Raw genomic sequence first — 56,559 nt, forward strand, 5'->3', positions numbered from 1 at the left:
CCGCAGGCGACGCAGCAGGGCATCGCGCTCGCGCGCCGTCAACGCCGCCTCCACATGCCCGCCCGGACCACCCTGATGGCGCAGCCGGATGACCGCATCGCCGATCGCCAGCGCCCCCAGGATGCCGTCCAGGTCACGCGCCATTTGCGCCGGCGGTACCTGCACGCCCTGCGTCATCTGCTGGCGGATGCGGTCGGCCGTGCGGCTGTGCAACTGCGCGGCCGAGGGCGCGCGCCGCGCCTCGCCCAGCCCGGCCAGGTCGGCGCGGACGGTCGCATGCAGGCGCGCCAGCGCGGCGCGGCGGTCGACCGGGAACAGCAGGGTGAAGGCCAGCACGCCGCAGACGATGCCCACGATCAAGGTGATCGCGCCGTTCAGTTGCCCCGGCATCGTGGCATAGCTGCCATTGCCCGGCGACAGCAGGTCCCACAGGAAAATCGAGAACGAGGCGCCGATGGCGGCCGTCGCCGGCCGGCGCATCGCCAAGCCGGCGCCGACCAATACGATGGACAGGGGCAGGGCGAAGCTGGCGTAGTCGTGCGCCACCGGCATCGCCAGCAAGGCCCACAGCATCGCCACCACGGCGGCCAGGGCCGTGCCTTGCAGGAAGCCCAGGCCGGCCGCCACCGGATTGGGCCGCGTCGAGAACAGGGCGCAGATCACGCCGGTGATGGTGACGAAACCCGGCCCCGACGGCCACGCCGATCCTATCCAGAAGGCGGCGGCGAGCAGCAGCGCGGCCGCCGCGCGGATGCCGTTGCGCACGGCGGCGGTGCGGTCCAGGTGCGTGGCGTAGCGTTCGCGGGCGTTGGCGGGATGGGCCTGCCAGACGGCTTCGCGCCGCTCGGTGGCGGTCTCCAGCGCGCGCAGCAGCGCCAGCCGTTTCGCGGCGGCCAGTCTCTCGCGCCAGCCCGCGCCGCCGTCCCAGGACGCCATCTCGCGCGCCAGCGTGGCCGCGGCCGCCCGGGTCTGCGCTTGCACCGCCGCCGCGCGTCCGGCCGGTTGCGCGGCGATGTCGCCCACCAGGTCCAGCAAGGCCGGCGGCATGGCGTCCCGGTCGCCGGCCCGCCGGTCGTCGGCCAGCGCGTGGGCGGCGACCAGTTGCGCCATGGTGGCCACCGCGGCGGCCCGGATATGCCCCATGCGCCGGCGCACTTCCAGGGAGCCCGCGGCGGCGAACTGCGCCGCGACGTCCATGTCCAGCCCCGCCACGAACAGGCGCTGCGGCGCGTTGCCCGGCGCTTCGCCGCTCATCATGCGGCGGGTCAGCTCGGCGGCCTTGCGCAGATAGTCGTCCAGGCGGCGCCGGATGCCGATCAGGCCGCGATCCGGCTCCCAGGCCGCCGCCAGCACGGCCTCCACCGCCACGCCTAGCAGGATGTAGCAGACGCGCGCGACGGCGATGTGGAAGACTTCCTCGGGATGGCTCACGCTGTCCATGGCGATGATGACCGCGGTATAGCCGGCCAGCACCGCGCCGTAGGAGCTGAAGTTGCGCAAGCCGGTGGCCAGGGCGGTGCAGATGCCCAGCCAGGCGGCCAGGCAGGCCAGGAACAGCCACGGCGCCTGCGACAGGGCGCCCACCAGCGCCATGGCCACCGCCGCGCCCGCCAGGGTGCCGATGGCCCGGGAGCGTCCCTTCGAGAGGCTCATCCCGCGCGTGCCCTGGGCCACGATCCAGACGGTCATGGCGGCCCATTTCGGGTTGTCCATCTGCATTTCGAGGGCCAGGTAGAAGGCCAGCAGCGAGGCGACGGTGGTGCGCAGGGCGAAGCCCAGGGCCGGGGCATCGATGAAGGACGGCAGGGCGAAAAGCGGGCGGGGCGCCGGGCCGGCGGCAGGGGACGAGCGGGTCATGATGGCGCGAGTCTAGATCGGCTCGTGAATGGGATAAACTGCCTGGATTGGCAATTTCTGTTGCTGGAAACGGTATAAAACAGCTTGGACAACGGCACAAACAGCGTGGCGACCCCATGAAATTCGAACATGTGCAGGTCTTCCTGCGCGTCGTGGAGGCGGGCAGTTTTTCCGGCGCGGCGGCCTTGCTGGACATGCCCCTGACCAGCGTCAGCCGCCAGGTCAAGGCGCTGGAGGACGACCTCGGCGTGCAACTGCTTTACCGCACCACCCGCAAGGTGCGCAGCACCGACGCCGGACGCGAGTTCTACGCGCGCTGCCTGCAGGCCGAACAGGTCCTGGCCGACGCGCGCGCCTCGGTGGCCAGCCTGCGCACCGAGGCCGAAGGCACCCTGCGCGTGCTGGTGCCCTACGCCCTGGGGCTGCTGGTCCTGGAGCCGACCCTGGCCGCCTTCCGGGCCAGCCATCCGCGCGTGCAACTGGTGCTGACGTATCACAACGAAGCGCTCGACCTGGTCGCGCACGGCTATGACATCGCGATCCGCATCGGGCCCTTGCCCGACACCACCTACGCGGCCCGCCAACTGTGCCTGTCGCGCGCGGTGCTGGTCGCCAGTCCGGCCTACCTGGCGCGCGCCGGGCGGCCGGCCGATCCGCGCGACCTGCGGCGCCACGATCTGCTGAGCAGCGGCGGCGACGCTCCGCTGGCGCAGTGGCGGCTGCGGCACGCCGGCAGCGGCGAGATCAGCGACCTGACGCTGCGGCCCGTGCTGGTGGCCAACGAATCGGCCACCCTGATCCGCCAGGCCCTCAACGGCGGCGGCATCGTGCTGGCGTCGCGGATGCTGATCGGACGCCACCTGGCCAGCGGGGCGCTGGAAAACGTGTTGCCGGAATGGTCGCGCTGGCCCGACGTCGAACTGCATGCGCTGTTTCCCCAGCGCGCCACGCAGGAGCGCAAGGTGCGGGTCTTTCTCGACTACCTGGTGGACGTCTTCGCGTCCTGGCACGTCGGCGGCGCGGCCTCCCCGCCGGCCTGAGCCGGACCGTCAGCGCCGCGGCCCGACGGGCAGGGGGCGCGGCGCCTCGGTGGCCATGCGCTCGGCGCTGTCGCCCGCCAGCGTCACGTCGCCGCGCGGCCGGGCCACGCAGGGCAGGATCCAGCCCTCGTCGATTTCATCCCGGCTCAGGCCCGGGCGCTCCACGACATAGCCGATCTCGCCCGCCTCAAGGTGGCACATGCAGGCGCGGCAGGTGCCGTTGCGGCATGAACTCGCCAGGCGGATGCCGGCGCGCAAGGCCGCCTGCAGCAGCGTTTCGTCCGCGCGCGCCGGATAGGTCCAGCCGCTGGTCTCCAGCGTGACCGTATAGGCGGCCTCGCCCGTGGCGGGCGGCGAGGCGGGGGGAGCGGACGCGGAAGCGGGCATGGCAGCCATTCTAGCCCTCCCGCCCCGCATCCGCCTGCGCTACACTTCCATTCCTGAAAGTTATTTTCATGATGACTACCATTCATGAATCCATCGCTGCGCGATCTCTCCTATTTCCTCGCCGTGGTCGCCCACGGCCATCTCGGCCGGGCGGCCTCGGCGTGCGCGGTGACGCAGCCGGCGCTGTCGAAATCGCTCAAGCGCCTGGAGGACGAGACCGGCCTCGCGCTGTTCGACCGCAGCGCGCGCGCCGTGCGGCCGACGGCCGCCGGCCTTGCCTTCGCCGAGCACGCCCGCAAGGTCGTCGACCAATACGAGGACGCCATCCGCCACGCCCAGGCCCTGTCGGCGGGCGACACCGGCCTGCTGCGCGTGGGCGCCACCGCGGCGACCATGGACACGGCGGTCCTGCCCGCGCTGGAAGTGCTGCTGCCCGAACGGCCGGGCCTGCGCGTGACCTTGACCACGGGCGTGGCCGACGAACTGCATGATCTCCTGGAGCAGGGCGTGCTGGACGTGGTCGTCGCGCCGCTGGAGCGCGCCGTGCCCGCCGCCTTGCGCCAGCAGGCGGTCGGCCGCGACGACCTGCGGGTGGTCGCCCGGCGCGGCCATCCGCTGCTGCGCCGGGCGCCGGTCGGCCTGGAGGCGCTTGCCGCCGCGCGCTGGATCCTTCCCAAGCGCACGTCCCTGCTGCGCCAGCAACTGGACGCCGCCTATGCCGCCGCCGCGCTGGCGCCGCCGGCGCCCGTGCTGGAGGTCGACTTCATCTCGGCCGGGGCGCTCAAGCTGGTGGCCGGGGGCGACTGGCTGACCGTGGCGCCCGCCGCCCTGCTGGAGGAAGCCAGCGGCGTGGTGGCCTTGCCGGCGGCGTCGCCGTTGCCCCTGCGCCGCGAGGTCGCCTTGCTGGCGCGGCGCAGCGCGGCGTGGTCGCCGCAGATGAAAGCCATGCGCGAGGCCTTGCAGCGCGCCAACAAGAGCGCGGAGGGCAGTCCCGCATGAAGATCTCCCGTTTCTTTCGCACGCGCGCCGACGCTTCCGGCATCGCCGCCAACGAACGCGCCGCGCTGGTCTACCTGCGCGGCCTGCTGGTGGCCGGCGCGATGGGCGCCCTGGGCGCGCTGGCCGCGCAGGCCTTCCGGTCCAGCCTGGACAACGTCACCACCTGGCTGTTCCAGCGGGAAGGCGACATCTCCCAGGTCTTCGCCTCGCTGCCCTGGTACGCCCGCATCGCCTGCCCGGCCGTGGGCGCGGCCCTCGCCGCCCTGATCCTGGCCCAGGCCTTGCGTCGCGAGCACGCGCAGGGGACGGTGTCCGAATATCTCGAAACCATAGACGGCAAGACGGACCGCATCCCGGTCGCGCCGTCCCTGCTGCGCTGCGTCTCGTCGTTCTTCTCCATCGTGTCGGGCGGCTCCATCGGCAAGGAGGGCGCGATGGTGCAGTTGTCGGCCACCGCCGCGTCCTGGCTGTGCTATCCCTTCCGCGCGATGCCCGGCGCCGCGCAGGGCATGTCCGTGCTGCGCGGCGAGGACTTCCGGCTGGCGGTGGCGCTGGCGGCCACGGGCGGCCTGGCGGCGGTCTATCACACCCCCCTGGCGGCGGCGATCTTCATCGCCGAGATCGCCTATGGCGGGCTGGAGCTGCGGCGCGTGGGCTTTCTCTTCACCGCCGCCGCCGCGGCCACCTGGGTCGTCAGCGCGATGGGGCACTACACGCCGCTTTACGCCCTGCCGCCTTTCGCCTTCGACGTCACGGGTCCCGGGATGCTCGCCATCATGCTGGTGGGCGTGGCCGGGGGCGCGGCCGGCGCCGTCTTCCTGCGCGTGGTGCGCCTGGCCCGCACGGGTTTCACGCGCCTGCACAAGTCGCTGGTGGTGCGCATGACCGCGGGCGGCCTGGTGGTGGGGCTGATCACGCTGGTCGCGCCGGACGTCACGGGCAACGGCTTCGCGCCCATCGTCAAGCTGCTGGACGGGCAGGCCCTGTCCGTGCCCTTGCTGGCGCTGCTGGCGCTGAAGATCCTCGCCACGGCGGCGACGGTGGGCGCCGGCGCCATCGGCGGCCTGTTCACGCCGTCGCTGATGATAGGCGCGCTGGCCGGCTCGGCGTGCGCGCCGCTGGCGGCGCACTGGCTGGGCATGCCGGACAGCGCGGTGCTGCTGGGCGTGGCCGGCATGGCCGCGGGCCTGGCCGCGACCACCCAGGCCCCGCTCATGTCCACCCTGATGGTTTTCGAAATGACGCAGGAATCGTCCTTCGTCTTTCCGCTGATGCTGGCCACGGTGGTGGCGTACGCCACTTCCATGGCGCTGGGCGACAGCGGCACCTACTCCGTCATCGCGCGCCACCGCGCCCGTTCCGACCGCCGCAGCCGCCTGGCCGACGCCACCGCCGGCGCGGTCATGCGGCCCGTGGCGAGCCCCGTCGTGGCGGCGACGCCGCTGCGCGAGGCCATGGCGGTCGGCCTGGCCGGCAAGAACCGTTTCGTCTTCGTGGTCGACGGCGACCGGCATTACCAGGGCGCCGTCTGGCTGCAGGACGTGGTGGCGCGCGTGAACGCGGGCGAGGCCGAGGCGGCCGTCGGCACGTCCAGCTACGTCCCGGACTTCCCGGTGGTCTACGCCGGCCAGCGCCTGTTCGACGTCTGGCAGACCGTGGTGGAGTCGCCGGCCGAACGCACGCCGGTGCTCTCGGACCCGCAGTCGCGGCGGCTGGTGGGCGTCCTCAACAAGAGCGAACTGCTGAAGCAGGCACGCCTGCTGTTCGCATGACGCCGGCATGCCGGGAGGAGAGGAGGGATTAAAGTTTGGTAACACAGCGATACGCCCGAGCCACGACGGCGGTGCGAGCATGGCGCTCGTTACCCTTGCGTTAGTACGTCCATGCCAGCTCCATCCGAACAAAATACGCTAGTGCCGGGGCCGCCTTCGATTTCCTTCGATGCCGGGTTGCCGGATCTCGCGACGCAACCGCAGGTGGCCGGGCACGCGGCTCAACCCCTCCAAGACCCCCTGTTCCAGCAGCGCAAGCTGGACGCCCTGAGCCACCTCACCGGCGGCTTGGCGCATGACTTCAACAACATCCTGCAAGGCCTGCTGGGTTCCCTGCAACTGGCCCAGCGGCGCCTGGCGATAGGCGAAACGGAAAAGGCCGGCCGGCTGATCGACGCCGGCCTGAACGCGGGCCGCCGCGCCGCGGGACTCACGCATCGCCTGCTCGCCTTCGCGCAGCGCCAGTCGCTGGATCCCAAGCCCGTCGACGTCGCGTCGCTGCTGCGCGCCATGGAGCCCGCGCTGCGCGCCGCCCTGGGTTCGGGCATCGTCCTGGCGACGACGGCGGCGCCCGATCTGGCGCCCACCCTGTGCGACGCCCGCCAGTTGGAAAGCGCGCTGCTGGGACTCGCCGCCAATGCCCGCGACGCCATGGCCGGCGGCGGCGCGCTGACGCTGGCGCTCACGCGCGAGGTCCTGGCCGGCGCGGGCGCCGCGGCGGAGAACGTCGCGCCCGGCGCCTACACCTGCCTGACGGTGACCGATACCGGCAGCGGCATGACGCCGGACGTGCGCGAGCGCGCCTTCGATCCGTTTTTCACGACCAAGCCCATGGGGCAGGGCACGGGCCTGGGCTTGTCCATGATCTACGGCTACGTCAGGCAGTCGGACGGGGGCATCACCCTGCATAGCCGCGAGGGCGAAGGCACGCGGCTGCGCATCCTGCTGCCGGAGGTGGCGGCGCTGCCGCAGGCGGAACGGGCGCAAGGGCAGGTCGCCGCCCCGGCCGGCAATCCGCTGGTGCTGGTGGTTGACGACGACAGCCTTGTGCGCGAGCTGGTGACCCAGGTGCTGGCCGACGCCGGCTACCGCATCGTCGCGGTCCCCGACGCCGCGGCGGCGATGACGGTGCTGCGCGGCGGCGCCGCCCCCGCGCTGTTGCTGACCGACGTCGGCCTGCCGGGCCTGAACGGCCGCCAGTTGGCCGACGCCGCGCGCGAGCTGCAGCCCGGGCAGAAGGTCCTGTTCATGACCGGCTACGCCGCCAATGCCGTGGTGGGCGGCGGCGAGGCCCTGGATCCGGGGATGTCGATATTGATGAAGCCTTTCGAAGTAGGCGAATTGACGGCCAAGGTGGCGGAAATGCTGGAAAGCCGCCACTGAGCGGCGAGCCCGGAACGGGAATGGGTTTTGCGCCTGCCGCCCGGCTCTTATGGGGAGCGATCGTCGGGAGACAACCATGAATTATTTCAACGAGAGCAGCCGGACGTTTCTCAAGCGGGCCGCCTTGTGCGGCGCCTTGCTGGTGTCCGCGGGCGTGGGGTGGCCGAGCCAGGCCGCCGAGTTGACGCGCCGCGACCAGCGCTTCATGGAGCAGGCGGCGCAGGCGGGCCTGACCGAAATCGCCGCCAGCAAGCTGGCCATGGACCATTCGGACAACGACGACGTCAAGCGCTTCGCCGGGATGATGGTCACCGACCATACGGCCATCGCGCAGGACCTGCAGGCGTTGGCCGCCGGCAAGGGCGTGCAGTTGCCGACGGAGCCCGCGCGGGCGCAGCAGTCGCTGCTCAAGCAGTTGCAGAACGCCAAGGGCGGTAAATTCGACAAGACCTACGTGGAAAAAGTGGCGGTCAGCGCCCATCGCGACGCGGTCAAGCTGTTCACCAATGCGGTAAAAAATGCCAAGGATGCCAACGTCAAGGCCTTCGCCGAGAAAAACCTGCCGGCGTTGAAGGCGCATCTCGAAAAGGGCAGGGCCTTGCGCACCGCGGTGTCGGGCGGCCGTCCCGGCGGCTGGGTGGGCGAGCATCCGCATTCGCCGGCGCCGGCCGGCCCCGCGGGCCCGCCGTCCACGCCCGCCTCGCCCGTATCTCCGGTGTCCCCGGCCTCGCCCGCGGCGCCCGCCAACGTGGTGCCGGGCAAGTAGATCGGCGGCTGCTCCCTAGGCGTTTTGCCTTGGGGGTGGGCCCTCCCCCCCAAAAAAAAACGCACCGCGTAGCGGTGCGTTTCCCTGGACACGTCTTGCGTCACTGGGGGACTGCCAGCGACTCCAGCGCGCGGATGCCATCCAAGGCGGCATCGGTCGGCGTGCGGAAGACATGTTCGGACTGGATGACATGGGGCACCGTCGTCTTACCCGTATCGACGACCTCGACCTCCCAGCGAAACCCGCCCTGCGTCACGGGCTCCAGCCATAACGTGGCCCGTGACTGCTGGGTTTCCTTAGTCAGTATCTTCATCGCGCCCCAGCCCCGCCCATCTCACGCGATATGCGCTTCGATGGTGATTTCTTCCTTGCGCTGGCGCATCCGGGCGCCGATGTCGCGCAAGTCCTCGTTCATGACGATCAGCTTCGGATACAGCTCGCCTTCCTCGCCGTTGACGTGATGGCTGGTCAGTTCGCCCAGCACCGCGACCTTGGCGTGGAACAGGCGGTCCTCGGACGTCATGCCCTGGATCTGGGCGATCAGGCTGCGTATGCAGGAGTGCTCGACCATGGCCTTGTCGATCAGGTGGCCAAAAGCCGTTTCATTGCGCGCCCGGACGTGGGGATAGAAAAGCTCTTCTTCGATTTGCGCGACCACGGTCAGCGTCAGGCACGCCTCATGGGCGATGGCCTCGCGGGTTTCGGCATCTTTTTCACGGCTGAAGGCCTTGAAAAGGTGTTTGATCCGGGAATGGTCGTCCAGCATCAGACCCAGCGCGTCTCGCTGGGCGAGAGGAATTTCCGCCTTGTTCATAAACATTCTCCTAATCCGCGGGTTGCCGCAATGGCGCGGCGCAGCACCGAAGCAAGCCCCGTGCCTGACCATGCCTATGGGGAATCCGGAGCGCGCGCGGCGGGGCGATTCCTGCGCCGCCGGCCCTCCGGGTGGGCGAGGCCCCGTATGGGCCTCCTTGACGGCTCGAGCTTACGCAGAAGGCGCTTTGCCGCGCCACCCTCCATATAGATGAGTACCGGCTGCGCGCGAAGGATGGATGATCGGGAAAAACTGCCCATGCCGCCGGGGAAGGGGGATTTTCTTCCTCAACCATAGGGATGAGGATGAGGGCCGGAGGCTGGTCCGCCTCGTCCAAACGAAGCGGTTGTAAGCCCGCGGCGGCATGGCTAAGGTGGCTTATCCAGTGGTTTTCGCTGCGGCGCGGCAGGCGGTGTTTCGACGAAGCCCGCGCCTGCCGCCGTGGCGGCGCCCATGCCCGCGCCGATGCCCGCCATGCCCACACCGTCCTCCTCCACCTCCCCTCCCACGCCAGGCCAGGCTTCCCGTTTCCTGGCGCAGGCCACGTTCGGCCCCACGCCCGCCGAGATCGACCGGGTCGTGTCGATGGGTTATGCCCGCTGGGTGGACGAGCAACTGGCCATGCCGCCGTCGCAGACCCACTTCGACTGGCTGATGTCGATGGGCAAGAACACCGAGGCCTACAAGGGCAACGGCATCAACGAGCCGCTGGACGCCACCTTGTGGCGCAAGTTCATCTCGGCGCCCGACCAGTTGCGCACGCGCGCCGCCTTCGCGTTCTCGGAAATCTTCGTCGTCAACGTGCTGTCCATCTCGGCGTCCTGGCCCATGTTCGGCGCGGCGGCGTTCATGGACACGCTGGCCGCGCACAGCCTGGGCAACTTCCGCGACATGCTGGAAGGCGTCACGCACAGCGTGGCCATGGGCTGCATGCTGACGTACCGGGGCAGCCGCAAGGAAGATCCCAAGACCGGCCGTTCGCCGGACGAGAACTACGCGCGCGAGGTGATGCAGTTGTTCACCATCGGCTTGTACGAGCTCAATCCCGACGGCACGCTCAAGCTGCGCGACGGCAAGGCGGTGGAGACCTATACCAACGACGACGTGCGCGGCCTGGCCAAGGTCTTCACCGGATGGGACCTGGCGGGCCAGGAGACCGATCCCGAGTTCCAGCGCCGCCCCATGGCGTTGAACCCCGCCAACCATTCGATGTCGGAAAAGCGCTTCCTCGGCAAGGTCATCCCGCCGGGCACCGGCGGCGTCGAGTCCCTGCGCATCGCCCTGGACACCTTGTGCGCCCATCCCAACGTCGGCCCCTTCATCGGCACGCAGCTCATCCAGCGCCTGGTCACCAGCAATCCCAGCCCGGCCTACGTCGGCCGCGTCGCCGCGGTGTTCGCGGACAATGGCAAGGGCCGGCGCGGCGACCTGGGCGCGGTGCTGCGCGCCATCCTGCTGGACCCGGAAGCGCGCCAGCCCGATCCGGCGTCGCCGACCTGGGGCAAGGTGCGCGAGCCCATCCTGCGCTTCGCCGCCTGGGCCCGGGCCTTCGGCGCGACCTCGCGCAACGGGCAATGGGCCATGCCCGATACGACCGACAGCACCATACGCCTGGGGGAAAGCCCGCTGCGCGCGCCGTCGGTCTTCAACTTTTTTCGTCCCCGCTTTACGCCGCCCAATACGCCGATCGCGCAGCAGGGCATGGTGGCGCCCGAGTTCCAGATCACCGATGAAACCAGCGTGGCGGGATACCTGAATTTCGTGGCGATCTACGTCGACCGGGGCTGGGAGGACGTGCAGACCGACTACGCGGCCGAGGCGGCGCTGGCGCACGATACGCACGCGCTGGTGCGGCGCATCGTGCTGCTGCTGGCGGGCGACGCCTTCAGCATGGCCACCGCGCGCGTCATCGCGGACGCGGTGGCGGAGATCCCGGAACCGCGCAAGCTCGACCGCGTGCGCGCGGCCATCATGCTGGTGGCGGCGACCCCGGAATACCTGGTGCAGAAATGAGGCGCCGCCACGCCGGGCCGGCTGGCGGCGCCCTTGCCGGACGCGGCATCTCCCGGCTTCCGGGCGCGCGCGGCAACGACGATGGGAGAAGGCCATGAAGGCCACACGACGCGAATTCCTCCGGCGGGCGTCCCTGCTCGGCATGAGCGGCACGGCCGCGCCGCTGGCGTTGCAGATGGCGGCGGTGGGCGCGGCCGCCGCGGCCGAGCCACCCGCGGCCGCGCCGCATGCGGGCGGCCCGGCCGGCGGCATGGGCAACGCGGGCGCTGCCGGCAACGTAAGCGACTACAAGGCCCTGGTCTGCATCTTCCTCTACGGCGGCAACGACCCCTACAACACCGTCGTGCCCTACGACCCCGCGCGCCATGCCCGCTATTTCCAGGCCCGCGCGGACATCGCGCTGGCGCGCGACAAGCTGGCCGCGACGGCGCTCAAGCCCAGGGACCCGCCGCCGGGCGGCGACGCCTATGCGCTGGCGCCCGGCCTGGCGCCGCTGGTGCCGTGGTTCGAGCGCGGCCAACTGGCGGTGCAACTGAACGTGGGGCCGCTGGCGGCGCCCACCAGCAAGCGCGACTACATCGGCGCCCGCGTGCCGCTGCCGCCCAAGCTGTTCTCGCACAACGACCAGCAGTCCTATTGGCAGGCGCTGGCGCCGGAAGGCGCGGCGTCCGGCTGGGGCGGCCGGCTGGCGGATCTCTTCATCGCCGCCAACGACAACGCCACGTTCACGGGCGTGACGGCCGGCGGCAGCGCGCTGCTGCTGGCGGGGCATCACGTCAGCGCCTACCGGGTCAGCCCGGCGGGCTCCACGCCCATCGAGCTGCTGCAGCGCGACACCTATGGCTCGACCACCTGCACCGATCTCATGCGCCTGCTCGTCACGCAGTCCGGCGAGCATCTGTTCGAGCGCCAGCATGCGGCCATCGTGGCGCGATCCATCCGCGCCGACGCGCGCCTGCGCACGGCCCTGGCGCGCGACACGGTGGGCGGCGATTTCGCCACGCCCTTGGCCGCCCAGTTGAAGATCGTGGCCCGCATGATCGCCGCGCGCGACACCCTGGGCATGCGCCGCCAGGTGTTCTTCGTGACGCAGAACGGCTACGACAACCACGACGGCCTGAACGACGTGCACCCCGGCCTGCTGCGCGAACTGGGCGGCGCCATGGCCGAGTTCCAGAAGGCGCTGGACGCCATGGGCGTGGCGGGACAGGTCACCACCTTCACGGCCTCGGAGTTCGGGCGCACGCTGGTCTCCAACGGCAACGGCTCCGATCATGGCTGGGGCGGCCATCACCTGGTGCTGGGCGGCGCGGTGCGCGGCGGCCGTTTCTACGGCAGGCATCCCGAACTGGCGCTGGACGGCCCGGGCTTCGTCGACCATGGCCGCATGCTGCCCGACGTGGCGGTGGACCAGTTCGGCGCCACCCTGGCGACCTGGTTCGGCGCCGGCTCCGGCTCCCTCGACGACGTGTTTCCGAATCTGCGCCGCTTCGACAACCGCGACCTGGGCTTCATGCAGGACGCGGCGCAGGTCGGATGATGACGGGTCCCGCAAGCGCATGCCGGATGATGATCCACGGACTCGTGCGCGAGGGGGACCGATCCCCTGTAGGGATGGGAGGGATCGCCCATCGGTCCGAGAGACAAGCGCGCCGCCGCTGCGTCATGATGCGTCTTCCGGGGGCGGATACAGGCGGCGCGGCGCGTCGCCCGGGGGCCGCGCGCGTGCGCCGGGCCACGGAATGCGACGACGATGATGACACTGTGGCCATCCCCGGCAAGGCCGGGCTTTCCGGGCTTTCCGGGCCTTCCGGGCTTTCCGGGCCTTCCGGGCTTTCTGGGCTTTCTGGGCTTTCTGGGCCGTCCCGGCCGCGTCGCGGTGGCGGGGCTGCTGGCCGCGGCGGTGCTGGCCGTGTGGCCGGATCGCGCCGTGGCCGGCGACATCTACCGCTATCGCGATCCCTTCGGCATTCCCCGCGTCATGGTGGTGCCCAAGGGTTACGCCAAGTACTATCAACGGGCGCAGCAGCGCGCCCAGGCGCGGGCCGGCGTGCGCGTGGCGAGCGGCGCGCGCGCGGACGCGGCGGGGCTGGATGCGCTCGACGCGGCGAGCCGCCTGGAAAGCCTGTCGGCGCATCCCGGCATGGAGAACTATCGCGGCATCATCTCCAAGGCCGCGGCCGACGCCGGGGTGGACAGCGCCTTGCTGGGCGCCGTCATCGCGGTGGAGTCGGGCTTCCGCAAGGACGCCCGTTCGCCGCGCGGCGCGCTGGGCCTGATGCAGTTGATGCCCGCCACGGCGGCGACCCTGCTCAAGCACGGCGACATCGAGGCGGCGCTGGTGGACCCCGCCATCAACGTCGGCGCGGGTTCGCGCCACCTGCGGCGCCTGCTGGACCTGTATCCCGGGCGGCTGGACCTGGCCCTGGCCGCCTACAATGCGGGGACGGGCGCCGTGGCCAAGTACGACGACGTGCCGCCGTATGCGGAGACGCGCCAATACGTGCGCGACGTCATCGCCCTGTATGCGCGCTACAAGGGCGGGCAATAGGGGCGGGCAATAGCGGCGGCGGGAATAGCAGTCCGCAATAGCGGTGCGCAACAGGGGGCGCGAGCGGTACGCAATAGGGGCGGCGGCGAACTTCCGTGCCGCCGCCGGGTCGGACCTCAATCATTCAATAATTCTTGCAGGACAGAGCAGGGCATGCATTCCTTCTGGGTATTTCTGTCGGCGCTCGGCGAGTCCCGTCTCCTGGTGCCGGCCGCGGTGGTGGCGACCCTTTTCCTGGTGGCGTCGGAACGCGCCACGGTCTTCAAATGGGCCTGCGGCTTCGGCATCGCCGCCCTGGTGGTGCTGGTGTCCAAGCTGGCCTTCCTGGGCTGGGGCTATGGCTGGGAGGCGATCGATTTCACGGGTTTCAGCGGCCACGCCATGGTCAGCGCGGCCATCTATCCCGTGCTCGGCTACGCCCTGGGCAACGTCCATTCGGAACGCGCCGCGCGCTGGGGCACGGCGGCCGGCGCGCTGCTCGCGATAGCGATCGGCGTCTCGCGCCTGTACCTGCGCGCGCATTCGCCGTCGGAGGTCATCCTCGGCCTGCTGGTCGGCGGCATCGTCTCCAGCATGGTGTTGCTGAAGTGGCCCGCCCACCGCACGGGCCTGCGCGCGGGCGCGGTGCTCCTCGGCTTCCTGCTGTCCGCCGCGGCCAGCTACACCATCGCGCCGAAGGTGCGTACGCACGATCTGGTGGTGGTCATGGCGCTCAAGCTGTCGGGTTCCGCGCAGCCCTACACCCGCGAAGCCTTGAACTGGAATCGCCGCTGAACGCCAGCTTGCGCGGCGTTGACAAGTCCCTTAAAAATGCGGCTTTCGCCGTCGCGGTGCATAATCACGGCCTGCCTCAACCGCCGCTCAAGCCTGCCATGCCACTCGCCCTGGGTGCTTTCATCGTTCCCCTGATCGTCGCCTGCGCGCTTTTCATGGAGAACGTCGACGCGACGGTGCTGGTGACCTCTCTACCCGAACTGGCGCACGACCTGGGGCAGGACCCCATCACCCTGAAGCTGGCGGTCACCAGCTACGTGGTGGGCCTGGGGGTCTTCATTCCCATCTGCGGCTGGGTGGCCGACCGCTTCGGTTCGCGCACGGTCTTTCGCGCGGCCATCGGCGTCTTCATCGCCGGTTCGCTGCTGTGCGCCGCCTCCACCTCCTTGTTCACCTTCGTGCTGGCGCGCTTCGTGCAAGGCGTGGGCGGCGCCATGATGGTGCCGGTGGGCCGCATCATCATTTTCCGTTCGGTGGCGCGCGCGGACTTCGTGCGCGCGGTCAACTACCTCACCGTCCCCGCGCTGCTGGGCCCGGTGGTGGGCCCCTTGCTGGGCGGCTTCATCACCACCTACCTGCACTGGCGCCTGATGTTCTTCATCAACGTGCCCATCGGCATCCTCGGCATCTGGCTCACCAACCGCCATATCGAAAACACGCAGATGCCGCATCCGGGGAAGCTGGACTGGCTGGGCTTCGTCATGTCGGGCGGCGGGGCCGCGCTGTTCATGCTGGCCATGTCGCTGCTCGGCAGCGACATCGTCGACATGCGCGACAACCTCATCATGCTGGCGGTGGGCGTGCTGCTGTTGCTGGCGTATTGGGCCTATGCGCGGCGCGCGAGCAACCCCGTGCTGGACCTGAGCTTCCTGCGCGTCCCGACCTTCCACACCGCCGTCATCGGCGGTTCCCTGTTCCGCATCGGCCTGGGGGCGATTCCCTTCCTGCTTCCGCTGGCCTTGCAGGAAGGGTTGGGCATGACGCCGTTCGAAGCGGGCACCATCACCTGTGCCTCGGCCTTCGGCGCGCTGTTCATGAAGCTGGTCGCGCAGCCCGTGCTGCGCCGCTTCGGCTTCGGCCCGGTGTTGATGGCCAACGCCATCCTGGCCGGCGTGGCCATCGCCGTCTATGGCGTGTTCCACCCGGGCATGTCGCGCCTGTCGATCTGGTTCATCGTGCTGTTCGGCGGCGTGTTCCCCTCGCTGCAATTCACCGCGCTCAACGCGCTCGCGTACGCGGAGATCGAAAGCGCGGACGTCGGCCGCGCCACCAGCCTGGCGGCGGTGATCCAGCAGATGTCGCTGGGCCTGGGCGTGGTGGTGGCCGGCATCGCGTTGCAGCTCTCGCACTACGTGCAGGGCCATCCGCGCATCGTCTGGACCGATTTCTGGCCGGCCTTCCTGGTGCTGGGGCTGTGTTCGGTGGCGTCGGTGCCGGTCACCGCGCGCATGCCGCGCGGGGCGGGCGGCGAACTGGCGCGCGGGCGCTGAATCGCGCATCGCGCGCGCCGGGCCGGGCCTGGGGCCCCGCCGCCGCGCCGGCTTTCTACAGGAAGCCTTTCGCCTGCGCCAGCACCGCGTCGCAGGCCTTCTTGGTCACTTGCGATTTCAATCCGTCGCCGCTGAGATCCACGCTCTTGCCGTCGCCGGTCTTCAGCAGTCCCTTGGCGCCGGACACGTAGTCGTCGTTCTTCTCCGCCGGCTGGCCGCTGCTGCCGGACAGGCGGCTGGTCAGCTTGTCCTTCAGCGACGTCGCGCCGTCGCCGCTCAGGTAGTTGTTCTTGATGCAGTACTGCAGGACGCCCGTCGCGTTGCCCATGCTGCCGGAGGTCAGGTTGCCGGAAGCGAGGCCGCCGAGCATGGAGCCGCCGCCGGCGCCGCTGCCCGCGCTTTCACCATGTCCGCCGCCGCCCAGCACGCCTTCCAGTTTGTTCAGCGCCTGCGCGCCGGCCGGTCCGGCCAGGGCCAGCGCCAGCGCGGCCGCGCCGCAGCGGAGAAATAGGGATCCTTTCATGGTCGAGCTCCTGTCGTTCAGGTGGCCGCTACGGGTTCGCGCGATAATGTGCGGGGCCTGGCGCCGTGCCAGGCATGTGAACCGTCGTGGCCGCCGGGTTCGTCGAGACTGGGCCGGACGTCGTCAACGCGAATACATGTCCAAGGGGGACGCCGCATGACCAGCCAGCAACCGCTTCGTATCCTGCTTTCCCGCGCCACGGCGGACCGTTTGCGCGAACGCGTGGACACGGTGCTGAAGGGACGTCCCCATGAACTGTTGATCGCCGAGCCGACGCGCGGCCATGCCCATGGTAACGCCGACGTCGCCTACATTTCGCGCGAAGTTACCGGAAGTTCCACCAAACACGTTCTGACGGAATCGCTGGAAGCCTTCTACGAATCGCTGCGGGCCTCGCCCATGCTGCAATGGGTGCACGTGCACTCGGCCGGCCTGGATCGCCCCATCTTTCCGGAGCTGATGGCGCGGGGCGTAAAAGTTACGCCTTCCTCCGGCGCCAATTCCGAGCCCGTGATGCAGAACGCGCTGGCCGGCCTGCTGGCGCTGGCGCGCCACTTACCCGAATTGATGCGGGCCCAGCGCGAGAACCGCTGGCTCAAGGCGGGCGAGCTGACCATGCCGCGCGACCTCAGGGGCCAGAAGGCCGTGATCGTCGGCTGGGGCGTGATCGGCCAGCGCCTGGGCGAGATGCTGCGCGCGCTGGGCCTGCGCATCTCGGTGGTGCGCAGCAGCGCGCAGCCGGTCGAGGGCGCGCAGGAATGCGTGGCGTTCGAGGACATGGCGTCCATCCTGGGCGATGCCGATTGGCTGGTGCTGGCCTGCCCGCTGACCGAACGCACCCGCTTCCTGGTCGACCGCGCCATGCTTTCCGCGCTGCCGCCGCGCGCCCACCTGATCAACGTCGCGCGCGGCGAGGTGGTGCGGGAGGCCGAATTGATCGCCGCCCTGCGCGAAGGCCGCCTGGCCGGCGCCTACCTGGACGTCTACGAGCACGAGCCCCTGGCGGCCGATTCCCCCTTGTGGCAGATGCCCAATGTCATCGCCACGCCGCATTCCGCCGGCCATTCCGACGGCAACGCCGGACGGGTGGACGGCATCTTCCTCGATCTGCTGGCACGCTGGAGCGCCGAGCATCCCTGACGATACGGGAGATACGGGGAACCCTGCGCGCGACCCCGGGCCCAGGATCGTATCGTGTCCTCGCCCTTCAGACCCTGCCGGGACGCGGCATTAGGGATAACGCGCCCCTGACGCTTGAAAACCGGGCCTGATACAGATAAGGCCTTGAAAACCGTGCATAATTCCCCGTCCCGCGCCGTATTCCGCGGCCGGGGCCTGCACTGCGGTATCATCCGGTCCGATTTTCTAGCTTCGCTTGGCAATGAAAGGGCAACCTCTACGATTCGCGGCAGACCTCATCGCCCCCATCCTGGATGGGCGCAAAGTGCAGACACGCCGCATCCTGAAACCGCAGCCGCCGCAGAGCACCTCGGGCTGGCTGCGCGAGATGGGACCGAATGCCAAATGGGTCGCGGTCGAGGAGACGGTGCCCGGCCGTCCCATGCGCCGTCGCGTCCGCCGCGCCGTTTGCCCCTACGGCGAACCGGGCCAGACCATTCCGCTCTATGACGAGGACGGCAACGCCTTCGCCCTGGCCCTGCTGGTGGGCCTGCGCCTGCAACGCCTGCAGGACATCAGCGACGCCGACGTGGCTGCCGAGGGCTGTGTCAACCAGGCCACACCGCGCGGCGCCTTCCTGCCGGGCATGCCGATCAAATCCATCTTCGCCTTGAACTGGTGCGAAACCTACGGCGCCCGCGCCTGGGCCGTCAATCCCTGGGTCTGGGTCCTGGAATTCCGCATGCGCGAGGCCATCGTCGCGCCGGAAGTCGACCCCCGCCAGCAGGACCTCCTGTCCTCTCCCGCTTATTCCCGCGGCCGCGCGCGCCTGACGCTCTGATCCTTCGAGGCCGGCGTATCGAAGCGGGCGGCCAGGAAATCGATGAAGCCGCGCACCCGCGCCGACATGTGATGCCGGCTCGGGTAGTAGACGAACAGGTCGGCCGGCTCCAGCGTGTAGGCCGGCAGCAGGCGCCGCAAGCGGCCCGTTTCCAGATACTTGGCCAGGTCCCATTCCGAGCGGATCAGGATGCCGTGGCCGTCCAGCGCCCAGCCCAGCACGATGTCGCCGTCGTTGCTGGCCAGCGCCCCGCCGACCTTGACCACCTCCGTCTGGCGGTCGCGCGTGAAGCGCCAGGCGCCGTAGGCCTCGTCGTTCTGCCGGTGGATGATGCAGCGGTGCTCCTGTAGCGCGGCCGGCGTCTGCGGCGCGCCGTGGCGGCTCAGGTAGGCGGGCGACGCGCACAGGAAGCGCCGGTTGCTCAGCAGGCGCCGCGCGCTCAGCCGGCTGTCGGCGGGCTGGCCGAAGCGCACCGCCACGTCATAGCCCTGCTGCACCAGGTCCACCGGCCGGTCGGTGACCTCCAGTTGGACCTGGACCTCCGGGTGCAGGCGGGCGTATTCCGAGACCAGCGGCGCGATCACGGTGCGGCCGAAGCCCAGGGTGGCGTTCACCCGCAGCAGGCCGCGCGGTTCGGCGCGGCTGCCGGCCAGTTGGTCCTCCATGGCGCGGATCTCGGCCAGGATGTGGGTCGCGTGCTGGAGATAGGTCTCGCCCTCGCTGGTCAGGCTGACCCGCCGCGTCGTGCGGTTGACCAGGCGCACGCCCAGCCGCTGCTCCATCTGCGCCAGCCGCTTGGTGGCCGCCGGCGGCGTGATGTCCAGGGCGCGCGCCGCGGCCGACAGGCTGCCGTGCCGCGCCAGCAGGGCGAAGAAGACCAGTTCGGAGGATGGATCGTTTTTCATCGCCGGGCCGCTCCCAAGATGAAAAGCGCCCCCTCGGGGGGCAGCAAGCGGCGCAGCCGCGCGGCGTGGGGGTCTTTTTTCATCGCCCATTTATAACTCAAGGTGAGGGATATTTTTCTTTTGGGTGAAAAATGGGCCAGACTTGATTCGTTAACCTAGCCTCCGTGACACGTCCGGCCGGCTTGTGCCCGGCCCCCGCGGCGCCGAGGGCGCGGCGGCGTCTCGTCCAACAGCGAAGAGCGATATCGCAGGAGACTTCATGAGAATCGTTGAAATCCGGGAAAAGACCGTTCCCATCAGCTCGCCCATCCGCAACGCCTACATCGACTTCAGCAAGATGACCCTGAGCCTGGTGGCCGTCATCACCGACGTCATCCGCGACGGCAGGCCGGTCGTGGGCTACGGCTTCAATTCCAACGGCCGCTACGGCCAGGGCATGTTGATGCGCGAGCGCTTCATCCCGCGCATCCTGGAAGCCGAGCCGGACTCCCTGGTCGACGACAGCGGCGCCAACCTGGACCCGCACAAGATCTGGAAGACCATGTTCATCAACGAGAAGCCGGGCGGCCATGGCGAGCGTTCGGTGGCCATCGGCACGATGGACATGGCGATCTGGGACGCGGTCGCCAAGATCGCCGGCAAGCCGCTGTTCCAGTTGCTGGCCGAGCGCTACGGCAACGGCACGCCCAACCGCAAGGTTTTCGTCTACGCCGCCGGCGGCTACTACTATCCCGGCCAGGACCACGAGAAGCTGAAGGACGAGATGCGCAGCTATCTCGACCGCGGCTACACGGTGGTGAAGAAGAAGATCGGCGGCGCCTCGCTGGACGAGGACCTGCGCCGCATCGATTCCATCCTCAGCGTGTTGCAGGACGGCCAGCGCCTGTGCGTGGACGCCAACGGCCGTTTCGACCTGGACACCGCCATCGCCTACGCCAAGGCGCTGTCGCAATACGACCTGTTCTGGTACGAGGAAGCCGGCGATCCGCTGGATTTCGAATTGCAGGCCACGCTGCGCAACTACTACGACAAGCCCATGGCCACCGGCGAGAACCTGTTCTCCATGCAGGATGCCCGCAACCTGATCCGCTACGGCGGCATGCGCGCGGACCGCGACTGGCTGCAATTCGACTGCGCGCTGAGCTACGGCTTGGTGGAGTACCTGCGCACCCTGGACATGCTGCACCAGCACGGCTGGTCGCCCAGCCGCTGCATCCCGCACGGCGGCCACCAGATGTCGCTGAACATCGCCGCCGGCCTGGGCCTGGGCGGAAACGAGTCCTATCCGGACCTGTTCCAGCCGTATGGTGGCTTCCCCGACGGCGTGAAGGTGGAGAACAGCTACATCACCATGCCGGACCTGCCCGGCATCGGCTTCGAGGGCAAGGCGGACCTGATCAAGGAAATGCGCGCGCTGTCGGATTGACCGGGCAGGGCGGCGCCCTCAGCCGCGGCCGGGCGCCGCGCCGCCCAGGATGATGCGGTCGATGGCCTGGGCCAGCCCGTCCTTGTCGTTGGACGCCGTCACGCAGCGCGCCTGGGCGCGCACCGCGGGATCGGCATGGCCCATGGCGATGGACAGGCCGGCGCGCTTGAACATGGGAACGTCGTTGTCGCCGTCGCCGATGGCGGCGGTGGCCGTCAGGGGCACGCCCACCTGGCGGGCCAGGGCCGACAGCGCGTCGCCCTTGTTGGCGCGCGCATGGGTGATGTCCAGGTAGTAGGTCTGCGAGCGCAGCGCCAGCGCATGGGGCGCGATGCGGGCGTTCAACGCCTGCTCCAGGCGTCCCAGCAGGGCGGGATCGGAACTGGCGGCGACGATCTTGTCGATGCGGTCCGCCCAGGGCGAGAAATCGTCCACCACCACGCCGTCGTAGCCCAGGGTCTTTCTTTCCAGCGGCACGTACTCGCCGGCCGGGTCGCGCAGCAGCCACTGGTCGTCCGCGAAGACCCAGGTTTCCACCGGCTCGCGCAGCAGCAGGTCCAGCGCGATGCGGGCGTCGCGGCCGGTCAGGCGCGTCGACTCCAGGATCTCGCCGCGCGCGCCGACGATGGCGCCGCCGTTGAAGGCGGCCGTCGGCACCGTGATGTTCAGCGCCTGGATCAGCGGCAGCATGCCGCGCGGCGGCCGCGCGCTGACCAGCGTGAAGCGCACGCCGGCCGCGCGCAGGCGGTCCACCGCCGCGATGGTGGCCGGCGCCAGGCTCTTGTCCATGCGCAGCAGGGTGCCGTCCACGTCGGACACCAGCAGGGCGATGCCGGAGGCGTTCACCGGCTTGTCGGCCGCCACCCCCGCCCGCACGCGCACCCGCGCGGTGGCGCCGCCGTCCTCGCCCGCGGCGTTGGCCTTCCCGGGCGCGCCGTCGTCTACTTCAGGCTGTGCCATGAGCGTCCGTCCCGGGCCAGCAGGTCGCCGGCGGCCTTGGGGCCGTCGCTGCCGGCGGCATAGGGCTCGACGTGGGGATAGTCGCGGAAGGCCTCCTGGAAGGGGTGCACCGCGCGCCAGCCGTTCTCGATGTTGTCGGCCCGCTGGAACAGCGTCTGGTCGCCCGTCATGCAGTCGTAGAGCAGGGTCTCGTAGCCGGTCGACGGCCGCATGGTGAAGAAGTCGGCGTAGGCGAAGCCCATCTCCACGTTGTCGATGGTCAGCGAGGTGCCGGGACGCTTGGCCTGGAAGTCGAACCACATGCCCTCGTCCGGCTGGATCTGGATGATGAGGTAGTTGGGCCGCAGCTCGTCGACCTGGGTATCGCGGAAGGGCGACATCGGCGCCGGCTTGAAGCAGATCGCGATCTGCGTATTGCGCACGCTCATGCGCTTGCCGGTGCGCAGGTAGAAGGGCACGCCGGCCCAGCGCCAGTTGTCGACCCACAGCTTGAGCGCCACGTAGGTCTCGGTGGTGCTGTCCGGGGCCACGCGGTTTTCCTCGCGGTAGCCGTTCAGGTGCTTGCCGTCGACGTCGGCGGCGGTGTACTGCCCGCGCACGGAATTGCGCAGCGCCTCGTCCGGCGCCTGCGGCCGGATGGCGGCGACCACCTTGGCTTTTTCGCTGCGCACCGAATCGGCGTCGAAGGCCGCGGGCGGCTCCATCGCCACCATGGCCAGCAACTGGAACAGGTGGTTGGGCACCATGTCGCGCAGCGCGCCGGTGATCTCGTAGAAGTTGCCGCGGGTTTCCACGCCCACGGTTTCCGCCGCGGTGATCTGCACGTGATCGACGTAGTGGTTGTTCCAGAACGCCTCGAACAGCCCGTTGGCGAAGCGGCTGACCAGGATGTTCTGCACCGTTTCCTTGCCCAGGTAATGGTCGATGCGATAGATCTGCTTCTCCTCCATCACGGAGAGAATGCGGGCGTTAAGGTCCTGGGCGGTCTGCAGGTCCGAGCCGAACGGCTTCTCGATGATCACGCGGCGGAACTGGTCCTCGCCTTCCTTCAGCAGGCCCGCGTCGGCCAGGCGCTGCACCACGTCGCAGAAAAAGCGCGGCGCCGTGGCCAGGTAGAAGATCGCGTTATGCGTGCCCGATTCCTCGATGCGCCTGGCGATCTGCCGGTACGTTTCCTCGTCCAGGAAATCGCCTTCGAGATAGGAGATCCGGGGCGCCAGGCGATCCCAGAGCTGCGGGTCGAAGCCGTCGCCGTCCGGCCCGCCTTCCTTGGCCTTGGGACGGTTCTCGCGCATGAAGTCCGCCAGCCGGTTGCGGTAGTCCTCGTCGCTGACCGTGTTGTGGTCGACCCCGATCACCCGCAGCGCGTCGCCCAGCAGGCCGTCGCGCGTCAGGTTGTAGAGCGAGGGCACCAGCAGGCGCTTGACGAGATCGCCGTGCGCGCCGAACAGGAACAGCGCGACGGGCGGCGCTTTCTCGGTGCGCGAGGGCTTGGGTTTCCTTGCTGCCATTATTTCTTTTCCTCCACGTGGCCGCCGAAGCCGAAGCGCATAGCGGACAGGATCTTGTCGGCGAACGTCGCGTCCTGGCGCGAGCGGAAGCGCGCGAACAGGGACGTGGCCAGCACGGGCGCCGGCACCGCCTGCTCGACCGCCGCGTCCACCGTCCAGCGGCCTTCGCCGCTGTCGGCGACTTCGCCGGAAAAACCGTTGAGCTTCGCATCCCTGGCCAGGGCGATCGCGGTCAGGTCCAGCAGCCAGGACGACACCACGCTGCCGCGCCGCCATACCTCGGCGACGTCGGCCACGTTGATGTCCAGGCGCTGGTCCTCGGGCAACTGGTCGGAATTCTTGGTCTTGAGGATGTCGAAGCCTTCGGCGTAGGCCTGCATCAGCCCGTACTCGATGCCGTTGTGCACCATCTTCACGAAGTGGCCGGCGCCCGCCGGCCCGGCATGGATGTAGCCGCGCTCCGGCCGGTCGTCGCGGCCGTCGCGGCCGGGCGTGCGCTCGATATCGCCCAGGCCCGGGGCCAGGCAGGCGAACAGGGGGTCGAGGTGGCGCACCACCTTGTCCTCGCCGCCTATCATCATGCAATAGCCGCGTTCCAGGCCCCAGATGCCGCCGGACGTGCCGACGTCGACGTATTCGAGTTGCTTGGCCTTCAAGGCCCTGGCGCGGCGCATGTCGTCCTTGTACATGGTGTTGCCGCCGTCGATGATGATGTCGCCGGGTTCGAGCAGGCCGGCCAGCGTGTCGACCATGTGCTCGGTCACGGCGCCGGCCGGCAGCATGACCCAGATGGCGCGCGGCTTGGCCAATTGCGCCACCAGCTTCTCCACGCTGTCCACGCCCACCGCGCCTTCGTCCTGCAAGGCCTTGACCTTGTCCAGGCTGCGGTTGTAGACCACCACGTCATGCTTGTCGCGCATCAGGCGGCGCGCGATATTCGCGCCCATGCGGCCGAGTCCTATCAGTCCGAGTTGCATCGCCATTCTCCTGTCTGGACGGTATGGGCTGCGGCGGCCGCGGACGGCGGCCGCCGCGCGGTGGAAATCATCGTGCCTGCAAGGCGCGGGTGGCGGCCTCCAGCAATCGCGCCAGGCCGGCCTCGACGCGGCCGCCCGCGATGTGCACGCGCAGGTAGCGGCGGCCGCGTTCGGCCAGCACCTGGAGGTCGCCGATGGCCTGCGCCGCCTGCACGGTGCCGAAGCTGATCTTGCGGCCCGGGATGGGCAGGTCGTGGGCGGGATCGGCGGTGATCTGCAGGAAGACGCCGCTGTTCGGGCCGCCCTTGTAGGCCTGCCCGGTCGAATGCAGGAAGCGCGGGCCGAAGCCGCCCACCGTGGCGACGCGGCGCTGGTCGCGGATCAGCGTGCGCAGCGCGGTCAAGGCCCGCTCGTGCGCCGGGTTGCGGGCGATGTAGGCCAGCACCGCGGCGTAGTCGCCGGCGCGCAGGCGCGCCAGGTGCGCGCCCAGGGCGCCTTCCAGCGTGCCGTCGGCGCGCAGCGCGGCGTCGCCGTACAGCGTCAGGTCGCCGTCGGTCAGCAGGGCGGTTTCCGGCGCCAGCTTGCCGGTCTTCTCATAGGCGTCGGTCAGGGCGCGCGTCTTGACCTTGCTGGCCTCGACGTCGGGCTGGTCGAAGGGATCGATGCCGATCACCGCGCCGGCCACGGCGGTGGCCACTTCCCAGCGGAAGAATTCCTGGCCGATGGCGCCGGCGCGCGGCAGCGTGATGCGCACCACCGGGTGGCCGGCATCGGCCAGGGCCTGCACCGGCGCGTCCAGTCGGCGGTCGTCGCCTTCGCGGTAGAGGTACACGAAGACGCGGTCCTGGCCGTAGTCGCCGGGCTTGCCGATGGGTTCGAGATCCACCGGCACGATGCCCTTGCCATGCTTGCCGGTCGATTCCGCCACCAGTTGTTCCAGCCAGGAACCCACGCTGGCCAGCGCGGGCGAGGCGAACACCGTCAGCTTGTCGCGGCCGGACACGGCGGCCGCGCCCAGGATGGCGCCCAGCCGCACGCCGGGGTTGGCGGCCGGCGGCGCCGAGGGGCCGCAGGCGCGCACCATGGGCTGGGTTTCCCGCATGAAGGCCGCGACGTCGTGTCCCAGCACGCCCAGGGGCACCAGGCCGAACACGGAAAGCACCGAATAGCGCCCGCCGATCTGCGGATCGCCATGGAAGATGGCGCGATAGCCGGCCTCCTTGGCGGCCGCTTCCAGCTTGGAGCCGGGATCGGTGACGGCGACGAAATGGCGGCCGGCCTGGTCCTCGCCCACCGCCTTCACGGTGGCGGCGTGGAAATAGGCGTTGAGGATTTCCGGCTCCAGGGTCGAACCGGATTTGCTGGCGACGATGAACAGCGTGCGGGCGAGGTCGACGGACTGCTCGACCGCGCCGATTTCATCGGGGTTGGTGGAGTCCAGCGCATGCAGCTTCAGGCCCTTGCCCGCGGTCCCCAGCGTCTGCGCCAGCACTTCCGGTCCCAGGCTGGAGCCGCCCATGCCCAACAGCACGGCATGGGTATAGCCGTCGGCCTGCACCGCCCGCGCCAGCTCGGCGATGGCGGCCGGGTCGGCCTGGCGGCCCTGGCCGGCGGCCAGCCAGCCCACCCATTTGCCTTCGGGGCCGCCGGTCCACATGCTGGCGTCGCCCTGCCACAGGCGGCGCGACCAGCCTTCGGCGCGCGCGCGCTCCAGGGCCTTGCCGGCGGCGTCTTCCAGCGCCTCGGGCAGGTGATAGGCCACGCCGTTCAGGCGATCGCCCAGGAAGGCGTTGCGCTTGCCCGCCACCGAACCCAGCAGGGCGTCGAAGGCGTCGGAGAACTGGCGCGCGCCGTCGTCCACCAGTTCGGCGGTGACCTGGTCCAGGCGCAGGCCCAGGCGCCGGGTTTCGTCCAGCACGTGCTGCGCGCCGGCCACGTCCTGCGTCAGCGAGGCGCTCACGGCGCCGCCATGGCGGAAGGCGTCCATGGTGGCCGAGGGCATGGTGTTGACGGTGTCCGGGCCGATCAGCGTGTCCACGTACAGCGTGGCCGGGTAGGCCGGGTTCTTGGTGCCGGTGGACGCCCACAGCAGGCGCTGCGGGTGCGCGCCGCGCTCGGCCAGCGCCTTCCAGCGCGGGCTGGCGATCAGTTGCTGGTAGTCCCGGTACGCCAGCTTGGCGTTGGCGATGGCCACCTTGCCCTGCAGCGCCTTCAGCGCGCCGGCCTCGGCGTCGCCGGCGGCCAGGCGGTCGGCGATGGCCTTGTCGATGCGCGTGTCGATGCGGCTGACGAAGAAGCTGGCGACGCTGGCCAGGCGGCGGATATCGCCGCCCGTCCGGACCCGCTCCTCCAGCCCCTGGACATAGGCCTCGGCCACCTGCGCATAGGCCTCGCGCGAGAACAGCAGGGTGACGTTGACGTTGATGCCCTCGGCGATCAACTGGCGGATGGCGGGCACGCCCTGCGCCGTGCCGGGCACCTTGATCATCAGGTTGGGGCGGTCGACCGCCCGCCACAGGCGGCGCGCCTCGGCCAGCGTGCCTTCCGTGTCGTAGGCCAGATAGGGCGAGACTTCGAGGCTGACGTAGCCGTCCTTGCCGTCGAGCCTGTCGTAGACCGGGCGCAGGACGTCGGCGGCGGCCTGGATGTCCTGCACCGCCAGGTGCTCGTAGACCGCGCCGGCGTCGGCGTCGGCCTGGGCCAGGAATTCGTTCATGGCGCCGTCGTAGGCGCTGCCGTGGCCGATGGCCTTCTCGAAAATGGACGGATTGGAGGTGACGCCGGTCAGGCTGTCCTCGGCCACCAGCTTGGCCAGGCCGCCGTTCGCGATGAAGTCCCGGCTGAGGAAATCGAGCCAGATGGCCTGGCCGGCCTGGGCCAGTTGGCGCAGTTTGTTGTTGCTGTCGTTGCTCATTGAATGCTCCCGTGCTTCTTGGCCTGTTCGCGCGCCGCGCGAACCACATTTTCCATCGTGAAGCCGAATTTGGCTTGCAACTTCGCGAATGGCGCCGAGGCGCCGAAGGTGTGCATCACGATCTTATCGCCAGTCGCGCCCACGTAGCGGTCCCAGCCCAGCGGTCCGGCCTGTTCCACGGCGACGCGGCCGGCGACCGAGGGCGGCAGCACGCTGTCGCGGTAGGCGGCGTCCTGCTCCTCGAACAGGTCCCAACTGGGCATGGAGACCACCCGCGCGGCGATGCCTTCGCCGCTCAGTTGTTCATAGGCTTGCAGGCACAGCGCCACTTCGCTGCCGCTGGCCATCAGGATGACGTCGGGCGAGCGCGGCGCGCAATCGGCCAGCACGTAGGCGCCGCGCGCCGCGCCGCTGGCCGGGGCGTATTTCTCGCGGTCCAGCGTGGGCAGCGGCTGGCGCGACAGCACCAGGCAGGTGGGGCGGTGCCGCTGCCGCAAGGCGATCCGCCATGCCTCGGCCGTTTCGTTGGCGTCGCAGGGGCGCAGCACGTGCATGCTGGGTATCCCCCGCAACTGCGTCATCTGCTCGATGGGCTGGTGGGTGGGGCCGTCCTCGCCCAGGCCGATGGAGTCATGGGTGAAGACGAAGACCACCGGCAGCTCCATCAGCGCCGCCAGCCGCATCGGCGGCTTCATGTAGTCGCTGAAGATCAGGAAGGTGGCGGTGTAGGGGCGCAGGCCGCACAGCGCCATGCCGTTGGCGATGGCGCCCATGGCGTGCTCGCGCACCCCGAAGTGCATATTGCGGCCGCCCGGCGTGGCGGCCTGCAGGCTGCCCGCGCCCTCGAAGGTCAGCAGGGTCTTGGTGGAAGGGGCCAGGTCGGCGGCGCCGCCCATGAGCCACGGGATGCGTTTGGCGCAGGCGTTGAGCACCTGGCCGCCGCTGTCGCGGGTGGCCTTGCCCTTGGGGTCGGTGGGGAAGACGGGAATGTCCTTGTCCCAGTCCGCGGGCAGCGCGCCTTCCAGCAGGACGCGCAGTTCGGCGGCCAGCGCCGGCTCCAGCGCCTTCAGCTTGCCCTGCCATTGCCCCCAGGCGCCGTCCACGCGCCGGTCCATGGCGTCGCGCAGGCGGTGCCGCACCTCGTCCGGCACCCGGAACTTGGCGTCCTCGGGCCAGCCGTAGGCCCGCTTGGCCAGGCGCACTTCCTCCTCGCCCAGGGCCTCGCCGTGCGCGGCCGCGGTGTTGTGCTTGTTGGGCGCGCCGTAGCCGATGACGCTGTCGACCACGATCAGGGTGGGACGGTCGTCGGTGGCCTGGAAGTGCTCGATGGCGCGCGCGAAGGCCTCGGTGTCGTTGGCGTCGGCGACGTGCACGGTATTCCAGCCGTAGGCGGCGAAGCGCGCGGCGACGTTTTCCGTGAAGGCGAGCTCGGTGTGGCCTTCGATGCTGATGGTGTTGTTGTCGTAGATCCAGCAGAGATTGCCCAGCTTCTGGTGTCCGGCCAGCGACGCGGCCTCGCCGGAGACGCCTTCCATCATGTCGCCGTCGCCGCAGATGACGTAGACGTTGTAGTCGAACAGCGTGTGGCCGCCCTGGTTGTAGCGGCTGGCGAGGTGGCGCTGGGCCAGCGCCATGCCGACGCTGTTGGCGCAGCCCTGGCCCAGCGGACCGGTGGTGGTCTCGACGCCGGTGGTCAGGCCGTATTCCGGGTGGCCGGGCGTCTTGGAGTCGAGCTGGCGGAACTGCTTGATGTCGTCCAGGCTGACGGCCGGCTGGCCGGTCGGCTTGTCGTCGCGGTCCAGCTCGACCACGCCGGCCAGGTGCAGCAGCCCGTACAGCAGCATGGAGGCATGGCCGGCGGACAGCACGAAGCGGTCGCGGTTGGGCCAGTCGGGATGCGCCGGGTCGTAGCGCAGGTAGCGGCTCCACAGCGTGTAGCCCACCGGCGCCAGGGCCATGGGCGTGCCGGGGTGGCCGGAATTGGCCTTTTGCACGGCGTCCATCGCCAGCGTGCGCAAGGTGTCGATCGCCAGTTGGTCCAGCGGATCGGAAGCGGAGGAGGGGGAGGTGTTCATCGGAGCTCTCTCGGGATGCCGGTGGGAATCGCCGCGGCGCGCTCACTGCGGACGAGGGGCGGCGGCGGGGGCGCGCGCCGTGCTGGATGACCATGCAACCCGGCTAGTTGAATCGCACGTCATTGCAGCGACGTGAACCGCATATGGCAGCAAGCCGCATGCCGGTGGGCGCCTGTTCGCCGGCTCCTTATTTCCCGGAGGATTTTCGGGGGGGTGATTTCTTCGAGACCGGTTTTTTCGGCAAGGGTTCCTTTTTCGGCAAGGGTTCCTTCAAGGGCGCCTTCGATGCCGCCTTCCTCGATGCCGCCGTCCGCGATGCCGGTTTCCCCGGCGCCGGTTTCCCGGCCGCGGCCTTGCTCTCCGCGGGCTTGCCGGCCTCGCTCGCGGGCACGGGATTCCCCGCGGCGCTGCGCCGTTTCGTGTTCCAGGCGAAGGCGCCGCCTTCCAGGCCGGCGTCGTTCGAGCCGATCGACACGTGCTTGTCCAGCTTCAGGTCCACGCGCGCGGAATTGCCGCCGCCCAGGTGGATGCGGTCCGGGCGCAGCAGGATGTCCATCAGTTCCAGCGCGCGCGCCAGCCGCCGGTTCCAGCGCTTGCGGCCGATTTTCTTGCGTTCGGCGTCGCCCAGGTATTCGTCGTAAGTCTTGTTCTTATGGATGGGATGATGGGCGATTTCCATGTGCGGCATCAGTTCGCCGTCGCGGTACAGGCCGGTGCCGATGCCCGTGCCCAGCGTCATCACCAGCTCCAGGCCGTGGCCGGAGATCAGCGCCAGGCCTTGCAGGTCGGCGTCGTTGAGCAGCTTGACGGGCTTGCCGCCCAGCATTTTGGATACCGCGCCGGCGAGGTCGTAGCCCGTCCATTCGGGGCTGTCCAGGTGGGCCGCGGTGTAGACGCGGCCATTGCGGACGACGCCGGGGAAGCCGATGGCGATGCGGTCGTATTCGGGCAGGGGCGCCACCATTGCGCGCAGCTTTTCCAGCAGCAGCGCCGGCGGGCAGGGATGCGGCGTGGGAATGCGCACGCGGTCCGCTCGCATGTGGCCGCGATCGTCGATGACAGTGGCCTTCAGGCCGGTTCCACCGATGTCGATCGCGAGAATGCCGGGCTTCATGTGCAAGGTCCTCCTGGTCCGCCGCGCGTCCCGCCTGATGCGGGACAGCTCCGCGGTACGGTACACCAAGCGGCCGTTACATGGGTATCCACCGGCAACCTTGCGGGGGGCTGAGAGCGCGTGTCCTCGCCCCCTCCACGGGCCGCGCCGCCCGTCAGCCTTGCGGCGTCGTCACGCGCACGGCCAGCTTGCCGCCCAGGTAAAGGGCGGCGACGTCGACGCTGCCCGGGCCCACGTCGAAGGGCTTGGCCACGGCGCCCGTGGTCACCACGTCGCCGCGCTTGAGCGTGATGCCGTGGTAGCTGGCGCGCTCGAACAGGAAGCGCAGCGCCTGCACCGGATCGATCGCGTCGTCGCCGCTGAGGCCGCGGCCGACGGCGCGGCCGTCGGCCTGTTCTTCCACGGTCTTCACCACGCGGTCGATGTGCGCCGGATCGATGCGCTCGCCCAGGATATGGGCGCCGAAGCCGACGTTGTCGCCGACGAAGCTGGGCCAGCCCACCGCCCGGCGGTCGACGAAACGCGACTGCACCAGTTCGAAGGCCACGTGGGTCGAGGCCACCGCGCCCATGGCGTCGGCCGGCGCCGTGCCCGGCGCGATATCGCGGCCCAGGACGAAGGCGATCTCGAATTCCACGGTGACGGGCGCGGCACAAGGCAGCCGCACGGTCGAGCCGGGCGGATGGAAGCGCTCGGCGAACAGCCGGCCCACCAGGGGCCGTTCCAGGTTGCCGGCCGCCATGGCGGCCACGCTGCCCACGCCCAGCTTCCAGCCCTTGGGCGTCTCGCCCAGCGCCTCGGCGTAGGCGGCCTGCACCGCATAGCCTTCCATCAGCGTGTTGGGGCGCACGTCGGCGGGCAATTCTGTCAGTTGGCGGCCTTCGCGGTCGGCTTTCACCAGCAGGCTGGCCGCGGCGCGCGGATCGAATGGTTGTGACATGGTGGCTACTCCTCGGTTTGGCGCCGCGCGGCGAGCGCGGCCGGATATCGGTGAAATCGCTGGCGTCGGCGCGCCGCCCCGGTGCGGGACCGGGCGGCGGGGCGGGAATGGGGCGGCGTCATGTCGGACTCCGGTCAAAGCAGTTTGGGCAGGGAGGCGGCCAGCATGGCGATGCCCGAGGCGGTCAGGGTGCCCAGCACCATGCGCCGGAACACCGCGTCGCTGATGCCCACGTAGACCCGTCCGCCCACCAGGGACGCGATGAGCACGATGGGCGCGACCGCGGCGAAGTCGGGCAGCATGTCGCGCGTCACCACGCCGGTGGCGCAGTAGGTGACCATGGTGACCGTCAGCATGGTCAGGTTGAAGTTCTGGATGACGCCGCGCTGCGTATCCCGGTCGAAGCCTCGCAGCGTGCACCACAGGGTGGGAATGACGCCGGAAAAGCCGCCGATGGCGCCCATGGCGCCGCCGACGATGCCGATGCAGCCGTCGGCGCCGCGGCCGCCCGCCGCCAGCCGCGGCAGGCGCGGCGCGACCAGCATGATGGGACACCATACCGCCAGCAGGACGCCCAGGAAAGCCTTGAACAGCACGGGATCCAGGTGCGGCAGGACGCGCAGGCCCAGCGGCAGCCCCGCCAGCCCGCCCAGCACGAAGGGCAGGACGTTGTGCCAGTTCGCCCGCCGCCGCACGGTGAACGCCGCCAGCACCTGCCCGAGCCAGCCGCCGAATACCGCCAGCGTCGCCGCCAGGAGCGGATCCAGCACCCAGGCCCAGAAGGACAGGGAGACCAGGCTGAAGCCGAAGCCGGTCAGGCCTTGCAGAAACCCGGCGCAGGCCGCGCCGGCGATCATGATGGGGAAGGTGTTCATGCTATAGCCCGGCGCTGCCACGGGGGTTGCAGCGGTCCTGCCATGCGCCGGTTTGCGTACTCATGCGAGGGTGCTTCCCCTGTCATCGGGCCCTGGTCTGGGCGTGAAGACCGGATTCTGACAAATTTCCGGCGCCCTGGCTTGTTGCACTGCGGCGTCAGGGATTACCAACAGGCGGCGCGCAAGGGCGGGGTTGCGGCGGCAAATGAACGGTAAATGAAGTTGATATGCAATATCATCATGCTTTGCTTTTTCCCTTGCTTCCCTTTTTTGCCGCTCTCTTCCTCATGAAAGACTCCTCCGCCGCGCTTCCGGCCGCCAATCCCGCGCTGCGCAAGTCCGCCGCCAATGCCCACGGCCGCCGGGGCGTCTTCCTCAAGTGGCTGCGCAAGACGCATAGCTGGATCGGCCTGTGGGGCGCGCTGCTGGGTTTCCTGTTCGGCCTGACCGGCTTCTTCCAGGACCATCGGGCCGTGATGAAGATCGACGTCGGCGCCCAGCAGGTTTCCACGCTGCACCTGGACCTGCCGTCGCCGCCGCCGGCGGACCCGGCGCAGTTGAATGCGTGGCTGCAACAGGCATTGAAGCTGCCGCGCCCGGCCGAGCGCGTGCAGCGCGAGCAGGCGCATCCGGTGGCGTGGGGCGACCGCAGCGCGATCCAGCCCGAACGCTGGCAGTTGAACTTCCGGACGCCCAACTACATGGCGCAGGCCGAATACTGGGTCGGCGCCAGCCAGGTCAGCGTGCGCCGCGTCGATGCCGGCATCATGGGCGTCCTGGAGAACCTGCACCGCGCCAACGGCGTCGGCGCGGCCTGGGTGCTGATCGCCGACACCATCGCCGGCGGCATGATGCTGCTGTCGCTGACCGGCGTGTTGCTGTGGGTGGGCCTGAACAAGCGCCGCGCGGTCGGCGCCGCCATCTTCGGCGTGTCCATCGTGGCGACCCTGATCGTGGTGAACGCGACGCTAAGCTGACGCGGCGCGCAGGCGCCACAAGGACGTCACCTCGCGCGAGCGCGCGGCATGCAGCGCATCCCCGGCGTCTCGCGCCTTGCCGTGGCGCGGCCGCGCGTCCAGCCGGCCGGCGACTTCCAGGCCGGCGGCGGCAATCCATTCCAGCAGCGTTTCTCGGCGGCGCAGGCGCAGGTGCTCGGCCAGGTCCGACACGATCAGCCATCCCTCGCCGCCCGGCGCCAGGTGTGCCGCCAGGCCGTCCAGGAAGCCGCGCAGCATGCGGCTGTCCGGATCGTAGACCGCATATTCGATGGGCGCGCCGGGCTTGGCCGGCACCCAGGGCGGATTGCAGACCACCAGGGGCGCGCGGCCGGCGGGAAACAGGTCCGCCTGTTCGACGTGCACCCGCTCCGCGCAGCCCAGGCGCGCCAGGTTCTCGCGGGCGCAGGCCAGGGCGCGCGCGTCCTGGTCCGTCGCCACCACGCGCGCCACGCCACGGCGCGCCAGCACGGCGGCGATCACGCCGGTGCCGGTGCCGACGTCGAAGGCCAGGCCATGGTCGGCGGGCAAGGGCGCCTGCGCCACCAGGTCCAGGTATTCGCCGCGCACCGGCGAATACACGCCGTACCAGGGATGGATGCGCGCGCCGCCCAGCGCGGCCACGGGGAGGCCCTGTTCGCGCCACTGCCAGGCGCCGATCAGGCCCAGCAGTTCGCGCAGCGAGGCGACGTAGGGTTGCGTGGCCGGCCCGTGCGCCTGCTCGCAGGCCTCCCGCACGTCCGGCGCCCGCCGCAGCGGCAGCACGTGGCCGGCCTCGAAGGGCAGCAGGATCATGCCCAGCAGGCGCGCCCGCTGGGCCCGCGCCTGGCGGTGCAGGTGGAAGGCATGGGGGAAAGCGTCCAGCGGGTCGGCCGGCTTGCCCTTGGGCTTGCTCTTTTTATCCAGGCGCCGCGTCAGCGCCTGCATCAGTTGCCGCGCATTCTGGAAATCGCCGCGCCACAACAGCGCGGTCCCTTCGTTGACCTGCCGGTACGCGGCGTCGGCGGTCATCGTGTCGTCGGCCACGACCACCCGGCGCGGCGGCGGGCTGCCGCTTTCGGAGCGCCAGGCGGCTTGTCGTTCCTGCCCCTGCTCGATCCAATGCAGGGTGGCGGGCTCGGCCGGGGGACTGGCGGTCATGGAAACTCCGGAAAGGGGTGGGGAAACGCGGCGATCGGCGCGGCCGCCCGCCATCTTAGCCCGTCCTCCGGACTTTCCCGGCGGGGCGCCGTGCGCTCCCCCGGCCGACTTCAGGCAATCGATCAAGCAGTTGATATAGCTGTATGATTTGTAAAGGTTTTGTTCCTTTGGGACGGAAGCGCACAGAGTCTCGTAGAATTTCGGCGCGCGACCGGTTTCCGGCCCTGTTGCAGCGCCGCAACTCGCCACCCGCCCCGCAAACCCGCCCAGCAATTTAGCCGTAGCTGACAGGTTCCTGCATGTCAAAATGTCGCCAGCGGCGCGCTGGCGCCGCTTGTTGCCGCGGCAGGCGTTTTGCCCTGGCGGCGCGGCGGCGGAAAAGGTCCTCACGCCGCGCGGGGACCGTTTTCTTGCCCAGGGGCGGGCCGGCGGCAAATTTGCATTGCTCTTACTTCACGCTTATATAACGAGACTCGCTTTGAAGCTCCTGCCTTACGCTGTTGGTACGCTCGCCGGCGCCTTCCTGGCCGCCAGCCTGGCCTTCACCGCGCCCGCGCGCGCGGCCCAGCCCGATCCCATCTTCGTCCTGAATTCGCTCGACGCCTCGGTCAGCGTGCTGGAACCGGGCACCTACAAGGAACTGCGCCGCATCCCCACCGGCAAGGAGCCGCATCACCTGTATTTCTCGCCGGACCAGAAATCGCTCATCGTCGCCAACGCCACCAGCGATTCGCTGACGCTGATCGACCCGCGCACGGCCCAGGTGCAGCGCACGCTGACCGGCATCGTCGACCCGTACCAACTGCGTTTCTCGCCGAACATGAAGTACTTCGTGACGGCCGCCAATCGCCTGAACCACGTCGACATCTATGCCTACGTGCCGCAGGCCACGGGCTTCGACCTCAAGCTGCTCAAGCGGGTCGAGACCGGCAAGACGCCCAGCCACATCGGCATCGACAGCAAGAGCACGACCACCTACGTGTCGATGCAGGACAGCGACGAGGTCTACGCCATCGACCTGGCCACGCAGAAAGTGAAATGGGTCCTGCCGGTGGGCAAGACCCCGGCCGACGTCTACATCGTGCCCGGCGACAAGGTCATGCTGGTGGCCCTGACCGGCGATTCCTACGTCGAGGCCTATGACATCTCCCAGTCGCCGGCCAAGCTCATCACCCGCATCAAGACCAACAAGGGCGCCCACGCCTTCCGCATCCAGGGCGACGGCCGCCACATCTTCGTCAGCAACCGCGCCGCCAACACCATCAGCCGCATCGACATGCAGACGCTGCAGGCGGTCGACGAGTATCCCGCGCCCGGCGGCCCGGACTGCATGGACGTCCTCGCCGGCGGCAAGACGCTGCTGGTGACGTCGCGCTGGATCCGCAAGCTGACGGTGATCGATCTGGAAAAGAAGGCCGTGGTCCACCAGACCAATGTGGGACGCTCGCCGCACGGCGTGTGGACGCTGGATCATGTCTCGATGCAATAGGGCCGCCGCCATCGCCCTCCTGGGCGCGGCCGCCTGCCAGGCGGCCGCGGCAGCGCCCGCGCCGGCCGCGTGCGCCAAGCCGGTCTACCTGACCTTCGACACCGGCCATATGGGCGTGGCGCCGCTGGTGGCGCAGGTGCTGGAAAAGCACGGCGTGCACGCCACCTTCTTCCTTGCCAACGAACGCACGCTCACCGGCGGATCGTCGCTCGACGACCAGTGGGCGCCGTGGTGGAAGGCGCGCGCGGCCGCCGGCGACGTCTTCGGCTCGCACACCTACGACCACGTCTACTGGCTCAAGGACCTGCCCGGCGGCAAGTTCCTGGTGCGGCCCGGCTTCGGCCCCCATGCGGGCAAGGAAGAAATCTTCACCGCGGCGCAGTATTGCGACGCGCTCGATGCCTCGGCCAGGCGTTTCCAGGCGATGACCGGCGCGCGCATGGCGCCGCTGTTCCGCGCGCCGGGCGGGCATACCTCGCCGGCGCTGCTGAAGGCCGCGCAGGCCTGCGGCTACCATCACGTCGGCTGGTCGCCCAGCGGCTTCCTGGGCGACGAACTGCCCAGCGACAAATATCCCAACCGGCGCCTGCTGGAGCAGGCGCTGCAAGACATCCGCCCCGGCGACGTCCTGATGGCCCACCTGGGCATCTGGTCGCGCCAGGATCCCTGGGCGCCGGCGGTGCTGGAGCCCCTTATCGCCGGCCTGCAGGCCAAGGGTTACTGTTTCGAGACCCTGGCCCGGCATCCCCGGTACGGCCAGTGGGCAGCGGTTGACCGGCAGGCGCCGGCGCCGCGCTGACGCGCAGAGTTTCATCGCATGGACACCCTCAATCACTACATCGGCATGGCGCAGGACTGGTTGTTCGAAACCGCCATCCAGCCGCTGCTCTACCATCTCGGCTTCGCCGGCGCGCTGGAAGACGCCTACGACGCCACGCTGTGGCTGCTGGCCGGCATCTGCCAGATCATCGTGCTGGTGTGCCTGATCGGCCCGCTCCAGCGCTGGCGGCCGGTGGAAAAGGTGCTGGACCGCAAGGAGATCCGGCTCGACGTCCTGTACACCGTCATCCACCGCCTGGGCCTGTTCCGCGTGGCGCTGTTCTTCACCATCGATCCCCTCTGGGACAGCGTGTTCGGCCAGTTGCACGTCTGGGGCCTGTCCACGCTCCAACTGGACAACCTGTGGCCCGGCGTCACCGACAACGCGCTGGTCAGCCTGGCGGTCTACCTGCTGATCTTCGACCTGGTGGAATACGTTTACCACCGCGCCCAGCACAACGTCGAATGGATGTGGCAACTGCACGCCGTGCATCACAGCACGCGGCAGATGACGATGTGGAGCGACAACCGCAATCACCTGCTCGACGATCTGCTGCACGACGCGGTGATCGTGATCGTCTCGCAATTGATCGGCGTGCCGCCGGCCCAGTTCGTGGCCATCGTCGCCATCACCCAACTGGTGGAAAGCCTGTCGCACGCCAATCTGCGGGTGAGCTTCGGCCGCATCGGCCAGCGCCTGCTGGTCGGGCCCAAGTTCCATCGCGAGCATCACGCCATCGAGTACGAAACCACGCCCACCGGCAAGGTCATCGGCAACAACTACGCCGTGCTGTTCCCGATCTGGGACATCCTTTTCCGCACCGCCTATTTCAAGGGCAACTACGGCGCCACCGGCATCGCCGACCAGTTGCCGGAAGGCGGCGGCCGCGACTATGGCCGCGGCTTTTTCGCGCAGCAGTGGCTGGGATTCAAGCGCCTGGCTGGCGTATTCCGGCGCCGGCCGCGCGGGGCATGACGATCTCGAACGCCGTCCCGGTCTCCGGGGCGGAGGTGGCGCGCACCGTGCCGCCGTGCGCGTCGACGAATTTCTTCACGATGTAGAGCCCCAGGCCCAGGCCGTTGCGCGAGACGCGGCTTTCCACGCTGGCCTGGAAGGCATTGAAGAGATTGGGCAACTGCGCCGGCGGAATCACGCCGCCGTTGCGCACGCGCACGACGATGCGGTCCGCCTGGCCGCCGTCGATGTCCACCGACACCGGCGCTTCGGCGGTGCCGTGCTGCAAGGCGTTGCCGATCAGGTTGGACAGCACCTGCGAAAACCGGTCGACGTCGACCGTGCCCACGGTGTCGCCCCGCGCGGCCAGCTCGACGCGTTCGCGCTGCCGGGGATCGGCGATTTCCTCGATGATGGCCTGGCAGGCCTCGCGGTAGTCGGCCTGGGCCGGCTGCAGCACCAGGCCATTGGAGCGGATGCGCGCCACGTCCAGCAACTGGTCCACCATCCTGGCCATGCGGCCGGCGCTGAACTGGATGCGGCGGGCGTTGGTCGCCACCTTGGGATCCTCGCTGGTGCGCAGCAGCAGCTCCGAGCCGTGCAGGATGGCCGACAGCGGCGTGCGCAGGTCGTGGCCCAGCACGGCGGTGAACATCTCGTTCAGCGTCAGGGCCTGGCGCAGTTCCTCCAGTTGGCGGGCCAATTGCTTGCGCTGCGTGTAGAGCTCGACGAAGACATTCACCTTGCTGAGCAGGACGTCGGTGTCGATGGGCTTGTACATGAAGTCCACCGCGCCGGCCTCGTAGCCGCGGAAGTGGGCCTCGCGCTCGTGCGTGGCGGCGGTCAGGAAGATCAGCGGCACCGTGCGAGTGCGGTCGCTGCCGCGCACCAGCTCGGCCAGCTCGAAACCGTTCATCTGCGGCATCTGCACGTCGACCAGCGCCAGCGCCACCTCGTTGGCCAGCAGCAGCTCCAGCGCTTCCACGCCGGAATTGGCCTTCAGCACCGTGATGCCCGGCCGGCTCAGCAGCGCCTCGAAAGCGACGAGGTTCTGCGCGATGTCATCGACGACCAGTATGTTGATGTTCTCGGTCACGGCTAACGATCCCCTGATTCATGCAGCATGGTATGGGTATGGGCCAACGCGGCCAGGCTGCGCGCGAGCGCGGCCGGCCCGGCGACCAGGTCGGCGCCCGCCCGTTCGATGGCGAAGGACGGCATGGCGGGGGCGTCGGCGCTGGCGGGGTCTTGCACCCAGGCGCGGCCGCCCATTTGGCGCACGGTCTGCAAGCCATCGGCGCCGTCGGCGCTGCCGCCCGTCAGGACGATGGCGAGCAGCCGTTCGCGATACGCGATGGCCGCGGACTCGAACAGCAGATCGATGGACGGCCGGGAGAAGTTCACGGCGTCGTCCTGCGACAGCGCGAAGCTGCGATCCGGTTCGACCAGCATATGGTAGTCGGGCGCCGCGAAATATACCGTACCCGGCTCGATGGGGGCCTTGTCCTCCACTTCCCGGACGGGCAGGGCGCAGCGTGGCGTGAACAGCGTCTCCAGCAGGCTGTCGCGGTCCGCCGGGATGTGCAGCACGATGGCCAGCGCCGCCGGAAAATCCGCCGGCAACGCGCCCAGCAGCGTGCTCAGCGCCTCGACGCCGCCGGCGGAGGCGCCGATGGCGACCAGTTCGACGGCGGGCCGCGGAACGGAGGCGGATGCGGGGGAGGGCTGGGACGTGCTCATATACGCTGGTAGATTCTTTCGTTGCGGTCCAGTTCCACGAACTGCGCCGCCTGGCGGGTGTAGCGCAGGCTTTCCTTGGCGCCCAGGCCGAGGAAGCCACGGCGCACCAGGGCTTCGTGGAACAGCGCCGTGGCGCGGTCCTGCAGCTCGCGGTTGAAGTAGATCAGGACGTTGCGGCAGGAAATGAAGTGCACCTCCGAGAATACGCTGTCCGTGGCCAGGCTGTGGTCGGCGAAGACCACGTGCTCGCGCAGGCTGCGGTCGAAGCGGGCGTCGTGCAGATTGGAGGTGTAGTAGTCGGACAGCGATCCCGTGCCGCCGGCCGCGCGGTAGTTCTTGCTGAACTGGGCGATGCGGTCCAGCGGGTAGATACCCGATTCGGCGGCGCGCAGGGCGTCGGGATTGATGTCGGTGGCGTAGATCAGCGCGCGCGACAGCAGGTCTTCTTCGCGCAGCAGGATGGCCAGCGACCAGACTTCCTCGCCGCTGCTGCACCCGGCCACCCACAGCTTCACCGACGGATAGGTCTTGAGCACCGGCACCACCACCTCGCGCAAGGCGCGGAAATAGGAGGGGTCGCGGAACATCTCGCTGACCTGCACCGTGAAGAACTGCAGCATCTGCGCGAACACCGCCGGCTGGTGCAGCACCTTCTCCTGCAACTGCGAAATGGTGGCGCAGTCGAAATGCTCCATGGCCTGCTGCACGCGCCGGCGCATCGACGAAACGGCGTAGCCGCGGAAGTCGTGCTGGTAGCGCAGGTACACGCCCTCCAGCAGCAACTTCAGTTCGATGTCGAAAATGGCGTCCATGGCGGCGGTTCGGCTTACTTGGGCATCCACACGCGGCACAGCGAGACCAGCTTGTCGATGTCGATGGGCTTGGCGATGTAGTCGTTGGCGCCGGCGTCCAGGCAGTTCTTGCGGTCGTCGACCATGGCCTTGGCCGTCAGGGCGATGATGGGCAGGTCGCGCAGGGCCGGCTGCTTGCGGATTTCGCGGGTGGCGGTCAGGCCGTCCATCTCCGGCATCATCAGGTCCATCAGCACCACGTCCACCGCGTTGTCGCGCGCCAGGAAGTCCAGCGCCTCGCGGCCGTTGCGGGTGACGATGACCTCGGCGCCCAGCGGCTCCAGCACGCTGGACAGCGCGAAGATGTTGCGCACGTCGTCTTCCACCAGCAGGATGCGGCGGCCCTCGAAGACCGCGTCGCGCTGGCGGGCCTGCAACAGCAGCTTCTGCTGGTCCGGCGGCAGGGAGGCCTCGACCCGGTGCAGGAACAGCGTGACTTCGTCCACCAGGCGCTCGGGCGACTTGGCGCCCTTGATGATGATGGAGCGGGAATAGCGCCGCAGGCGGGTTTCCTCGTCGCGGGTCAGGGCGCGGCCGGTATAGACGATGACGGGCGGGAATGCGTACTTGTCGCCGCTGGCCATCTGTTCCAGCAGGTCGTAGCCGGACGCGTCGGGCAGCATCAGGTCCATCACCATGCAGTCGAAGGTGTGCGCGGCCACCTGCTCCAGCGCCTGCGCCACGGTGCCGCACATGGTGATTTCCACGTCGTCGGCGCGCAGCAGCAGGGCGATGCTTTCGCGCAAGGTGTCGTCGTCCTCCACCACCAGGATGCGGCGCGCGCGCGTGCGCAGCTTTTCTTCCACCTTGGCGAAGGCGGCGATCAGTTCCTCGCGCGCCACCGGCTTGACGGCATAGCCCACCGCGCCCAGCTCCAGCGCGGTCTGCATGTGGTCGGCCACCGAAATCATGTGGATGGGAATGTGCCGCGTGGCCGGGTCGTGCTTGATCTGGTCCAGCACGCTCAGCCCGGACTGGTCGGGCAGGCCGACGTCCAGCAGGATGCCCGAGGGGCGCAGTTCGCGCGCCAGGCGCAGCGCGTCCGCGCCGTTGGCGGTCAGCACGCAATCGAACTCCTGTTCGTGCGCCACCTCGTACAGGATGTCGGCGAAGCGCTGGTCGTCCTCGATCACCAGCAGCAGGCGGTCGAAGCGGCGGGCCTGGACATCGCCGCGCGGCGCCGCGGCAAGGGGCGCGGCCGCGTCGGCATCCGCGGCCGCGCGGGCGTCGTTGGCGGCGTGCTCGCGCCTCGCTTCGGGGGCCGGCGGCTTGCCGGCGTCCATGCCGGAGGCGGCCGGCGTCGCGCGCGTCGCCAGGGCAGGGGTGACGCGCGCCGCGGGCTGGCCCGGCGCCGGCAGCAGGTCCGCCGCGGCTTCCCGCGCTTCCTCGCCCGCGCCCGCGGGGGCGGCCGACGGCGCGATGGCCGTCTGGTCCAGTTGCGTGCTCACTTCGGCCGTGAAGATGCTGCCCTTGCCGGGCGTGCTGCTCACGCGCAGTTCGCCGCCCAGCAGGCGGGTCAGTTCGCGCGAGATCGACAGGCCCAGGCCGGTGCCGCCGTATCTGCGGCTGGTGGTGCCGTCCGCCTGGCGGAAGGCCTCGAATATCACGCCCTGCTGGTGTTCCGGGATGCCGATGCCGGTATCGGCGATGGCGAAGGACACGCGCGCGTCGCCGGCGCCCGCCACGGTCAGCGTCACCTCGCCCTGCTCGGTGAACTTGAAGGCATTGGCCAGCAGGTTCTTCAGCACCTGCTGCAGCTTGCCGCGATCGGTGACCAGCATCGGCGGCGCGTTTTCCTCGACGATCACGCGAAAGCCCAGGCCCTTGCTGGCGGCGATGGGCTCGAACATCTGGCGCACGGCCTCCAGCACGCCGTTGAGCGCGACCGTGCCCGTGTCCATATCGACGTGGCCCGCCTCGATCTTGGACAGGTCCAGGATATCGTTGATCAGCGACAGCAGGTCGCTGTTCGAGGCGTGGATGGTGCGCGCATAGCGCTGGATTTCCTCGGGGGCCATGGTGGCGGCCTTGGGACCGGCCAGCATCTGCGACAGGATCAGCGAACTGTTCAGCGGCGTGCGCAGCTCGTGCGACATATTGGCCAGGAATTCCGACTTGTAGCGGTTGGCGCGATGCAGTTCTTCCGCGTTGAGCTCCAGCGCGTGCTGGGCTTTCAGCAGATCGCGTTTCTGCCGTTCCAGCCGCGCGGTGTGTTCCTCCAGTTGGGCGTTGCTCTGGATCAGGTCGCCTTGCTGCTGCTCCAGCCGCTGCTGCGATTCGCGCAGGGCGCGGCCCTGTTCCTCCAGTTCCTCGTTGGAGACCCGCAATTCCTCCTGCTGGGTCTGCAGTTCCTCGCTCTGGCGTTGCGTTTCCTCCAGCAGGTCGCGCAGGTGTTCGCGGTACATGGCCGAGCGCAGCGCCACGCCGATGTTCTCGCCGGCGTTGGCCAGCAGGGTCAGCACCTCGGAGAAATCGCCCTGGCGCACGAACGCCAGTTCGATGACGCCCTGGATGCGCCCTTCGGCGCGCACCGGGGCCAGGATCAGCGTGCGCGGCTGCGCCTGCCCGACCGTGGAGCGCACCGCGGCGTAGTTGTCGGGCACGTCGCGCACCACCAGCGGCTCGCCGTGCGAGGCGACTTCCCGGGCCAGGCTGGCGCTGGCCGGCGTGTCGTTGCGTTCGCAGGCGAAGCCGCCGATCCAGACCAGGGCGCCGCGTTCCAGCCGGTGGATGGCGCCGAGCTGGGCGTCGGCATAACGCGCCAGCGCATACAGGGCGTTGCGGCCGACGTCTTCCACGTTCTGTTCGCCCAGCAGTTCCTTGGAAACGCTGGCATTGCCCTCCTGCAGCCAAGCCAGGCCCTGCGCCTTCAGGCGCGCGCCGATCACCTGCATCGCCAGCGTGGCGGTGGCGAAAATCGTGATCACGCCGAAGCTGCGGTTGATCACGTTGCGCAACTGGATATCGTTGCCCAAGGGGAGAAAGGCGCCGGCGATCACCAGGGTCATCTCGATGATGGCGACGACGATGGGCAGGTACTTGTTGCGCTGGAAGACACTCAGCGTGACCGGGATGATGTAGAACACCCAGACCGCAACGCCCAGTTGCGTGACCACGTCGACACCGAAAATCAAGGCGCTTAGCGCGGCGATGCCGATCAATATCGGCATATCGTCTTTGTTTTCAGTGTGCATGGGGACGCGGGGAAAAAAGGGGCTGATTGGACAAATGCCAGGAATAGTACCGCACGTTACTTACTGTATCGGCAAAAATCGCGCCATCAGCAAGTAGCGTGCCTGGCTGCGGCCCGCATCTATTCCTCGTCCCGGGAAGCCGTGCGCGTCGTACCCTCCGCCGGCGGCAGGTGGACGTGATGATGCTTCTTTGTCCTTGCGCCGATGTACTTGTCCAGCTTGTGCAGGGCGCTGAGGATGATGAAGGCCAGCAGGGTGGAGAACAGCGCGGTGGCTTCGCGCCCCATGCCGGCGGCCACGCCGATGGCGGCGGTCAGCCAGATGCTGGCGGCGGTGGTCAGCCCCTTGATCTGTCCTTCCTCGCTCATCTTGATGATGGCGCCGGCGCCCAGGAAACCGATGCCGGCGATCACGCCTTGCAGCACGCGGCTGACGTCGCCGACGTGCATGCCGCTCTGCATGGGAATCAGCACGAACAGGGCGGCCCCCAGCGACACCAGCATGTGGGTGCGCAGGCCGGCGGGCTTGCCGCTGCGCTGGCGTTCATAGCCGAGGATGCCGCCCAGCAGCACGGCCAGCATCAGCCGGATGAAGATCCGGGTGAAGTTGGGAAGGTCTCCCAGATCGGAGAATTCCTCGCGTATCGTGTTCCAGACGACGTCCACGCTGCCGGCCATGCTGTCGTCCTTGTCCTTTTCCGGTCACGCACAGGCCGGCGTATGTTCGCAGGCCGCGAGGAAGTCCAGCAGGGCATGGTTGAAGGCCCGGGGATTGCCCAGGTTCATGCCGTGCGAGGAACCGGGAATATCCACCCGGCGCACGTTGGGCAGCAGGTTCTGCAGGACGTCCAGGATGGCCGGGTAGGGGGCGGGGCTGAGCGCGCCGCCTATCAGCAGCACCGGTTTGTCCAGCGCCCGCGCGGTGCTTTCCTTCAGCCGGTAGCCCGGTTCGCGGCCCTGGCCCAGCAAGGTGTTGGCGTTGTCGATCACCATGTCCTTGAACCAGGGCACCATGCGACGCCAGGTGTCGGGGCCGGTCACGGTGTCGATGAACAGGGCCAGGCCGCCCTCGACGTCGCCCGCGCGGATCGCGTCCATGGCGTGCCGGCGGAAATCGCCGCGCCGGTCTTCTTCGTCGCTGACCGACAGGCCGGGGTCGGCCAGCACCAGGCTGCGCACCAGCGCCGGATGGCGGCGCGCCAGTTCATAGGCGACGCGGCCGCCGCGGGAATGGCCCACCACGTGCGCCGCGCGGCCTGCGCCGGTTTTTTCCAGGAAGACTGCCATGTCCTGGACGTGCTGTTCCAGCGAGAAACCGTCGCCGTCGCCGTTCCAGCGCTCCGGCCAGTGGTGGCGCAGGCTGACGCTATAGGTCTGGTAGCAGCGCGCCAGCGGCGGCATCTGGTACTTCCAGTAGCGCAGATCGCACAGCGAACCGTGGATGAACAGCAACGGCGTGCCCTGGCCGGCCGTCGCATAGGCCAGCGCATGGTCGCCGAGGTCGGCGTGGAGGATTTCAGGCGTGAAGTCGGATCGCATCGGAAATGCAGCGTGAACGGCGGACGGCGGGCGCGGGATGCCGCGCGATCCGGCGGCGCGCGGCCGCCGGGACTCGCATCAGCGTATCACTGCAACGGATCACTGCAACAGTTGCAGGCGGCTCTTGGCCGTGGTGGCGGCCGGCGAAGTGGGATAGTCCTTGACGATGCGTTGCAGCGTGGCCTTCGCGCCGGCGCGGTTGTTCAGCTCGATCTGGCTGCCGGCGACGACCAGCAGGGCGTCGGGCGAGCGGGCATTGTCGGGCGACTTCTGCACCATATTGTTCAGTTGCTCGATGGCGCCCTTGAAATCCTTCTGCGCGTAGCGGCTGCTGCCCAGGTAGAACTGGGCGGAGGGCACGAGCTGGCTATTGGGATACAGCGCGACGAAGGCGGTCAGGGATTCGGCGGCATCCTTGTACTGGCCCTTGCGGTACAGGTCGATGGCGCCGTCGTAGGCGGATTGTTCCTGCGGATCGTTGGCGGTCGCGCTGCCGGTATCGCCCGGATTGCCGCCGCCCGCGGGCTTGTTGCCGGCGGCGGGCTGGCGCGTGGCCAGTTCCAACTGGTTCTGCAACTGCTGGATCTGCGTCTGCAGCGACTGGATCTGGTCGGCCAGTTGCAGGCGCGCGCGCACGTTCTGGTCGTTTTGTTGCTGGAGTTGCTGGCGCAGATCAAGAATGGCCTTGCGCGCATCGTCGTCGGCGAATGCGTGGGCGGGGGAAGACAAGGCGGCGAAGGCCAGGCCGGCGGCCGCTACCAGGATACGCAAAGGGGATACTCGATCGCTCATAAAAATTCCTGGGAAAGAAGGGGACCCCACAAGGCGCCGGCAGCGGGCCTGCCTCCCGGGCCGTTCCCTGCCGCGTCATGACGGTACGAGGCGGCAAAAAACAAGCGCCGGGCGGCCGATAGACCGTCCCGACGCATTGTGGGGCTATCAAATATCAGGCGTCGTTGAGATTAACGCAGATAGTTGATGTCCGCGCGGCGGTTTTCCGCGAAATCGGCTTCGGTCGTACCGGTCGACTTCGGCTTTTCCTTGCCGAAGCTGATGGTTTCGATCTGCTGATCGCTGACGCCCAGCAGCGTCATCGTGCGGCGAACCGCATCCGCACGACGCTGGCCGAGGGCCAGGTTGTACTCGGCGCCGCCGCGTTCGTCGGTGTTGCCTTCGATCTTCACGCGCTGCTGCGGGTGCGAAGCCAGGTAACGGGCGTGGGTTTCCACGAGGCCGCGATACTGGTCCGACACGGTGTAGCTGTCGAAGTCAAAGTACACCGAGCGCTGTTGCGCCAGGATGCTTTGGGGGTTGAACGGATCAAGGACCTCGCCCGAGTTGGCGGAGGAGGAGCCTTGGTTAGCGCCAGCGCCCTGACCCGCTTGATCGTCGAGAGGGACGGAGCTGCAAGCTGCCAGCGTGGCGGCAAGAGCGGCAATGGTTAGGCTTTTGGCAATGCGCGACTTCATGATAGTTCCTTTGAAGAGAGAGTCACACGTGTTATCGGGTAAATGGGCCCCAAGTTGGTTCACGTATTTCCCCATTCAGTACCGAAAGCGTCTGCCGTACGCGGCCATCGCTCGATACCCCCGCAAGGACACTACGTCCGCCTTGGATGGCGGCGTAGAGTACCTGCATTCCGTTCGGCGCGAAACTGGGCGACTGATCATCACGACCATCAGTCAGCAAAGTTTCGGTACCGGACGACAGGTTTAACGAAGCGATGCGAAACGCACCGTCGCGTCTAGCAACGTACAGGAGCGTCGAACCGTCTGGGGAAATACGGGGTGAGATGTTGTAACCGCCGTTAAATGTCAGGCGGCGCGGCTCGCCGCCGTCCAGACCTACCTGGTAGATCTGCGGGCCGCCGCTACGGTCACTCGTGAAAATGATGGAACGGCCGTCGGGCGTGAACGTCGGCTCCGTATCGATGCCCGGCGAGCGGGTGATACGGCGCAGGTTCGAGCCATCGGCATTCAGGACATAGATCTGGGACAGGCCGTCGCGGGTCAGGGCCACGGCGAGCATGCTGCCGTCCGGCGACCAGGCCGGCGCGCTGTTGTTGCCCTTGTAGTTGGCGACCGGCACGCGCGCCACCGAGGACAGCGTGCGGATGTACACCACCGGCTTGCCGGATTCGAAGCTGACGTAGGCCAGGCGGCTGCCGTCCGGCGACCAGGCCGGCGAGATGATGGGCTCGCGCGAGCGCAGGGCGACCTGCGGATTCTGGCCGTCGGCGTCGGCGACCTGCAGTTCGTAGGTGTTGCCCAGCTTCAGCACGTAGGCGATGCGGGTGGAGAACACGCCGCGCACGCCCGTGATTTTTTCGTAGATGCGGTCGGCGATCTGGTGCGCGACGCGGCGCAGTTCCTGTTCGGAACCGGAGAAGGCGACGCCGTCGAGCTGGCCCTTCTTGACCGTGTCGGCCAGGCGGTAGCGCACGTCGTAGCGGCCGTCGGCGCCGCGCTGGATGCTGCCGTAGGCGAGGAAGTCCGCGCCCTTGCCGCGCCAGTCGTCGTAGCTGACGGGGCTGTCGACGTTCAGGCCGGCGCCGGCGGCGTTGATCAGGCGGAACTGGCCGGTGCGGTTGAGGTCGGCGCGGATGACGTCGGCCAGGGCGCGGCCATGGGCGTCGTCCACCGCGAAGTCGGCGATCGCGACGGGATATTGGGTTGCGCCGGTGCCGGAAATGTCCACGCGCAGTTGCGCGTGGGCCGGCCGCCCGACGAACAGGGCCGCCAGCAACAGCAGCAGGCCCAAGGCATACATCCGCAACGCGGCGTATTGCGCAGGTCGGCTAGAGACGGGGGTCATGAATAGCAATCTCCTGTCAGTCGTACATTCGATAAATTACGTCGATCAGCGGCTCGTACCGTCCCGTCGAAGGCTTGGGGAACGGATTGCAGCGGCGGATTCCGGTTTCGACCGCACGGTCGAAACCCGTGTTGCCCGAGGAGCGCGTCAGGGTCAGCCCCGAAACGCTTCCATCCGAACGTAACTGTACCCGGTATTCGGCCGTCGGATTCTGCGAACCGGCCCGCGGCGGTGTCGGATAGGACACGCCCGGCTGGATGCAGGCGCGGACCTTGGCGCCATAACCGTCGTCGCGTCCGCCGCCCGCCTGATTGCGGTCCGCCGTACCGTTCGGTATACCGGCCGCGCCCATGGCGTCGTTGCGGAAAGCGTCGCGCAGCGCCTTGTCCGCCGCGGCCTTCTTGGCGGCAGCGGCCTTTTCGGCGGCAGCCTTTTCAGCAGCCGCCTTTTCGGCAGCCGCTTTTTCCGCCGCCGCCTTGTCGGCCGCGGCTTTATCGGCGGCGGCCTTCTTGGCGGCGTCGTCCTTGGCCTTCTTCTCGGCCGCGGCTTTGTCCGCCGCCGCTTTTTCGGCGGCGGCCTTGTCGGCGGCGGCTTTCTCCGCGGCCGCCTTGTCCGCGGCCGCCTTCTCGGCCGCGGCCTTGTCGGCAGCCGCCTTTTCAGCGGCCGCCTTCGCGGCGGCGGCTTTCTCGGCGTCCTTGCGTTCCTGCTCCAGCTTGGCCTTTTCCTTCTCGGCCGCTTCCTTGCGCTCCTGTTCCAGGCGCGCCTTTTCCTTGGCCGCTTCCGCGGCCTGGCGATCCTTCTCTTCCTGCTCTTTCTTCTTGCGCGCTTCTTCCAGCGCGATCTCCGGATCCGCCTCGTCCTTGGGCTGGGCCTGCGGCGTCGGCGTGGGCGGCGGGGGAGGGGGCGCGGGCTTGGGCGGCGGCGGCGGGGTTTCCGGCTGCGGCTGGGGCTGCGGCTTGGGTTGGGGCTGCGGAGGCGGCGGCGCGGCGTCGGGCGTGTCGCCCTTGGCCCACAACTGCACCTGCACCGGTCCGGGATTCTCCGTATGCCAATTGATGCCGAAGATGAGCACCAGGAACAACAGCAGGTGAGCCAGCAAAGCCAGCCCCAGCGCCTTCCAGTTGTCCTGGGCAGGCGGGCGCTCGGGCGGACCGCTGTGGTGTTTGATGATCGGAGGAGGCGTCATGAATATTGCAGTGGAAGGTTCGACCGGCGGCGCGCGGCGGACAGGCGGCTCAGCGCCGCCGTCCCGGTTGCGCCTGCGGCTGGCCGGCGGCGCTGGCGGCCGCGCCCGTCGACGACTGCTGGTCGACCAGCAAGCCCAGACGCGTCACGCCGTTCACGCGCAGCTCGTCCATCACCTTCATCACGGATTCGTAGGGCACCTTGCCGTCGGCCGCGATCACCACCGGCGTATCCGCGGTGATGCGCTGGCGCACCTGGTTGACCAGGTCGGCGCGGGCGATGGTTTCCGGATTGGCGCCCGGCTCCCGCATGCGCAGGGCGATCTCGCCGTTGGAGGAAATCTGCACCTCCAGCGGCTTGACCGGCACGTCGGAGGCCGCGCCCACCGAGGGCAGGTTGATCAATCCGGGCGTGATCAGGGGCGCGGTGACCATGAAGATCACCAGCAGCACCAGCATCACATCGATGTAGGGCACCACATTGATGTCGGATTTCATGCGGCGGCCGGCGCGGCCGCCCGAACGCATCGATCCCATCAGCGCACCTGCCGTTGCAGAATGTTCAGGAACTCATCGACAAAACTGTCGAAGCGGATCGAAAGGCGGTCGATGTCGTTGGTATAGCGGTTGTAGGCCACCACCGCGGGGATGGCGGCGAACAGGCCGATGGCCGTGGCGATCAGCGCTTCCGCGATGCCGGGCGCCACCGACGCCAGCGTGGCCTGCTGCATGTTGGACAGGCCGATGAAGGCGTGCATGATCCCCCACACCGTGCCGAGCAGGCCGATGTACGGGCTGACCGAGCCGGCCGAGGCCAGGAAGTTCAGGTGCGACTCCAGCGCGTCCATTTCACGCTGGTAGGCGGCGCGCATGGCGCGGCGGGGGCCGTCCAGCAGCGCGTCGGCATTGGCGCTGCCGCGGCGCGCCTTGAGGAATTCGGTCATGCCGGCATCGAAGATGCGGGCCAGCGCGCCCTGTTCGGCGCGGCGGCTGGCGACGGCCTGTTGCAGCATGGAGAGGTCGCCGCCCGACCAGAAATCGTCTTCGAAGCGGCGGGTCTGCTGATGCGCGCGCTTGATGGCGATCAGCTTGGCGAAGATGTACGTCCAGGACATGATGGAAATGCCCAGAAGCAGCAGCATGATTAGCTGGACCGGCACGCTGGCGTGCCCGATCAGCGTAAGCAACGACATGTCGTTGGAGACTTGCATTTTTATCCCTGAATAGATTCCAGTGTTGCGCGGAGTTCCTTGGGCAGTTCCGCGGGTCTCAGGCGGGTCGCATCCACGCAACCCACTTGGATGCCCCCTTCGGCCAGCAGTTCCCCTTCACGGAGCACTCGCTGCGCGAAGTGTATCGAAGCTCGTCCCAGTCGTGTGACGCGGGTTTCAACAGTAAGGAGATCGTCGAGCCGCGCCGGTTTACGGTAGGACATGTCCAGGCCGGCCACCACGAAGATGCGCCCGGTCTCGGCGGCCATGCTGGATTGGTGGTACCCGAGGGTACGCAGCCATTCCGTACGTCCGCGTTCCATGAATTTTAGGTAGTTCGCGTAGAAGACGATTCCACCGGCATCCGTATCTTCGTAGTAGACACGGATGACCAGCGTCGAAACCTGTGCGGGGGAAGAATTCAAAGGGTGTCCAGCTTGGCCAATATCCGATCCAGCGCTTCGTCCAGGCCTACCTTGGCCGCTTCGGACTCACGCCGGGCCTGCAATTCCAGCACGCCGTCCTTGAGGCCGCGCTCTCCAACTGTTACGCGCAAGGGCACGCCGATCAGCTCCCATTCGGCGAACATGACGCCCGGACGCGCATCGCGGTCGTCGAGCAGGACGTCGATTCCGCGTTCGCGCAGTGCTTCGTAGAGATCGTTGGCGGTGTTACGAACAGTTTCATTTTTCCCCCATCCCACGGGGCAGATCACCACTTCGAAGGGGGCGATAGGGCGGGGCCAGATAATACCCTTGTCGTCGTGGTTCTGCTCGATGGCCGCGGCGGCGATGCGCGTCACCCCGATGCCGTAGCAGCCCATCTGGATGACGGCGGGCTTGCCGGACTCGTCCAGGAAGGTGGCCTTCAGCGCCTCGGAGTACTTGGTGCCCAGGAAGAACACGTGGCCGACCTCGATGCCGCGCTGGATGGCCAGGACGCCCTTGCCGTCCGGGGCGGGGTCGCCCGCCACCACGTTGCGCAGGTCCGCCACCGCCTCGGGTTCGGGCAGGTCGCGGCCCCAGTTCATGCCGACGTAGTGGAAGTCCTCGCGGTTGGCGCCGCAGACGATGTCGTGCATCTTCGCCACGGTGGCGTCAACCACCACGTGCACGGGTTTTGCCGTCTTGATGGGGCCAAGATAGCCGGGTTTGCAGCCGAAATGCTCGACGATCTCGGCTTCGGTGGCGAAGCGGAAGCCCTGCTTCAGGCCCGGCACCTTGGCGGCCTTGATTTCGTTCAGGGTGTGGTCGCCGCGCAGCAGCAGCAGCCAGATCTGCGCCGGGCCCTCGGCCGGCTCCGTGGCCAGCACGATGGACTTCACCGTGGTTTCCAGCGGAATCTTCAGGAAGGCGGCGACGTCCTCGCACTTGGCCGCGCCCGGCGTGGCCACCGCTTCCAGCGCCCGGCCCGGGGCGCCGCGCTCGGCGATCAGCGGGCCGGATTCGGCCAGTTCGATATTGGCGGCGTACTGGCTGTCGGGGTTGTAGACGATCAGATCCTCGCCGGTTTCGGCGATGACCTGGAATTCATGGCTGCGGGTGCCGCCGATGGAGCCCGTGTCGGCCGCCACGGCGCGGAATTCCAGCCCCAGGCGGGTGAAGATCTTCATGTACGCGGCGTACATGATGTCGTAGCTGGCCAGGGCGCCGGCCTCGTCGCGGTCGAAGGAGTAGGCGTCCTTCATGGTGAACTCGCGGCCGCGCATCAGGCCGAAGCGGGGGCGGCGTTCGTCCCGGAACTTGGTCTGTATATGGTAGAAGTTGACGGGCAGTTGACGCCAGCTATGGATTTCGTTGCGGGCGATGTCGGTGATCACCTCCTCGGACGTGGGCTGGAGGACGAAATCGCGGTCGTGGCGGTCCTTGATGCGCAGCAGCTCGGGGCCGTATTGCACCCAGCGGCCCGATTCCTGCCAGAGTTCGGCCGGCTGCACCACCGGCATCAGCAGTTCGATGGCGCCGGCGGCGTCCATTTCCTGGCGGACGATGTTCTCGATCTTGCGGATGACGCGCAGGCCCAGGGGCATGTAGGTATAGATGCCGCCCGCGAGCTTGCGGATCATGCCCGCGCGGGTCATGAGCTGATGGCTGACGACTTCGGCTTCGGCCGGGGCCTCTTTGAGGGTATTGATGTGGTAGTTGGAGGCGCGCATGGTTTCCAGGTGGCGGCAGGTACGTATAATCAGGCGTAATTGTATTGAATTTGCTGGGGGTGGCCCATGCTGGACCGCGAAGGCTACCGTCCCAATGTCGGCATCATTCTCGTAAATAGCAAAAACGAGGTCTTTTGGGGCAAGCGGATACGGGAACATGCGTGGCAGTTCCCGCAGGGCGGCATCAAGTACGGGGAGAGTCCCGTGCAGGCCATGTACCGCGAGCTCCATGAGGAAGTAGGGTTGAATCCCGAGCATGTCCGGATATTGGGGCGTACACGCGATTGGCTGCGCTACAACGTACCGGACCATTTCGTCCGCCGCGAATGGCGTGGCCATTACAAAGGGCAGAAGCAAATCTGGTTTCTGCTACGTCTGATCGGGCGCGACAGCGATGTCTGCCTGAGGGCGACGCAGCACCCGGAATTCGACGCCTGGCGCTGGAGCCAGTACTGGGTGCCGCTGGACGCGGTCATCGAGTTCAAGCGCGAGGTCTATACGCAGGCCTTGAACGAGCTGTCGACGATCCTGTTCCGGCGTCACCATGAAACCCGCTACCTGCGCCAGCGCGTGCATGGTCAGCGGGCCAGCGAGAACTCGGGCGGAGGAGCCGACGGGCATGCGCATATTGCTGGTTGAAGATGAAAAGGACATGGCGTCCTGGTTGGTGCGCGCCCTGGCCCAGAGCGGTTTCGTGCCCGATCACGCGGCGGACGCGCGTACGGCCGAGGCGTTCATGGCCGGCACCGAATACGACGCCATCGTGATGGACCTGCGCCTGCCCGACAAGCACGGGCTGGTGGTGCTGCGCGAAATGCGCAACCGCGACGACCGCACGCCCGTGCTGGTGCTGACCGCGCAGGGCGCCTTGCAGGACCGCGTGCGCGGCCTGAACCTGGGCGCCGACGATTTCCTCACCAAGCCGTTCGCCCTGGAAGAACTGGAAGCGCGCCTGACCGCGCTGGTGCGCCGCAGCCGCGGCCGCCAGCATCCGCGCCTGCAGTGCGGTTCGCTGGCCTACGACAGCGAGAGCCGCGCCTTCACCCTGGACGGTTCGCTGCTGTTCCTGACGCCGCGCGAGCACGCGGCCCTGGCGGCGCTGCTGACCCGCAGCGGCTATCCGGTGGACAAGTCGCAGTTGTTCGGCAAGGTGTTCAACCACGACAGCGAAGCCAATCCGGACGCCATCGAAGTGGTGCTGCACCGGCTGCGCAAGAAACTGGCCGGCAGCGACATCCGCATCGTCACGGTGCGGGGGCTGGGCTACATGCTGGAAAGCGTGGCCAGCACCAGCGAATCGGCCGAGGCCTAATCTCGTGTCCGTGCGCATCCCCGGGGGCCTGGGCATGGGCGCGCGGCGCCATGGCGCCGCGGCCTAGCGCGCGCGCGGCCCGCCTGCGGCTGCTGCGCGGCCGCCTGGGCATCCGCACGCTGCTTTTCATGCTGCTGCTGCCGGGCGTGGTGGCCCTGCTGGTCATCGATAGCTGGAACGACTACCAGACGCTTTCCGAAATCACCAACGACGCCTACGACAGCGCCTTGCTGGAGCCGGCGCGCGTCCTCGAAAGCAGCATCGAATTCACGGCCGACGGCGCGCTGCAGGTGGCAACGCCGCTCTATGCCCAGGTCATGCTGGAATCCCGCGCCGGCCTGCGCAAGTACTACCGCATCGAGGAAATCGACCCGCCCATGCCGGACGGCCAGGCGGCGCCGGCGTCCGCCGGCCGCGCCCTGCTGGGCATGCCCGACCTGCCGCGGCCCGGGACCTGGCCGAGCAGCAACGGCACGCCGGTGTTCTACGACGGCGTGTACCGGGGCGATCCGGTGCGCCTGGTGGCCATCGTGCGCGATCTCTATTACCACGGCATCCATCGCCAGGTGCTGGTCCTGATCGGCGAAAGCACCAGCAAGCGGATCGAGGCCGAGCACGCGGCGCAGCGCCAGGAGTTCCTGCGCGACGCCCGCATGCTGGCGCTGGTCGTGCTGATGGTCTGGTGGGGCGTGGCCTGGGCGCTGCGGCCGCTGCACCGCCTGCGCAGCGACATCCGCGCCCGTCCGTCCGACGACCAGACGCCCCTGGACGCCAGCGGCGTGCCTTCCGAGGTCGCCCCCCTGGTGGAGGCGGTCAACCACCACATCGAACGCCACCGGCGCATGTTGCAGGAGCAGACGCAATTCCTGGACGACGCCTCGCATCAACTGCGCACGCCGCTGGCCATCATGCTGACGCAGGCCCAATACGCCCTGCGCGAGCGCGACCCCGAGCGCATGCGCGAAGGCCTGCGCGGCATCGTCGCGCAACTGGGCCGCAGCCGCCGCCTGACCGAGCAGCTCCTGCAATTGGCCCATGCCCATGCCAGCCAGGGCGAGGCGACGCCGCGCAAGGTCCTGGACCTCAACGACCTGGCGCGGGACGTCGTCCTGCAGCACCTGCCCCTGGCCCATGAGAAACAACAGGATCTCGGTTGGGGGGGGATGCAGGCGACTTGCGGAACTAGGGCAATTGGTGCAGACGGTGACGAAAGCTGTCTGACAGCCGCGGCCCCCGTGGCGGGCAGCGAGGTCGAACTGCACGAAGCCCTGTCCAACCTCGTCCACAACGCGATCAACTACGCGCCGCCGGGCGCGCGGATCACGGTTTCGGTGGCCCGCGGGCGGCAGCGCGCCGAGGTGCGCGTGGCCGATAACGGGCCCGGCCTTCCCGCCGCCCTGCGCGCCCGCGCCTTCGAACGATTCGACCGGGCGGGCGCCGACGGCGGGCAGCGCAGCTCCAGCGGCTCGGGCCTGGGCCTGGCCATCGCCCGCGCCTACGCGCGCCGCAACGGCGGCGACATCCTGCTGGAAGACGGCGAGCCCAATGCCCTCGGCGGCGCCGGTCTTTGCGCCATATTATGGATTCCCCTCTTAAGGGATAACCCTGTGATTCAGGGTCCAGACAGCATAAAGAAAGCGGATTAGCAGCTTCCCTCCTTATTCTGCGTTCCAGGCTCACATGGGTTGTGAGAGGGGCATGCTCAACCGGGCATTTCCCGCGGGCAGTTTCAAGCCCTGGTTTTCGGAGGATTGCGGTGGAAACATCCAAAAGAACAATTAACAAGGACTATTACGGCGGCGCCCTAATGGTCCTGGTCGGTTTGGGAGCGATATATGGGGGGACTGACTACCATATCGGCTCGCTGAGCCACATGGGACCGGGTTTCTTCCCGGCGGCGGTGGGCGGGCTTCTTGTCCTTACCGGCATCCTGATCGCGATCAGCGCGCGCTCGGGCGCTCCGGCGGAACAAGTGCCGGGCGGTCATGCCCACGGCATGCCCGACGTGCGCGGCGGGATCTGCATCCTGCTCAGCATCGTGGCTTTCATCATCATCGGCGAATACGGCGGCCTGCTGCCAGCGACTTTCGCCATTACTTTCATCGCGTCCCTTGGCGATCGTAAAAACACGATCCTCCAGGCGGTTCTGCTGTCCTTGGCCATGGTAGTCATCGCCATCGTCGTGTTCTGGTGGGCGCTGCAACTGCAGCTTCCGCTGTTTCGTTGGGGTTGATCGCCATGCATCAAGCACTCATTGATCTTTGGTACGGTTTTGGCGTCGCGTTCGAACCCCATAACCTGATGTGGTCGTTCTTCGGCGTGCTGGTGGGTAACCTCATCGGCGTGCTGCCCGGCATGGGCGCGCTGTCGGCCATTTCGATCCTGCTGCCGCTCACCTACGTGATGCATCCGGTGCCCGCCATCCTGATGCTGGCCGGTATCTTCTACGGCTCGCAGTACGGCGGCGCCATCGGCGCGATCCTGCTGAACCTGCCCTCGCACCCGCCGCATGCGGTGACGTGTCTGGACGGCTACCCGATGACCAAGGCCGGCAAGGGCGGCACGGCATTGGGCATCACGATGATTTCGTCGTTTTTCGCCGCTTCGGTCGGCATCATCGTGATGATCTTCTGCTCGCCGCTGCTGGTGGAAGTGGCCTTCAAGTTCGGCCCGACGGAAATCTTCTCCATCATGCTGTTGGGCCTGCTGGCCGGCGCCACGATGTCGCGCGGTTCGCCCCTGAAGGGCGTGGCGATGACCTTGTTCGGCCTGCTGTGCGGCGTGGTCGGCACCGACGTCAACACCGGCACGATCCGCTTCTCCTTCGGCCTGCTGGACCTGTCCGACGGCCTGGAGCTGGTGGCGATCTCGATGGGCCTGTTCGGCGCCGCCGACTTCCTGGTCAGCGTCAACAAGATGTCCATCATCAGCACCTCGACCAAGCTGAAGCTGCGCGACATGCGGCCCTCCATGGCTGAAATGAAGCAGGCTTTCATGCCGATGGTGCGCGGCACGCTGGTGGGCACGCTGTTCGGCGCCATGCCCGGCACCGGCCCGACCATCACCACCTTCATCGCCTACGCGCTGGAGCGCAAGGTCTCGAAGACGCCCGAGCGTTTCGGCACCGGCATGCTGG

At 68.6% G+C, this 56,559-nt stretch carries 50 protein-coding genes and 1 pseudogene (2 of these 51 only partly in view); 22 read left to right on the forward strand and 29 right to left on the reverse strand.

All coding sequences use genetic code 11. The annotated features are described in order from the left end of the window. Positions 1-1,857 carry the 5' portion of an FUSC family protein gene (locus CAL29_RS04690; RefSeq protein WP_094851792.1) on the reverse strand. Its footprint begins 228 nt before the window's first position, so only the first 1,857 of its 2,085 coding nucleotides appear in the window; the start codon lies at positions 1,855-1,857; its stop codon lies beyond the left edge, outside the window. Between the two features lie 116 nt (positions 1,858-1,973). Here CAL29_RS04690 and CAL29_RS04695 point away from each other — a divergent pair, with 116 nt between their 5' ends. Continuing rightward, a complete protein-coding gene (locus tag CAL29_RS04695; protein ID WP_094851793.1) occupies positions 1,974-2,897 on the forward strand; it encodes a LysR family transcriptional regulator in 924 nt (307 codons plus the stop codon). A 9-nt stretch (positions 2,898-2,906) separates the two neighbouring features. Here CAL29_RS04695 and CAL29_RS04700 read toward each other — a convergent pair whose 3' ends face one another. Continuing rightward, positions 2,907-3,293 carry a 2Fe-2S iron-sulfur cluster-binding protein gene (locus tag CAL29_RS04700; RefSeq protein ID WP_373559693.1) on the reverse strand — a complete coding sequence of 129 codons (387 nt, stop codon included), beginning with the start codon at positions 3,291-3,293 and terminating at the stop codon, positions 2,907-2,909. Between the two features lie 75 nt (positions 3,294-3,368). On the opposite strand from CAL29_RS04700, the gene CAL29_RS04705 reads away from it, so the two are divergent. The 4 genes from CAL29_RS04705 to CAL29_RS04720 all read left to right on the forward strand — a co-directional run bounded on the left by CAL29_RS04705 (position 3,369) and on the right by CAL29_RS04720 (position 8,204). Beyond that, on the forward strand, positions 3,369-4,283 hold the full coding sequence (locus tag CAL29_RS04705) for a LysR family transcriptional regulator (RefSeq protein WP_094851794.1): 915 nt from the start codon (positions 3,369-3,371) through the stop codon (positions 4,281-4,283). Continuing rightward, complete coding sequence (locus tag CAL29_RS04710) at positions 4,280-6,055, forward strand: chloride channel protein (RefSeq protein WP_094851795.1); 1,776 nt, start codon at positions 4,280-4,282, stop codon at positions 6,053-6,055. Before CAL29_RS04705 ends, CAL29_RS04710 begins: the two co-directional genes overlap by 4 nt. 177 nt (positions 6,056-6,232) lie before the next feature. After that, positions 6,233-7,438 (forward strand): ATP-binding protein, encoded by a 1,206-nt coding sequence (locus tag CAL29_RS04715; protein ID WP_179283906.1) that lies wholly within the window; start codon positions 6,233-6,235, stop codon positions 7,436-7,438. A 76-nt stretch (positions 7,439-7,514) separates the two neighbouring features. After that, positions 7,515-8,204, forward strand: a complete 690-nt coding sequence (locus CAL29_RS04720) for a DUF4142 domain-containing protein (RefSeq protein WP_179283907.1) — start codon at positions 7,515-7,517, stop codon at positions 8,202-8,204. 100 nt (positions 8,205-8,304) lie between these two features. On the opposite strand, the gene CAL29_RS04725 is transcribed toward CAL29_RS04720, so the two are convergent. After that, positions 8,305-8,517 carry a hypothetical protein gene (locus tag CAL29_RS04725; RefSeq protein ID WP_094851798.1) on the reverse strand — a complete coding sequence of 71 codons (213 nt, stop codon included), beginning with the start codon at positions 8,515-8,517 and terminating at the stop codon, positions 8,305-8,307. Between the two features lie 21 nt (positions 8,518-8,538). After that, positions 8,539-9,018, reverse strand: coding sequence for a hemerythrin domain-containing protein (locus tag CAL29_RS04730; RefSeq protein WP_179283908.1), 480 nt, complete (start codon positions 9,016-9,018; stop codon positions 8,539-8,541). A 465-nt stretch (positions 9,019-9,483) separates the two neighbouring features. Here CAL29_RS04730 and CAL29_RS04735 point away from each other — a divergent pair, with 465 nt between their 5' ends. The 5 genes from CAL29_RS04735 (at position 9,484) to CAL29_RS04755 (ending at position 15,846) form a co-directional block, all read left to right on the forward strand. Then, positions 9,484-11,031 carry a DUF1800 domain-containing protein gene (locus tag CAL29_RS04735; RefSeq protein WP_094852718.1) on the forward strand — a complete coding sequence of 516 codons (1,548 nt, stop codon included), beginning with the start codon at positions 9,484-9,486 and terminating at the stop codon, positions 11,029-11,031. Positions 11,032-11,125: 94 nt separating this feature from the next. Next, positions 11,126-12,571, forward strand: coding sequence for a DUF1501 domain-containing protein (locus CAL29_RS04740; protein WP_094851800.1), 1,446 nt, complete (start codon positions 11,126-11,128; stop codon positions 12,569-12,571). Positions 12,572-12,784: 213 nt separating this feature from the next. Continuing rightward, positions 12,785-13,582, forward strand: a complete 798-nt coding sequence (locus tag CAL29_RS04745; RefSeq protein ID WP_256977193.1) for a lytic transglycosylase domain-containing protein — start codon at positions 12,785-12,787, stop codon at positions 13,580-13,582. 153 nt (positions 13,583-13,735) lie between these two features. After that, positions 13,736-14,356: a phosphatase PAP2 family protein gene (locus CAL29_RS04750; RefSeq protein WP_094851801.1), complete on the forward strand. Its 621-nt coding sequence runs from the start codon at positions 13,736-13,738 to the stop codon at positions 14,354-14,356. Between the two features lie 98 nt (positions 14,357-14,454). After that, on the forward strand, positions 14,455-15,846 hold the full coding sequence (locus CAL29_RS04755; RefSeq protein WP_094852720.1) for an MFS transporter: 1,392 nt from the start codon (positions 14,455-14,457) through the stop codon (positions 15,844-15,846). 55 nt (positions 15,847-15,901) lie between these two features. Here the strand turns inward: CAL29_RS04755 and CAL29_RS04760 are convergent, their stop codons facing one another. Next, the gene (locus tag CAL29_RS04760) at positions 15,902-16,369 is read right to left on the reverse strand and encodes a DUF2501 domain-containing protein (RefSeq protein ID WP_094851802.1); all 468 of its coding nucleotides are present in this window, start codon (positions 16,367-16,369) and stop codon (positions 15,902-15,904) included. Positions 16,370-16,525: 156 nt separating this feature from the next. Between CAL29_RS04760 and CAL29_RS04765 the strand changes: the two genes are divergently transcribed. Both CAL29_RS04765 and CAL29_RS04770 read left to right on the forward strand, forming a co-directional pair. Next, entirely contained in the window at positions 16,526-17,509 is a 984-nt protein-coding gene (locus CAL29_RS04765) for an NAD(P)-dependent oxidoreductase (RefSeq protein ID WP_094851803.1), read from the forward strand. Between the two features lie 304 nt (positions 17,510-17,813). Continuing rightward, positions 17,814-18,329, forward strand: a complete 516-nt coding sequence (locus CAL29_RS04770) for a hypothetical protein (protein ID WP_094851804.1) — start codon at positions 17,814-17,816, stop codon at positions 18,327-18,329. Here CAL29_RS04770 and CAL29_RS04775 read toward each other — a convergent pair. Next, complete coding sequence (locus CAL29_RS04775; RefSeq protein WP_094851805.1) at positions 18,296-19,234, reverse strand: LysR family transcriptional regulator; 939 nt, start codon at positions 19,232-19,234, stop codon at positions 18,296-18,298. The two genes, CAL29_RS04770 and CAL29_RS04775, sit on opposite strands and share 34 nt — an antisense overlap. A gap of 259 nt (positions 19,235-19,493) precedes the next feature. Here CAL29_RS04775 and CAL29_RS04780 point away from each other — a divergent pair, with 259 nt between their 5' ends. Beyond that, positions 19,494-20,660: a mandelate racemase/muconate lactonizing enzyme family protein gene (locus tag CAL29_RS04780; protein WP_094851806.1), complete on the forward strand. Its 1,167-nt coding sequence runs from the start codon at positions 19,494-19,496 to the stop codon at positions 20,658-20,660. Positions 20,661-20,678: 18 nt separating this feature from the next. Here CAL29_RS04780 and CAL29_RS04785 read toward each other — a convergent pair whose 3' ends face one another. From CAL29_RS04785 to CAL29_RS04820, 8 genes and pseudogenes are all read right to left on the reverse strand, one after another. Beyond that, positions 20,679-21,620 (reverse strand): Cof-type HAD-IIB family hydrolase, encoded by a 942-nt coding sequence (locus CAL29_RS04785; protein ID WP_094851807.1) that lies wholly within the window; start codon positions 21,618-21,620, stop codon positions 20,679-20,681. After that, a complete protein-coding gene (zwf, locus tag CAL29_RS04790) occupies positions 21,602-23,131 on the reverse strand; it encodes a glucose-6-phosphate dehydrogenase (protein ID WP_094851808.1) in 1,530 nt (509 codons plus the stop codon). Before zwf ends, CAL29_RS04785 begins: the two co-directional genes overlap by 19 nt. Next, positions 23,131-24,129: pseudogene (gene gnd, locus CAL29_RS04795) on the reverse strand (phosphogluconate dehydrogenase (NAD(+)-dependent, decarboxylating)); the annotation flags it as partial. The pseudogene gnd and the gene zwf, both read right to left, overlap by 1 nt. 46 nt (positions 24,130-24,175) lie before the next feature. Beyond that, on the reverse strand, positions 24,176-27,022 hold the full coding sequence (locus CAL29_RS04800; protein ID WP_094851810.1) for a bifunctional transaldolase/phosoglucose isomerase: 2,847 nt from the start codon (positions 27,020-27,022) through the stop codon (positions 24,176-24,178). Further along, positions 27,019-29,097, reverse strand: coding sequence for a transketolase (gene tkt, locus CAL29_RS04805; protein ID WP_094851811.1), 2,079 nt, complete (start codon positions 29,095-29,097; stop codon positions 27,019-27,021). The genes CAL29_RS04800 and tkt overlap by 4 nt, the downstream gene beginning before the upstream one ends. Positions 29,098-29,284: 187 nt before the next feature. Continuing rightward, positions 29,285-30,211, reverse strand: a complete 927-nt coding sequence (locus CAL29_RS04810; RefSeq protein ID WP_094851812.1) for an ROK family protein — start codon at positions 30,209-30,211, stop codon at positions 29,285-29,287. 154 nt (positions 30,212-30,365) lie between these two features. Beyond that, positions 30,366-31,151 carry a 2-keto-4-pentenoate hydratase gene (locus CAL29_RS04815; protein WP_094851813.1) on the reverse strand — a complete coding sequence of 262 codons (786 nt, stop codon included), beginning with the start codon at positions 31,149-31,151 and terminating at the stop codon, positions 30,366-30,368. 134 nt (positions 31,152-31,285) lie between these two features. Continuing rightward, positions 31,286-32,026, reverse strand: coding sequence for a sulfite exporter TauE/SafE family protein (locus tag CAL29_RS04820; protein WP_094851814.1), 741 nt, complete (start codon positions 32,024-32,026; stop codon positions 31,286-31,288). A 287-nt stretch (positions 32,027-32,313) separates the two neighbouring features. Between CAL29_RS04820 and CAL29_RS04825 the strand changes: the two genes are divergently transcribed. Next, positions 32,314-33,003, forward strand: coding sequence for a PepSY-associated TM helix domain-containing protein (locus CAL29_RS04825; protein ID WP_094852721.1), 690 nt, complete (start codon positions 32,314-32,316; stop codon positions 33,001-33,003). Here CAL29_RS04825 and CAL29_RS04830 read toward each other — a convergent pair. After that, positions 32,995-34,161 (reverse strand): methyltransferase, encoded by a 1,167-nt coding sequence (locus tag CAL29_RS04830; protein ID WP_094851815.1) that lies wholly within the window; start codon positions 34,159-34,161, stop codon positions 32,995-32,997. The genes CAL29_RS04825 and CAL29_RS04830 overlap by 9 nt on opposite strands. A 523-nt stretch (positions 34,162-34,684) precedes the next feature. Here CAL29_RS04830 and CAL29_RS04835 point away from each other — a divergent pair. The 3 genes from CAL29_RS04835 to CAL29_RS04845 are packed head-to-tail and all read left to right on the forward strand — an operon-like array spanning position 34,685 to position 37,445. Then, positions 34,685-35,650 (forward strand): YVTN family beta-propeller repeat protein, encoded by a 966-nt coding sequence (locus tag CAL29_RS04835; RefSeq protein WP_373559716.1) that lies wholly within the window; start codon positions 34,685-34,687, stop codon positions 35,648-35,650. After that, positions 35,634-36,449, forward strand: a complete 816-nt coding sequence (locus CAL29_RS04840; protein ID WP_094851816.1) for a polysaccharide deacetylase family protein — start codon at positions 35,634-35,636, stop codon at positions 36,447-36,449. The genes CAL29_RS04835 and CAL29_RS04840 overlap by 17 nt, the downstream gene beginning before the upstream one ends. 18 nt (positions 36,450-36,467) lie before the next feature. Continuing rightward, the gene (locus CAL29_RS04845; RefSeq protein WP_094851817.1) at positions 36,468-37,445 is read left to right on the forward strand and encodes a sterol desaturase family protein; all 978 of its coding nucleotides are present in this window, start codon (positions 36,468-36,470) and stop codon (positions 37,443-37,445) included. Here the strand turns inward: CAL29_RS04845 and CAL29_RS04850 are convergent. From CAL29_RS04850 to CAL29_RS04915, 14 genes are all read right to left on the reverse strand, one after another. After that, the gene (locus CAL29_RS04850) at positions 37,399-38,520 is read right to left on the reverse strand and encodes a hybrid sensor histidine kinase/response regulator (RefSeq protein WP_094851818.1); all 1,122 of its coding nucleotides are present in this window, start codon (positions 38,518-38,520) and stop codon (positions 37,399-37,401) included. The two genes, CAL29_RS04845 and CAL29_RS04850, sit on opposite strands and share 47 nt — an antisense overlap. Positions 38,521-38,522: 2 nt before the next feature. Next, positions 38,523-39,164 (reverse strand): chemotaxis protein CheB, encoded by a 642-nt coding sequence (locus CAL29_RS04855; protein WP_094851819.1) that lies wholly within the window; start codon positions 39,162-39,164, stop codon positions 38,523-38,525. Continuing rightward, a complete protein-coding gene (locus CAL29_RS04860) occupies positions 39,161-39,976 on the reverse strand; it encodes a CheR family methyltransferase (RefSeq protein ID WP_094851820.1) in 816 nt (271 codons plus the stop codon). Before CAL29_RS04860 ends, CAL29_RS04855 begins: the two co-directional genes overlap by 4 nt. A 14-nt stretch (positions 39,977-39,990) precedes the next feature. Beyond that, entirely contained in the window at positions 39,991-43,185 is a 3,195-nt protein-coding gene (locus tag CAL29_RS04865; RefSeq protein WP_256977195.1) for a response regulator, read from the reverse strand. 143 nt (positions 43,186-43,328) lie between these two features. Beyond that, positions 43,329-43,886, reverse strand: a complete 558-nt coding sequence (locus CAL29_RS04870; protein WP_094851822.1) for an MgtC/SapB family protein — start codon at positions 43,884-43,886, stop codon at positions 43,329-43,331. 24 nt (positions 43,887-43,910) lie between these two features. Then, positions 43,911-44,747 (reverse strand): alpha/beta fold hydrolase, encoded by an 837-nt coding sequence (locus CAL29_RS04875; protein WP_094851823.1) that lies wholly within the window; start codon positions 44,745-44,747, stop codon positions 43,911-43,913. Between the two features lie 99 nt (positions 44,748-44,846). Then, positions 44,847-45,539 (reverse strand): tol-pal system protein YbgF, encoded by a 693-nt coding sequence (gene ybgF, locus CAL29_RS04880; protein WP_094851824.1) that lies wholly within the window; start codon positions 45,537-45,539, stop codon positions 44,847-44,849. Between the two features lie 170 nt (positions 45,540-45,709). Then, a complete protein-coding gene (gene pal / locus CAL29_RS04885; RefSeq protein ID WP_094851825.1) occupies positions 45,710-46,216 on the reverse strand; it encodes a peptidoglycan-associated lipoprotein Pal in 507 nt (168 codons plus the stop codon). 31 nt (positions 46,217-46,247) lie between these two features. Beyond that, positions 46,248-47,561 carry a Tol-Pal system beta propeller repeat protein TolB gene (gene tolB / locus CAL29_RS04890; RefSeq protein WP_094851826.1) on the reverse strand — a complete coding sequence of 438 codons (1,314 nt, stop codon included), beginning with the start codon at positions 47,559-47,561 and terminating at the stop codon, positions 46,248-46,250. 16 nt (positions 47,562-47,577) lie between these two features. Continuing rightward, entirely contained in the window at positions 47,578-48,747 is a 1,170-nt protein-coding gene (gene tolA, locus CAL29_RS04895) for a cell envelope integrity protein TolA (protein WP_094851827.1), read from the reverse strand. Between the two features lie 49 nt (positions 48,748-48,796). Then, on the reverse strand, positions 48,797-49,282 hold the full coding sequence (gene tolR, locus CAL29_RS04900; protein WP_094851828.1) for a protein TolR: 486 nt from the start codon (positions 49,280-49,282) through the stop codon (positions 48,797-48,799). Then, positions 49,282-49,956, reverse strand: a complete 675-nt coding sequence (tolQ, locus tag CAL29_RS04905; protein WP_094851829.1) for a protein TolQ — start codon at positions 49,954-49,956, stop codon at positions 49,282-49,284. Before tolQ ends, tolR begins: the two co-directional genes overlap by 1 nt. Before the next feature lie 2 nt (positions 49,957-49,958). Further along, complete coding sequence (gene ybgC / locus CAL29_RS04910; RefSeq protein WP_094851830.1) at positions 49,959-50,381, reverse strand: tol-pal system-associated acyl-CoA thioesterase; 423 nt, start codon at positions 50,379-50,381, stop codon at positions 49,959-49,961. Then, the gene (locus tag CAL29_RS04915; protein WP_094851831.1) at positions 50,378-52,111 is read right to left on the reverse strand and encodes a proline--tRNA ligase; all 1,734 of its coding nucleotides are present in this window, start codon (positions 52,109-52,111) and stop codon (positions 50,378-50,380) included. The genes ybgC and CAL29_RS04915 overlap by 4 nt, the downstream gene beginning before the upstream one ends. Before the next feature lie 66 nt (positions 52,112-52,177). Between CAL29_RS04915 and CAL29_RS04920 the strand changes: the two genes are divergently transcribed. From CAL29_RS04920 to CAL29_RS04940, 5 genes are all read left to right on the forward strand, one after another. Continuing rightward, the gene (locus CAL29_RS04920) at positions 52,178-52,750 is read left to right on the forward strand and encodes an RNA pyrophosphohydrolase (protein WP_094851832.1); all 573 of its coding nucleotides are present in this window, start codon (positions 52,178-52,180) and stop codon (positions 52,748-52,750) included. Next, positions 52,731-53,423 carry a response regulator gene (locus tag CAL29_RS04925; protein WP_094851833.1) on the forward strand — a complete coding sequence of 231 codons (693 nt, stop codon included), beginning with the start codon at positions 52,731-52,733 and terminating at the stop codon, positions 53,421-53,423. The genes CAL29_RS04920 and CAL29_RS04925 overlap by 20 nt, the downstream gene beginning before the upstream one ends. Before the next feature lie 50 nt (positions 53,424-53,473). Next, on the forward strand, positions 53,474-55,069 hold the full coding sequence (locus tag CAL29_RS04930) for a sensor histidine kinase (RefSeq protein WP_256977197.1): 1,596 nt from the start codon (positions 53,474-53,476) through the stop codon (positions 55,067-55,069). 161 nt (positions 55,070-55,230) lie between these two features. Beyond that, the gene (locus tag CAL29_RS04935) at positions 55,231-55,656 is read left to right on the forward strand and encodes a tripartite tricarboxylate transporter TctB family protein (RefSeq protein ID WP_094851834.1); all 426 of its coding nucleotides are present in this window, start codon (positions 55,231-55,233) and stop codon (positions 55,654-55,656) included. A 5-nt stretch (positions 55,657-55,661) separates the two neighbouring features. Then, positions 55,662-56,559, forward strand: the 5' portion of a protein-coding gene (locus CAL29_RS04940) for a tripartite tricarboxylate transporter permease (protein WP_094852724.1). 626 nt of this gene lie beyond the right edge of the window; 898 of the gene's 1,524 nt are visible here — the first part of the coding sequence; the start codon lies at positions 55,662-55,664; its stop codon lies beyond the right edge, outside the window.

The sequence above is a fragment of the Bordetella genomosp. 10 genome (assembly GCF_002261225.1).
Taxonomy (GTDB): domain Bacteria; phylum Pseudomonadota; class Gammaproteobacteria; order Burkholderiales; family Burkholderiaceae_B; genus Bordetella_C.

Bases quoted from the DNA above. Each gene is read 5' to 3' on its own strand.
- CAL29_RS04695 (WP_094851793.1), top strand. From the start codon at position 1,974: ATGAAATTCGAACATGTGCAGGTCTTCCTGCGCGTCGTGGAGGCGGGC.
- CAL29_RS04700 (WP_373559693.1), bottom strand. From the start codon at position 3,293: ATGGCTGCCATGCCCGCTTCCGCGTCCGCTCCCCCCGCCTCGCCGCCC.
- CAL29_RS04705 (WP_094851794.1), top strand. From the start codon at position 3,369: ATGAATCCATCGCTGCGCGATCTCTCCTATTTCCTCGCCGTGGTCGCC.
- CAL29_RS04710 (WP_094851795.1), top strand. From the start codon at position 4,280: ATGAAGATCTCCCGTTTCTTTCGCACGCGCGCCGACGCTTCCGGCATC.
- CAL29_RS04720 (WP_179283907.1), top strand. From the start codon at position 7,515: ATGAATTATTTCAACGAGAGCAGCCGGACGTTTCTCAAGCGGGCCGCC.
- CAL29_RS04725 (WP_094851798.1), bottom strand. From the start codon at position 8,517: ATGAAGATACTGACTAAGGAAACCCAGCAGTCACGGGCCACGTTATGG.
- CAL29_RS04730 (WP_179283908.1), bottom strand. From the start codon at position 9,018: ATGAACAAGGCGGAAATTCCTCTCGCCCAGCGAGACGCGCTGGGTCTG.
- CAL29_RS04735 (WP_094852718.1), top strand. From the start codon at position 9,484: ATGCCCGCCATGCCCACACCGTCCTCCTCCACCTCCCCTCCCACGCCA.
- CAL29_RS04740 (WP_094851800.1), top strand. From the start codon at position 11,126: ATGAAGGCCACACGACGCGAATTCCTCCGGCGGGCGTCCCTGCTCGGC.
- CAL29_RS04745 (WP_256977193.1), top strand. From the start codon at position 12,785: ATGATGACACTGTGGCCATCCCCGGCAAGGCCGGGCTTTCCGGGCTTT.
- CAL29_RS04750 (WP_094851801.1), top strand. From the start codon at position 13,736: ATGCATTCCTTCTGGGTATTTCTGTCGGCGCTCGGCGAGTCCCGTCTC.
- CAL29_RS04755 (WP_094852720.1), top strand. From the start codon at position 14,455: ATGCCACTCGCCCTGGGTGCTTTCATCGTTCCCCTGATCGTCGCCTGC.
- CAL29_RS04760 (WP_094851802.1), bottom strand. From the start codon at position 16,369: ATGAAAGGATCCCTATTTCTCCGCTGCGGCGCGGCCGCGCTGGCGCTG.
- CAL29_RS04765 (WP_094851803.1), top strand. From the start codon at position 16,526: ATGACCAGCCAGCAACCGCTTCGTATCCTGCTTTCCCGCGCCACGGCG.
- CAL29_RS04775 (WP_094851805.1), bottom strand. From the start codon at position 19,234: ATGAAAAACGATCCATCCTCCGAACTGGTCTTCTTCGCCCTGCTGGCG.
- CAL29_RS04780 (WP_094851806.1), top strand. From the start codon at position 19,494: ATGAGAATCGTTGAAATCCGGGAAAAGACCGTTCCCATCAGCTCGCCC.
- CAL29_RS04785 (WP_094851807.1), bottom strand. From the start codon at position 21,620: ATGGCACAGCCTGAAGTAGACGACGGCGCGCCCGGGAAGGCCAACGCC.
- zwf (WP_094851808.1), bottom strand. From the start codon at position 23,131: ATGGCAGCAAGGAAACCCAAGCCCTCGCGCACCGAGAAAGCGCCGCCC.
- CAL29_RS04800 (WP_094851810.1), bottom strand. From the start codon at position 27,022: ATGAGCAACGACAGCAACAACAAACTGCGCCAACTGGCCCAGGCCGGC.
- tkt (WP_094851811.1), bottom strand. From the start codon at position 29,097: ATGAACACCTCCCCCTCCTCCGCTTCCGATCCGCTGGACCAACTGGCG.
- CAL29_RS04810 (WP_094851812.1), bottom strand. From the start codon at position 30,211: ATGAAGCCCGGCATTCTCGCGATCGACATCGGTGGAACCGGCCTGAAG.
- CAL29_RS04815 (WP_094851813.1), bottom strand. From the start codon at position 31,151: ATGTCACAACCATTCGATCCGCGCGCCGCGGCCAGCCTGCTGGTGAAA.
- CAL29_RS04820 (WP_094851814.1), bottom strand. From the start codon at position 32,026: ATGAACACCTTCCCCATCATGATCGCCGGCGCGGCCTGCGCCGGGTTT.
- CAL29_RS04825 (WP_094852721.1), top strand. From the start codon at position 32,314: ATGAAAGACTCCTCCGCCGCGCTTCCGGCCGCCAATCCCGCGCTGCGC.
- CAL29_RS04830 (WP_094851815.1), bottom strand. From the start codon at position 34,161: ATGACCGCCAGTCCCCCGGCCGAGCCCGCCACCCTGCATTGGATCGAG.
- CAL29_RS04840 (WP_094851816.1), top strand. From the start codon at position 35,634: ATGTCTCGATGCAATAGGGCCGCCGCCATCGCCCTCCTGGGCGCGGCC.
- CAL29_RS04845 (WP_094851817.1), top strand. From the start codon at position 36,468: ATGGACACCCTCAATCACTACATCGGCATGGCGCAGGACTGGTTGTTC.
- CAL29_RS04855 (WP_094851819.1), bottom strand. From the start codon at position 39,164: ATGAGCACGTCCCAGCCCTCCCCCGCATCCGCCTCCGTTCCGCGGCCC.
- CAL29_RS04860 (WP_094851820.1), bottom strand. From the start codon at position 39,976: ATGGACGCCATTTTCGACATCGAACTGAAGTTGCTGCTGGAGGGCGTG.
- CAL29_RS04865 (WP_256977195.1), bottom strand. From the start codon at position 43,185: ATGCCGATATTGATCGGCATCGCCGCGCTAAGCGCCTTGATTTTCGGT.
- CAL29_RS04870 (WP_094851822.1), bottom strand. From the start codon at position 43,886: ATGGCCGGCAGCGTGGACGTCGTCTGGAACACGATACGCGAGGAATTC.
- CAL29_RS04875 (WP_094851823.1), bottom strand. From the start codon at position 44,747: ATGCGATCCGACTTCACGCCTGAAATCCTCCACGCCGACCTCGGCGAC.
- ybgF (WP_094851824.1), bottom strand. From the start codon at position 45,539: ATGAGCGATCGAGTATCCCCTTTGCGTATCCTGGTAGCGGCCGCCGGC.
- pal (WP_094851825.1), bottom strand. From the start codon at position 46,216: ATGAAGTCGCGCATTGCCAAAAGCCTAACCATTGCCGCTCTTGCCGCC.
- tolB (WP_094851826.1), bottom strand. From the start codon at position 47,561: ATGACCCCCGTCTCTAGCCGACCTGCGCAATACGCCGCGTTGCGGATG.
- tolA (WP_094851827.1), bottom strand. From the start codon at position 48,747: ATGACGCCTCCTCCGATCATCAAACACCACAGCGGTCCGCCCGAGCGC.
- tolR (WP_094851828.1), bottom strand. From the start codon at position 49,282: ATGGGATCGATGCGTTCGGGCGGCCGCGCCGGCCGCCGCATGAAATCC.
- tolQ (WP_094851829.1), bottom strand. From the start codon at position 49,956: ATGCAAGTCTCCAACGACATGTCGTTGCTTACGCTGATCGGGCACGCC.
- CAL29_RS04915 (WP_094851831.1), bottom strand. From the start codon at position 52,111: ATGCGCGCCTCCAACTACCACATCAATACCCTCAAAGAGGCCCCGGCC.
- CAL29_RS04920 (WP_094851832.1), top strand. From the start codon at position 52,178: ATGCTGGACCGCGAAGGCTACCGTCCCAATGTCGGCATCATTCTCGTA.
- CAL29_RS04925 (WP_094851833.1), top strand. From the start codon at position 52,731: ATGCGCATATTGCTGGTTGAAGATGAAAAGGACATGGCGTCCTGGTTG.
- CAL29_RS04930 (WP_256977197.1), top strand. From the start codon at position 53,474: ATGGCGCCGCGGCCTAGCGCGCGCGCGGCCCGCCTGCGGCTGCTGCGC.
- CAL29_RS04935 (WP_094851834.1), top strand. From the start codon at position 55,231: ATGGTCCTGGTCGGTTTGGGAGCGATATATGGGGGGACTGACTACCAT.